Raw genomic sequence first — 57671 nt, 5'->3', positions numbered from 1 at the left:
GGGGATGCCGGCGTCAGCGGCCGTCGCGATCAGTCCGCCGGCGCCGAGGGTCTCGTCGTCCGGGTGCGGGGCGACGACGACCACGGCGCCGACGCCGTGCAGGTCGACCGGCACCGCGGGCACCGAGCGGAGGAACGCCGTCCACGCCTCGGGGTCTGCCCCGGGCTCGCGGTGGTCGAACCGCACCGTACGCCCCGTCACCACGCGACACCGCCGCGCTCGACGACGATCCGGCCGACGCGGGCGAGGTCGCGCTCCCCGTGGTCCTGCAGCACGTAGAGCCCGAGGTCGGCGACCCGTGCGGCGACCGCGGGGTCGCTCGTCAGCGGAGCGGGTCCGAGCGTCGCGACGACGCGCTGGGACACGGCGTCGACCGCGCGACGCACCCGCGACCGCGTCACCTGCGCCACGAGCGACCAATCGGTGTCGTCCGACCCCGCTGCGTCGATCCGGGCCGCGGCGGTCGCGAGGGCGTCCTCGGCGTCGGCGAGGTCGACCACCGTCGCGCCGAGCGCTGCCCGGAGCAGCTCGGCGTCGGGGCGGTCGACCGTGGCGGACCGGAGCAGCCGGGCGAGCCCCACGGCTCCACCCCACCAGCAGGCCGCGACGCCGATGCCGCCCCACGCGAAGCCCGGACGGGTGAGGTACCAGCCGGGTGCGCCGACGGCCGTCGCCCGGACACCGGAGAAGTCGACCGGGCCGCTCGGGACGTCGGGCATCCCGCGTGCGACCCAGGCCTCGTCGTGCGGCGCGACACCCTCCTGTCGCAGGTCGACCGCGAACAGCTGCCGGTCGCGGCCGACGTGTGCGGTGACGAGCGCGTGCGAGAGCGTCGACGCGAGCGAGCACCACGGCTTCGTGCCGTCGAGCCGGACCGCGTCGGCACCCACGGCGGGGTCGGGGGTGGCGGTGAGCGTCGTGCCCGGCGCCTCGGCCGCGAAGACGCCCCACGTCGAGCCCTCCGGAGTGGTGGAACCGGCCTGCGCGAGGATGCCGATCGCGTCGAGGTGCGGCTCGACGGTGCGGGCGAGCGCGACGTCGGCGGCGGCGACGGCCGCGAGTGCCGCGAACGCGCCACCGGCGGTCCCCGCGGACAGGGGTGGAGCGGCGTCGGCCAGCCAACGTGCGAAGGCGAGCCGGTCCTGCGGGGACGAGCCGGTCCTCCCGGCCGTCGCCTCGACGTCTGCGGTGTCGACGTCCGTGACGGACGGGGGCCAGGCCGGGGATCGCAGCATGGGGTCGACGCTACGGGCGACCGCCCGCACGACTGCTCGGGGAAGCACCGGCCGGTCCGTACGGTCAATCGGACGATCCACAGAGCGCGGAGGGGCGCTCCACAGACCGCTCATAGGATCCGCACCGATCCTCGAAGGCGTGACCATCTCCCAGCCCGCCGCAGCCCCTCGCCTCACCCGCGCCGACGGCACGCCGTTGCGCATCCTCGTCGTGGACGACGAGGCCAGTCTCACCGACCTGCTGTCGATGGCGCTCCGCTACGAGGGCTGGGACGTGAAGAGTGCGAACAGCGGGCAGGACGCCCTGACGACGGCACGCGAGTGGAAGCCCGACGCGATGGTGCTCGACGTGATGATGCCCGACCTCGACGGCCTGCAGGTGCTCGGGCGGCTGCGGCAGAACAACGACGACACCCCGGTGCTGTTCCTCACCGCCAAGGACTCCGTCGAGGACCGCGTCACCGGGCTGACCGCGGGCGGCGACGACTACGTCACGAAGCCGTTCTCGCTGGAGGAGGTGGTGGCGCGCCTCCGCGGGCTCGTGCGCCGCTCCCAGATCTCGGTGTCCGAGGCCGGCGACTCCCGCATCGTCGTCGGTGACCTGGTGCTCGACGAAGAGTCGTACGAGGTGTCCCGCGCCGGCCGGCCCATCGAGCTCACCGCGACCGAGTTCGAGCTGCTCCGCTTCCTCATGCGGAACCCCCGCCGGGTGCTCTCGAAGGCGCAGATCCTCGACCGGGTGTGGTCGTACGACTTCGGCGGCAAGTCCAGCGTCGTCGAGATCTACATCTCCTACCTGCGGAAGAAGATCGACGCCGGCGAGACCCCGATGATCCACACGGTGCGCGGCGTCGGGTACGTCATCAAGCCGACCTCGTGACGCTCCGACGACGGCTCGTCCTGAGCATCGTCGCGATCGTCGTCGCGCTCAGCACCGTGATCGGGGCGGGCAGCATCGTCGCGCTGTTCTCGATCCAGCGCGCCGCGATCGACGACCAGCTGACGAGCGCGACCAGCCGTGCGCAGCGGTCGGTCGAGCGGCAGGGCGCCGGTGGACCGGGGCTGGACATCACCCGTCCGAGCGGCCAGGCCGCCGGGACCCTCACGCTCTACTTCCTCGATGCACGGACCGTCGTCGGCGGGGTGCTCGCGCAGGACGGGGACGTCGTCGCGGTGCCGGACTCGTCGACGCAGCCGCTCTACGGGCTCAGGGTGGACGGCGCCACGCGCACCGTGGACCTCGGCGGCGACCTCGGCCGCTACCGGGTGACCGCCGTGTCGCTCGGGACCGCCGTCCTGGTCGTCGGGCTGCCGATGACACCCGTCTACGAGAGCGTCTGGAAGCTGTTCGGCGTGGTGCTCGTGGTCACCGCACTCGCCCTGCTCGCCGCCACCGGGGTCGCCGCGGTCGTGGTCCGCCGGTCGCTGCGCCCGCTCGAGCGGGTCGCCGAGACCGCGTCGAGCGTCGCGCGGATGCCACTGGAGCGCAGCGACGCCCTCGACGGTGTCCGGGTCCCCGACACCGACCCGCGGACCGAGGTGGGTCGGGTCGGCACCGCCTTCAACCGCATGCTCGGGCACATCGCGGGCGCCATGCAGGCCCGGGAGCGCTCGGAGCAGAAGGTCCGGCAGTTCGTCGCCGACGCCTCGCACGAGCTCCGCACACCCCTCGCCTCGGTCCGCGGCTACGCCGAGCTCACCCGACGCATGGGTGCGGACCTGCCGCAGGACGTCGTCTACGCGATGAGCCGCATCGAGTCGGAGTCACTCCGGATGACGAGCATGGTCGAGGACCTGCTGCTGCTCGCCCGCCTCGACGAGGGTCGCGAGGTCCAGTTCGCCGACGTCGACCTGACCGGCCTCGTGCTCGACGCGGTGAACGACGCCCACGCCGCCTCGCCCGACCACGTCATCGCGGTCGACGTGCCCGACGAGCCCGTGGTCGTCCCCGGCGACGCCGCCCGGCTGCACCAGGTGGTCGTGAACCTCGTGACGAACGCCCGGACGCACACCCCGGAGGGCACCCGCATCACGGTCGGCATCGCTCGTGTGACGGACGGCGTCGACCTGACCGTGCACGACGACGGGCAGGGGATCGACCCGGAGTTCCTGCCGAAGCTGTTCGAACGGTTCGCGCGGGCGGACAGCTCACGGTCGCGGAGTGCCGGGTCGACGGGCCTCGGCCTGGCCATCGTCGACGCGGTCGTGCAGGCGCACGGTGGTCGCGTCGCCGTCGCGAGCGTCCCTGGGGACACCGTCTTCACGGTGCACCTGCCGGGTACCCGACCGGCGGGCCCGGTCGCGGGGCCGACCACGGCTGACGAGGCGACCGCCTGACGGACGGGAGGCGCGGGAGCAGCCCGGCCACGAGCCTCCCGTCCGCCGCTTGGTCACCGTCGGATCCTGTGGTACCTTCGTCGAAGCCAAAGACCGCCGGTCGTCTGTGCGCTCGCGCACAGACCGAAGGTCCTCACTCGTGGGGCAGCCAGCGCAGGTGTTCAGAACAACTCCTCCCGTTCGCGGGGGAGCAGCTCCGAGCCTCTGCGCCGGAGCTTTTTTCGTGTGGTGACCAGGGGCTAGCCGGCAAGAACCCCAAGGAGAACCATGGCGAACAAGGAAGCTGCGGTCGCCGAGCTCACGGAAGCATTCCAGAGCTCGAACGCCGTTCTGCTCACCGAGTACCGCGGTCTCACGGTCGCGCAGCTCAAGGAGCTCCGCAACTCGATCCGTGAGCACGCCACGTACGCCGTGGTGAAGAACACGCTGACCAAGATCGCGGCGAACAACTCCGGCATCACCTCGTTCGACGAGGAGCTCGCCGGTCCGTCCGCTCTCGCCTTCGTCCACGGTGACACCGTCGCCGTCGCGAAGTCGCTGCGTGCATTCGCCAAGGCGAACCCTCAGCTCGTGGTGAAGGGCGGTTACTTCGACGGTAACCCGCTCACCGCGACCGAGGTGGACAAGCTCGCTGACCTCGAGTCCCGCGAAGTGCTGCTCGGCAAGCTCGCCGGCGCCTTCAAGGCCTCGCTGTTCGGTGCTGCGTACCTGTTCCAGGCACCCCTCTCGCAGGCCGTCCGCACCGTGGACGCCCTCCGCGAGAAGCAGGAGTCCGCGGCCTGACCAGGCACGCGTTCATCAACCACACGTACTAGCTAGTAGTAGGAGAAAATCATGGCGAAGCTTTCGCAGGACGAGCTCATCGAGGCCTTCAAGGAGCTCACGCTCATCGAGCTCTCGGACTTCGTGAAGAAGTTCGAGGAGGTCTTCGAGGTCACCGCTGCTGCCCCCGTCGCGGTCGCCGCGGCCGGTGGCGCTGCTGCCCCCGCCGAGGAGGTCGAGGAGAAGACCGAGTTCGACGTCGTGCTCAAGTCGGCCGGTGACAAGAAGATCCAGGTCATCAAGGAGGTCCGTGGCCTCACGTCGCTCGGCCTGGGCGAGGCCAAGGCGCTCGTCGAGACCGCCGACGCCAAGATCCTCGAGGGTGTCAACAAGGAGACGGCCGACAAGGCGAAGGAGGCCCTCGAGGCCGCCGGCGCCACGATCGAGCTCGCGTAGTCTCGACCTCTGGTCACGAAGGCCGCTGCCCCTCGGGGTGGCGGCCTTCGTCGTGCGCGGGGCGCCGGTGGGGGCGCGGCGGGGCGCGAGTCTCGGGCTGAGCGACGCTTTTCGCGCCGATGGAGGCGAGAAGCGTCGCTGAGCGCGAGACTCGGGCGAGGCTTGGCCGCTCACCAGGTGACGCGGTGCTGGCGGAACAGGGCGCTCAGGCGGTCGGGATCGACGAGGTGCCACCACGTGGGACGCACCACCGTGCGGACGCAGGGCAGGGATCGCAAGCGGTCCTCGCGGATCTTCTCGTGCCAGACGGCTTCGGCGGGGCTGCGGCCGGCGAGCATGGTCGGATCGGAGTACTTCTGCCGCCCGTCGAACTCGACGACCACGCGGAGGTCGGGGAGCCAGAAGTCCACGCGGTCGAGCGTGCCGTCCGGGTGCCGGAAGGTGTGCTGTGCGATCGGCCGGGGGACGCCGAGCTCGACCATCCGCACCGCGGTGTACGACTCGCCGACCGATTCGTGCTGCGGGTCGAGCGCCTCGGCGACCGTGCGGGCCCGGACGGATCCCCGACAGGGACCCACGGGGAGTGCCTCGAGGAAGGCGTCGATCGTCACCGTGCCGGTCCGTACGGCGTGGTCGACGGCCACCGCCGCCACCGACGGCGGGGAGGTCGTCGCCAGGTCGAGCGCCGTGCGCAGGCGGCTGGTCACTGGTACCCCGGCGAGGACCACCGGCGGCGACTCGGTCTCGGGCATGCCTGCGTGGCGGACGACGCGTGCACGGTCTTCCGTGCGGCGGGTGTGCGGATCGACGAGGTGCACGCGCTCGGGCGGGGCGTCGATGACCGGCCACCCGAGGACGAGCGCAGCGGTCGTGTGCGAGAACGCCGCTCCCTGCCGGACCGCCGGGGCGATCGCCCGTGCGAGCAGCAGGTGCCGAGCCTGCGGCACGAGCTGCTGCCACACCGCCGCATCGACGTAGACGCCCTGAGCGAGCCGGACGAGCGCTCCGGCTCGGTGCCGTCGCTGCAACGCTCGCGCCGTGGCGAGGTCGTGCGGTGTTGCGCGGAGCAGGGTAGGCGGTTCGGTGTCCATGACCGCAGCGTGCAGGATCCGCGAGGTGACCATCGGAGGGCGGCGAGCTCCTGTGGATGGCGAGCCGCGCCTCCCGGCTGTGGACGAGTCTCGTCACGAGCGGCGCGAGACTCGGCCTGAACGACGCGTCTCGCGTGCGGGACCGCGAGAGGTGTCGCTCGGGCCGAGTCTCGGGCGGGCGGGCTCGGGCGGGCGCGCGCGGGTCAGCGCAAGGTGCTGTGGCGTCGGCCGTAGGCCAGGTAGAGCACGGCGCCGGCGACCATCCACAGGCCGAACGCGATCCAGGTGCCGGCCCCGAGGAACACCGCGAGCAGCACGCAGCACAGGGTGCCGAGCACGGGGACGACCGGGAAGAGCGGGACCCGGTACGAGCGCTCGAGCTCCGGGCGGGTGCGACGGAGCAGGATCACCGAGACGTTCACCAGGGCGAAGGCCACGAGCGTGCCGATGCTCGTGGCGTCGGCGAGCTCGCCGAGGGGCACGAGTGCTGCGCCGACCGCGACCACGATGCCCACGATGAGGGTGTTCGGCACCGGGGTGCCCGTACGCGGCGAGACCCGGCCGAACACGGACGGCACCATGCCGTCGCGCGCCATCGTCAGCAGGATGCGGGTCTGGCCGTAGAGCACCGTGAGCACGACACTGGCGATGGCGATCACGGCGCCGATCGAGAAGACGAGCGCGACGACCGGCTGCCCGGTGACCTCGACCACGATGCGGACGAGCGAGGCCTCGTCGGACGAGAACGACGTCCACGGGCGGGCGCCGATCGCAGCGATCGCGACCAGGATGTAGAGCGTCGTGACGATCACGATCGACCCGATGATCGCTCGCGGGAGGTCACGTCGGGGGTCCTTCGCCTCCTCGCCCGCGGTCGAGGCGGCGTCGAACCCGATGTACGAGAAGAACAGGCGCGAGGCCGCCGCGGTCACGCCGGCCGCCCCCATCGGCGCGAGGGGCGCGAAGTTCTGCGACGAGAAGGCCGTGAAGGCGACGACCACGAAGAACACCAGCAGCGCGATCTTCACGACGACCATGAGCGTGTTCACCCAGGCGCTCTCGCGGGCCCCCGGCAGCAGGACCGCCATCGCGAGGAGCACGAGCACGGCGGCCGGCAGGTTGACCACGCCGCCGTCGCCGGGCGGGGCGGCGATCGCCGCGGGCAGGTGGAGCCCGAAGACGCGCAGGGTCTCGTCGACGTACTCGCTGGCGCCGACAGCGACCGCGGCCACGGAGACCGCGTACTCGAGCACCAGGCACCAGCCGCACACCCAGGCGATGCCCTCACCCATCGTGGCGTACGTGTACGAGTAGCTCGACCCCGAGGTCGGCACCGCTCCGGCCATCTCGGCGTAGGACAGCGCCGACAGCAGCGCGGCCACGCCGGCGAGCACGAAGGAGATCCAGACCGCCGGACCCGCCAACGGCACGGCGGTCCCGAGCACGACGAGGATGCCGGTGCCGAGCGTCGCCCCGACGCTGATCATCATCAGGTGCCAGACCCCGAGCGAGCGTCGGAGCGGCTCACCGTCGACGCCCGCCGCGGCCTCGGCCTGCAGCTGCTCGATCGGCTTCCGGCGTGCGAGCTGGTGACGGAGGGACGTGGGGCGGGAGGGCGCGGACGTCATGGGACCTCGTGATCGGCGCGGGGAAGGGGACGGACGATGTTCGCACGGCCCCTGAACGGGGTCAAATACGCCCTGGGCTGACGACCGCCGCCCCGGTCGGACGCGGGGGATACCGTGGTGCCATGAGCATGGGCCACGGGATGCGTCCGGGCGGTCCCCGCGGCGGCGGGCGGATCTCCAGCGGTGACGTGCAGGCGCAGCGGGCCGCGAACGCCGAGGCACCCCGCATCCCGCACCTGCTCCGCCGCATCGCCGGGCTCTTCGTGCCGCACCGCCGGGCGATCGTGCTGACGGTGGTGCTCGTGCTCGTCGGGGCGGCGCTCTCGGTGATCCCGCCGCTGCTCACGCAGCAGGCCTTCGACCGCGGGCTCTTCCCGCCCTCGGGTCGGCCCGACCTGCCCGTCCTCCTCGAGCTGGTCGGCGGGATGGTCGCGCTCTGGATCGCGAGCGCCGGCGTCGGCATCTGGCAGACGTACCTGACGGCGACCGTGGGCAACCAGGTCATGGGTGCGTTGCGCATGCGGCTCTTCGGACACCTGCAGCGCATGGAGCTGGCGTTCTTCACCCGCACGAAGACCGGCGTCATCCAGTCGCGTCTGCAGAACGACGTGGGCGGCGTCGCGAGCGTGCTCAACAACACGATCTCCTCGGTGCTGGGCAACACCGTCACGGTCATCGCGGCGGTCGTGGCCATGCTGCTGCTCAGCTGGCAGATGACCCTGGTCGCGGTCGTGCTCCTGCCGCTGCTCGTCGTCGCCCAGCGCCGGGTCGGCCAGGTCCGCGCCCGGATCGCCGCCCAGACGCAGGAGTCGCTGTCCGACATGACGGCGATCACCCAGGAGGCACTGAGCGTCTCCGGCATCCTGCTCGCCAAGAGCTTCACCCAGCAGCGCAGCGAGACCCGGCGCTACGGGGACGAGAACCGCAACCAGATCCAGCTGCAGGTCCGGCAGCAGATGTCCGGTCAGTGGTTCTTCGCGATCGTCCAGGTCTTCCTGTCGATCATCCCGGCGGTCATCTACGTGGTCGCGGCGTACCTGATCATCGGGGACGTCCCGATCACCGCCGGCACCATCGTCGCGTTCACGACCGTGCAGTCGCGGCTGCTCTTCCCGACCGTCGGCCTGCTCCGGGTGGTGCTCGACCTGCAGACCTCCGGTGCGCTCTTCGCCCGGATCTTCGAGTACCTCGACCTCCGGCCGGCGATCACCGACGCGGCCGACGCACGGCCGGTGGACGAGACGCGGCTGGGACACGTGGCGTTCGACGACGTCTCGTTCACCTACCCGGACGGCGAACCCGACAAGCCGACGCTGCGCGAGGTCTCCTTCGAACTGCAGCCCGGACAGTTCGCGGCGTTCGTCGGACCGTCCGGCGCGGGCAAGACGACGATCTCGTACCTGGTGCCCCGGCTGTACGAGGCGTCGTCGGGCAGCGTGCGGTTCGCCGGGGCCGACGTGCGCGACCTGCAGCACGAGGACCTGATGCGCCACGTCGGGATCGTGAGCCAGGAGACGTACCTGTTCCACGCCTCCATCGGTGACAACCTGCGGTACGCGAAGCCGGACGCGACGGACGAGGAGCTCGAGCGCGCCGCCCGCGCGGCGAACATCCACGAGACCATCGCCTCGTTCCCCGACGGCTACGACACGGTCGTGGGGGAGCGGGGCTACCGGCTGTCCGGCGGCGAGAAGCAGCGCATCGCGATCGCTCGCGTGCTGCTGAAGGACCCACCGGTGCTGGTGCTCGACGAGGCCACGAGCGCGCTCGACTCGATCTCCGAGCACGTGGTGCAGACCGCGCTCGACACCGCCGCAGCCGGGCGCACCACGATCGCCATCGCGCACCGGCTGTCGACGATCCGCGACTCCGACGTGATCTTCGTCCTCGACCGCGGGCGGATCGTCGAGCGGGGGGACCACGACGAGCTCCTCGCGCGCGGCGGCGTGTACGCCTCGTTGTTCCACCAGCAGAACGACGGGTCGACATCGTTCGTCGCAACCGGGCCGACGGTCGGGCCCGCCACCTAGACTCGGCCGCGTGCGTTACGCGAACTCCGTCGTCGACCTGGTCGGTGACACCCCGCTCGTCCGACTGAACCGTGTCACCGAGGGCATCCGGGCGACCGTCCTGGTGAAGGTGGAGTACCTCAACCCGGGCGGCTCGTCGAAGGACCGCATCGCCACGCGGATCATCGACGCGGCCGAGGCGTCCGGCGAGCTGCGCCCCGGTGGCACGATCGTCGAGCCGACCTCCGGCAACACCGGGGTCGGGCTCGCGCTCGTCGCCCAGCAGCGCGGCTACCGCTGCGTCTTCGTGCTGCCGGACAAGGTCGGCGAGGACAAGCGCAACGTGCTCACCGCCTACGGCGCCGAGATCGTCGTGACCCCGACCGCGGTCCCACCGGACCACCCCGAGTCCTACTACTCGGTGTCCGACCGCCTGGTGCGGGAGATCCCCGGCGCCTACAAGCCGAACCAGTACGCGAACCCGAACGGGCCGCGCAGCCACTACGAGACCACCGGTCCGGAGATCTGGCGCGACACCGAGGGCCGACTGACGCACTTCGTCGCCGGCGTCGGCACCGGTGGCACCATCTCGGGCACCGGCCGCTTCCTGAAGGAGGCGTCCGACGGCCGCGTCCGGATCGTGGGCGCCGACCCCGAGGGCTCCGTCTACTCGGGCGGCACCGGTCGGCCCTACCTGGTCGAGGGCGTGGGCGAGGACTTCTGGCCCGGTGCCTACGACGCGGGCATCCCCGACGAGATCATCGCCGTCACCGACGCGGAGTCGTTCGCGATGACCCGGCGGCTCGCGCGCGAGGAAGGGCTGCTCGTCGGCGGGTCGAGCGGCATGGCCGTCGTCGCCGCCCTGCGTGCCGCACGCGACCTGACCGAGGACGACGTGGTCGTGGTGCTGCTGCCCGACGGCGGCCGCGGGTACCTCGGCAAGATCTTCAACGACCGGTGGATGCGCTCCTACGGCTTCGCCGACACCGACGACGCCCGCACGGTCGGTTCCGTCGTCGCCGGCAAGGACGGCCGGCTGCCCGACCTCGTGCACGCGCACCCCTCGGACACCGTGCGCGACGTCGTCGAGATCATGTCGACCTACGGCGTCTCGCAGATGCCCGTCCTGAGCGCCGAGCCTCCGGTCGTGATCGGCGAGGTCGTCGGTGCCGTCGCCGAGAAGGACCTGCTCGAGCAGGTCTTCACCGGCACCGCGTCGATGACCGACGCGGTGAGCGGCTTCGTCGGTGACCCGCTGCCCCTCATCGGGGTCGGCGAGTCCCTGTCCGCCGCCCGTCGGGCGCTCGAGACCGTCGACGCGCTGCTCGTCGTCGACGACGGCAAGCCCGTCACCGTGCTCACCCGGCACGACCTGCTGACCTCCCTGTCCGACTGACCCGCAAGGAACCAGAACGCATGACCGAGTTCGCCACCCGCGCCGTCCACGCCGGCCAGGACCCCGACGCCACGACGGGCGCAGTCATCCCGCCCATTCACGTCACGAGCACCTACGTGCAGGACGGGGTCGGGAACATGCGGAACGGCTACGAGTACTCCCGCGGCGGCAACCCGACGCGTGACGCACTGCAGACCCTGCTCGCCGACCTCGACGGCGGCGTCGCGGCGTACTCGTTCGCGTCGGGCCTGGCGGCCGAGGACGCCCTGCTCCGCGCGTACCTCGAGCCCGGCGCCCGCGTCGTGATGGGCAACGACGTCTACGGCGGGACGCACCGCCTGGTGAACCGTCTGCACGTGCCGTGGGGCGTGGAGCTCGTCGTCGTCGACATGAGCGACGTCGACCGGGTGCGTGCCGCGCTCGAGGGCGCCCCCGCCAAGACGGTGCTGTGGGTGGAGACCCCGACGAACCCGCTCATGAAGATCGCCGACATCGCGCTCCTCTCCGAGGTCGGGCACGCCGCCGGTGCCCTGGTCGTCGTCGACAACACCTTCGCGTCGCCGTACCTGCAGCAGCCGCTGTCGCTCGGCGCGGACGCGGTGTCCTACTCGACCACGAAGTACCTCGGCGGGCACTCCGACGTCGTCGGCGGCGCGGTCGTCCTGCGGGAGCCGGAGTTCGCGGAGCAGGTCGGCTTCCTGCAGTTCGGGGCGGGCGCGATCGCGTCGCCGTTCGACGCCTTCCTGACGACCCGCGGCATCAAGACGCTGCCGGTGCGGATGGAGCGGCACTCGTCGAACGCGCAGGCCGTGGCCGAGGCGCTCGTCTCCGCGCCGGGCGTCGAGCGCGTGTACTACCCCGGTCTCACGGACCACCCCGGGCACGAGGTCGCCGCGAAGCAGATGCGCGGCTTCGGCGGCATGCTGTCGGTCGCCCTGTCCGGCGGACCCGAGGCGGCGAAGCGCTTCGTCGAGTCGACCGAGGTCTTCACGCTCGCCGAGTCCCTGGGCGGCGTCGAGTCGCTCATCGGGTACCCGAGCGAGATGACGCACGCGTCGGTCAAGGGCACCGAGCTCGCCGTCCCCGAGAACGTCGTCCGCCTGTCGGTGGGCATCGAGGACCAGGGTGACCTCGTCGGGGACGTGCTGCAGGCGCTGTCCCGCTGACCGCGGCCCGCTGTCCACCGCCCCCTGACCACGTCCCGCTGGCCACGGCCGTCGACGCGGGCGGGACGGACGGGAGGCTCCCCACCGGTCCGGTGGGGAGCCTCCCGTCCGTCACCAGGACCTGACGGATCGTCGGTGCGCGCCCCTAGGCTGGCCCGGTGAGCAGTGTGGCGACGAGGTCGGGGATCCTCAGCGGGCGCTACGCGCTCGCGACCCTGGGGATGGTCGCGATCGTCGGGGTGGCCGCGTTCCAGAACCTCGCGATGACGACGGTGATGCCCCAGATCAGCCGCGACCTCGACGGGCAGACGCTCTACGCGCTCGCCTTCGCCGCCCCGCTCGCCGCCGGGGTGCCCGGGATGGTGCTCGCGGGGACGTGGACGGACCGCTCGGGCGGCCGCGTCGTCGCCTGGGTGTCGGCGGTGTTCTTCGCCCTGGGGACGGCCGTCGTGATGACCGCGCCGACGATGGGGGTGTTCCTGGCCGGTCGTCTCGTCGAGGGCTTCGGCGCCGGTGCGATCGACGTCGTGCTGTACGTGCTGGTCGCCAGGATCTTCCCGGCGGAGCTGCACGGGCCGGTCTTCGCCGGGTTCGCCGCAGCCTGGGTCGTGCCGGCGCTCGTCGGGCCGGCGCTCGCGGGGGTCGTGACCGAGGTGTGGGGCTGGCACTGGGTCTTCGCGGGCGCCCTCGTCATCGCGGTCGTCGCCTTCGCGCTCCTCGTCCCGACGCTGGCGCGCCTGCACGCGCCGCCGGTCGAACGCCGGCCCCCGTGGCAGGCGAGGCGCATCGCGTGGTCGGTCGCCGCGGCGCTCGCGATCCTGCTGCTCAACGTCGCGCCGGACCTCGGTCCGTGGGCGCGGGTCGTGGCCGTCGTCATCGGGGTCGTCGGCGCGTGGGCGGCCCTGCGGCCGCTCCTGCCCACGGGCACCTTCCGTGCGGCCGCGGGCCTGCCGTCCGTGGTGCTCCTGCGCGGCCTGGTCGCGGCGGCGTTCTTCGGCAGCGAGGCCTACGTCCCCTTCCTGCTGCAGGCACGGCACGGCCTGAGCGCCTCGGCGGCGGGACTCGCGCTGACCGTCGCCGCCCTGAGCTGGGCCGGGGCGAGCTGGCTGCACGGCCGACTGGGGGAGCAGCGGCTCAGCGCGGCGCGGACCTTCGGGACCGGACTCACGCTCGTCCTGGTCAGCCTGACCAGCGCGCTCGCCGTCGCGGTGTGGGGGCTGCCGTGGTGGGTGCTCGTGGCGGGGTGGTTCGTCGGCGGCGCCGGGATGGGCGCGATGTACCCGCGGCTGTCGATGCTGACGCTCCGTTTCTCGGGCGAGGGCGACGACGGCTTCGCCAGCTCGGCCCTGACGATCGCGGACGCCTCGGGGAGCGTGGTCGGCCTCGCGGTCACCGGGCTGCTCTTCGTCGGCAGCGGGGGAGCCGACGGTGCGTGGTCCTTCCCGCTCGTCTTCGTCGCGATGACGGCGATCGCACTCGTCGGCACGGTGGCGGTCCGGCGGCTCGGGCCGGTGCCCGCGCCACCGACCCCCGGCGCCGCGTGACCCGACCAGCGGTAGCGTGGGAGTCCGATCGAGCCGAGGAGGTCCCGTGCGCACCAGCGTCGTTGCCGTCCTCGTGGCGGTGACCCTCGCCCTGACCGGGTGCCAGGGGCCGACGACCGCTGCGCCGACCCCGGTCCGCAGCACCGACCTGACGAGCTCAGACGGCGGGTTCGCCGCGGACGCCGTGGTCGGAGCGGTGCTCGCGCCCGGGGACGACGCGCTCGCCGCGGACCTGGAACGCGGGCTCGACGGTGCCGGGTTCGAGCCGGACGTCCGGGTGGCTGGGGACGCTGCGGCCGGGGACCCTGCGGCCGGGGACCCTGCGGCCGAGCAGGCCCGCGCCGTGGACGCGCTCGTCCGTGCCGGGGCGAAGGCGGTGCTCGTGCACCCCGTCGACGCCGACGCGCTCGCCGGTGCCGTGCAGACCGCGCACGACGCCGGTGTGGTGGTGGTCTCGGTCGGCGACCCGGTCCCGGCGAGCGGCACCGGTGGCGACGGCATCTCGGCCGACCACCGTGTGCCCGCGGCAGCGGATGCCGGGGACACCGCCCGGTCGGCCGTCGAGGTCGTCCGGTCGCTGCAGCGCGGCGAGCAGCCGGACCCGGCCGACTGACGGGACCTGCGTCGCCGGGCCGAGCGGGTCAGCGCGAGCGGACCCGGGTGTCGGCTCGGCTCAGTGCCACCAGGCCGGGAACGACAGGGTGATCGTCTCGACCAGGGACCTCCGCGAGCGGCGGGGGCCGGCGAGCCAGGCCTCGATCGCACCGACGAAGCCCTGGGCGACGAACCCGGCCGCGACGTCGTCGAGCAGGGGCGGGCGTGTCGCAGGGTCGAGCTCGCGGATGTGCTGCGCGCTCGAGACCGTCAGGTGCTGCACGAGCAGCCGGTGCAGGGAGGCGTCCTCGCTGTCCGGGAGTCCGCGGGCGTAGATGTCGCGGTGGGCGACGACGTGCTCGACGACGGCGTCGATGCTGCGCCGCGTGATCGCCGCGAGCTCGTCCGGACCGGCGCCGCGGGCGGAAGCGGTGTGCCGTGCCTCGGCGTCGTCGTCGCGGATGCGGTCGAGCTCGGGCGTCAGCACGTCGGCGAGGAGCGATCCGGGGGACACCGCGTGCGAGTAGAACGTGGCCCGGTTGATGCCGGCGGCGCGCGTGACGTCGGCCACCGTGATGGCGGAGACGGGGCGGTCCGCTGCGAGTCGGAGGATCGCCTCGCGCAGCGCTGCCGTGGTGTGCACGATCCGGGCGTCGACCACGACACCACCCCCCTCTTCGTTCCGTCCGCACCAGGCGGCGCTCGGGCAGTCCGACGTTACCGCACGGCGACCGCGCGGACGGGACAGAGCGCGCAGCGTGACGAGGTCCGAGCCGTGCGGGCGTCGCGAGAGCGCTCACACAGGCCCTAGGATGGTTCCGACGCCGAATCGATTCGATTCGACCTGATCCGGTCAGCGTCCGGCTCCCTCGGCCGCTCGTGGACGTCCTCGACGTCCTCGCCGTCGTCGAGCGGACCCGATCCCGTCTCTCCTGCACCCGACCCCGTGAAGGACCGCTCGTGACCGCGCCCGCCACCACCGGCTCGCTCCGCGTCGTGCTGCACCCCGGTGACTCGCTCACCCGGCGGCAGCGCCTCGTCTACGTCTTCGTGCTCGGCGCGCTCACCGCGCTCGGGCCGTTCACCATCGACCTGTACCTGCCGGCGTTCCCGTCGCTCGAGCGCGAGTTCGGCATCAGCGAGGGCGCCGTGCAGCTCACGCTGACCGCGACCACGCTCGGGTTCGCGGTCGGACAGCTGCTCGTCGGGCCGTGGAGCGACAAGGTCGGGCGGCGCCTCCCGCTGATCATCGCCACGTCCGTGCACGTCGCGGCGTCGGTGGGCGCCGCGCTCGCGCCGGACGTCGAGGTGCTCGCGCTGTTCCGCGTCCTGCAGGGCATGGGCGCCGCGGCGGGTGGCGTCGTCGCTATGGCGACCGTGCGCGACCTGTTCGGCGGCAAGCCGCTCGTGCGGATGCTCTCCCGCCTGGCGATGGTGAACGGCCTCGCACCGATCCTGGCCCCGCTGATCGGCTCGCAGATGCTGCAGTTCGTGAGCTGGCGCGGTGTGTTCGTGTTCCTCGCGTGCTACGGCGCCGCCGTCGTGATCGCGTCGTCGCTGCTCATCGTGGAGACCCTCCCGCCGGCACGCCGCAGGGAGGCCGGTCACTCGACGATCGGGCAGCGCTACAAGGCCCTGCTGTCCGACCGCATCTTCGTCGGGGTCGCGCTCATCGGGGCGATGGTCTTCAGCGGGCTGTTCTCCTACCTGTCCGCGTCGCCGTTCCTGTTCCAGACGGTCTACGGGCTCGACGCGCAGCAGTACGGCCTGCTCTTCGCCGTGAACTCGATCGGCGTCGTCGTCGGCGTGCAGGTGTCGTCCCGGTTGGCGCAGCGCGTCGGACCGCAGTGGATCCTCGCCTGTTCGACCGCCACCCTGCTCGTGTCCGCCGTGGCGATCGTGGTGCTCGACCAGCTCGGCGCCGGCCTCGTCGGGGTCCTCGTGCCGCTGTGGTTCTTCATCGCCGCGTGCGGGTTCACCTTCCCGCTGGTGCAGGTGATCGGTCTCGCCGCGCACGGCAAGGAGGCCGGTACCGCCGCCTCGCTCCTCGGCGCGCTGAACTTCGGGGTCGCCGGGCTCGTGTCGCCGATCGTCGGGTGGCTCGGGATCACCGCGGCCACGCCCATGGCGGCCGTGATGGCCTGCACGGCCGCGGTCGCCGTCCTCGTGCTCTGGGTGGTCGTGCGGCCGCGGACGGTGCCGGCGCTCTCGCACTGACGTGACGCCGTCCGCGGCCGGCTGGCGCTCGCGGGCACCCGGACCGGCGACCGTCCCCGTCCGTATGCTGCGGACATGACCGACGCGGTGGAGCAGGCACGGGCAGCGGCAGCAGCGGCGCAGGCAGCGGCCGAGGAGGCGCGACGGCTCGCCGACGAGGCGGCCCGACGGGCCGAGGAGCTCGCGGCGGCGCTGGAGCGGGCGACCGACACGGCGCCCGCTCCGTCCGCGGCACCCGGCGTGGCGGTCGCGCCCGTCGCCGGACCGGTCCCCGACGCGACCACCGAGCCCGACGCGACCACGGGGCCCGACGCGACCGCAGCCGGGGGTGGGACGACGTCGGCGACGGACACCGAACCTCCCGGCCCGCTCGGTCCCGACGCGGTCGAGGCGATCCGCGCCGGGTACGCCGTCGCGGGCACCGCCCTCGAGCTCGGCGCCCTCGTCAACGGCAGCGCCCTGCCCGACGTCCAGGTCCGGATCCCGCTCGGCATGCTCAACCGGCACGGCCTGGTCGCCGGGGCGACGGGCACGGGCAAGACCCGCACGCTCCAGCTGCTCGCCGAGCAGATCGCCGCGGACGGCGTCCCCGTGTTCGCGGCCGACGTGAAGGGCGACCTCTCCGGACTCGCCGAGGCCGGGCAGCCGAACGCGAAGCTCCTCGCCCGCACCGAGGCGATCGGACAGCGGTGGCAGGGCATCGCGAGCGCGACGGAGTTCTACTCGCTCGGCGGTCAGGGCGCCGGTGTGCCGATCCGTGCCACCGTGTCCGGCTTCGGGCCGCTGCTGCTGTCCAAGGTGCTCGGCCTGAACGCGACGCAGGAGTCGTCGCTCGGGCTGGTGTTCCACCACGCCGAACGCGCCGGACTGCCGCTCGTCGACCTGTCGGACCTGCGCGCCGTGCTCACGTACCTGGTGAGCGACCAGGGCAAGGCCGAGCTGGCCGAGCTGGGCGGGCTGTCGAAGCAGACGGCCGGGGTGATCCTCCGTGAACTCGTGACCTTCGCCGACAAGGGCGCGGACCGGTTCTTCGGGGAGCCCGAGATCGACACGCAGGAGTTCCTGCGCACCGCCCCGGACGGCCGCGGGATCGTGAGCCTGCTCGAGGTGCCGGGCGTGCAGGACCAGCCCGAGGTGTTCTCGACGTTCCTGATGTGGCTGCTCGCGGACCTCTTCAACGAACTGCCCGAGGTCGGCGACACGGACGCGCCGAAGCTCGTGTTCTTCTTCGACGAGGCGCACCTGCTGTTCTCCGGGTCCTCGAAGGACTTCCGCGAGCAGATCGTCCGCACCGTGCGGCTCATCCGTTCGAAGGGCGTCGGCATCGTCTTCGTCACGCAGACGCCGAAGGACCTGCCCGACGACGTGCTCGCGCAGCTCGGCTCGCGGGTGCAGCACCAGCTCCGGGCGCACACCCCGGACGACGCGAAGGCGCTGCGGGCGACCGTCTCGACCTACCCGACGAGCGACTACGACCTCGGGGAGGTCCTGACCTCGCTCGCGACGGGGGAGGCGATCGTGACGGTGATGAACGAGGACGGCGCGCCCACGCCGGTGGCGTGGACCCGTCTGCGGGCACCGCAGGGGTCGATGGACGCACTGCCGTCGGACGTCCTGGAGGCCCGGGTCGCCTCGTCCCCGCTCCTCGCCCGGTACGGCACCGCGGTCGACCCCGAGTCGGCCCGCGAGGTCCTGGCCGCGCGGATGGAGTCGGCCGCCGCGGAGGCAGCGGCCGCACAGGCGCATGCGGACGCCGAGCAGGAGGCCGCCCGAGCCGCCGCCGCTGCGGCGAAGGAGGCGGCCGCACAGGCAGCCCGCGACGAGCGCGACCGGAAGGCGGCACAGGCGGAGTACGAGCGGACGCAGCGCGAGTTCGAACGGGCGGAGCGCGCCGCGGCGGGGCGCCGGTCGCGGACGACGTCGACGCGCTCGTCGCGGTCCGGTGGACGGGCTGCGGACGACCCGCTCGGCGGGCTGCTGGGCAACGGCCTCGGGCAGACCATCGCGAAGGAGGTCGTCCGCGGCATCTTCTCGACGCTGCGGCGGCGACGCTGAGGGCGCGGTCGGACGGCCGTCGAGCGGCCGTCCGGCTCAGCGGGTCAGGAAGCCGACGGTCTCGACCGCGAGCAGCCCGGCGACGATGCACACCGCGGCCGCACCGACCAGCAGCACGCCGCCGCGCCGCTCGTACCAGGTGCGGCTCGTCGGCCACCGGCGGGCGACCTCGCGGACGTGGACCGGGCGGCGCTCGTGCTCGACGGGCACACCGAGCACCTCGACCACGCGGTCGAGGGCACCGTCGCCCCAGACGTCGCCGCGCAGCCGGAAGAGGTGCGCCCCGTCGGCGTCGAAGGCGAGGAGTTCGCGCGCGGTCCGGTCGGGCGACGTGGCGTAGGTCGGCGCGATGACCAACCGGTCGATCCGGGCACGGGCGACGCGGCGGTCGGGGCTGAGGACGGCGTTCAGGACGACGACGTCGGCGTCGATCCCGAGGAAGGCCTGACCGAGTCGGACGAAGAGGACCCCGAGGGCCACGGCGAGGGCGACGACGAGCCCGGCGACGAGGGCCCACCAGCGCTCCGGCAACGACACCCAGACGAGCGCGACGGCGAGGGGCACGGCGGAGCAGACGACGCTCAGCACGGTGGAACGGACGAGCGAGCGCCGCGGACGCAGGACCACGTCGTAGACCGGCGTCCGCAGACGCCCGGCAGCCGACACCGTCGCTTCCCCCACGTGGGTCTCCTCACCCCTCGGGCGCGTGGGCAGGCCGAGTGGCCCACCGCGGGTGACGCCCCTGCCGCCCGCTGCACCGTGTCCGACCCGTCCCGGGGTCGTCCGTCTGCACAGACTAGGGGCAGGACGGGGGCGGAGGACAGTCCGTTCCACCCCCGATGGGCGTTTCCCGGCCAGGACGCGCCGAGCGGGGTGCGGACGTGTCCCACGAGTGGGGGACGACCCGGGTGGGGACGACCCGATCGGGGGACGAGCATCCGGGAACGACGAAGGGCGCGTCCTGGTGGACGCGCCCTTCGGTGCTGCTGGCGGAGAATGGGGGATTCGAACCCCCGAGGGCTTGCACCCAACACGCTTTCCAAGCGTGCGCCATAGGCCACTAGGCGAATTCTCCTCGCGCCACCTCGCGGTGACGACACCCCATGGTACAGGTTCGCGGGGGTGGTCACGACCACGTCGCTCCGCGGCCACGTCGACTCCCAGAGCGCACGGCGTGCCCGCGACTAGCCTGGAGGCGTGTCGACCCGCATCTACATCACGTCAGCAGAAGGACACACGGGCAAGAGCACCGTCGCCCTCGGAGTCCTCGAGACCCTCGCACGCTCCGTCGGACGCGTCGGCGTGTTCCGGCCGGTCGCGCGGTCGGTGGCGGAGCCGGACTACGTGCTCGAGCTCCTGCTGCAGCACTCGGCGGTGGGGCTGACCTACGACGAGGCCGTCGGCGTGACCTACGACGACGTGCACGCCGATCCGGACGCGGCGCTCGGCACGATCCTGAGCCGCTTCGCCCAGGTCGAGCGGCGGTGCGACGCCGTGGTGGTCCTCGGGTCGGACTACACGGACGTCGGCAGTCCGACCGAGCTGTCGTTCAACGCGAAGGTGGCGGCGAACCTCGGCGCGCCCGTGCTGCTCGTGCTCGGCGGACGGGACTCGGCGGAACGCGGCGCCCGCACGCCCGACGCGATGGCGCAGGTCGCCGACGTCACCACCAGCGAACTCCGGGCAGCCCACGCGCAGCTGCTCGGCGTCGTCGTGAACCGCGCCGACCCCGAGGCCCTGCCGGCGATCGTCGCCAGTGTCGAGCGGGCCGTGCGCGACGACCACCCCGACACCCCCGTGTGGGCGATCCCCGAGGACCGCGTGCTCGTCGCACCGACCGTCCGGGCGCTGCTCGAGGCGACCGGAGCCACGCTCGTCCGCGGCGACGAGGCACTGCTCGAGCGTGAGGCCCTCGGCACCGTGGTCGCCGGCATGAGCATGGAGAACGTCCTGCCCCGCCTGATCGAAGGCGGCATCGTCGTCGTGCCGGGCGACCGCAGCGACGTGCTCCTCGCCACCGTGCTCGCGAACCAGTCCGAGACCTTCCCGAGCCTGGCGGGCGTGATCCTCAACGGCGGGTTCGAGACCTCGCCGCAGATCACCCGGCTGCTCGAGGGCCTGTCGAGCTCGTTGCCGATCGCGCGGAACGAGCTCGGCACCTACGACACCGCGCTCCGGATCACACACACCCGCGGGCGGCTCGCGGCGGACTCGCCCCGCAAGGCCGACCTCGCGCTGGCGCTCTTCGAGCAGCACGTCGACGCCGATGCGCTCCGCGACCGCCTGCAGCTCACCCCGTCCGGGGTCGTCACCCCGCTCATGTTCGAGCACGGGCTGCTCGACCGCGCTCGGGGGTACGGCAAGCGGATCGTGCTGCCGGAGGGCGACGACGACCGCATCCTGCACGCGGCCTCGACCCTGCTCGCGCGACAGGTCTGCGAGCTCACGATCCTCGGCGAGCCGGCAGCGATCCGGGCCCGTGCGACCGAGCTCGGGCTGGACCTCGAGGGCGCGCAGCTCGTCAGCCCGTTCGACCCCGAGCTGCGCGAGCGCTTCGCCGAGGAGTACACGCGGCTCCGGGCGCACAAGGGCATGTCGATCGAGCTCGCCCGGGACACCGTCACCGACGTCTCCTACTTCGGCACGCTCATGGTGCAGCTCGGACTCGCCGACGGCATGGTCTCCGGTGCGGGGCACACCACCGCGCACACCATCCGACCGTCCTTCGAGATCATCAAGACCCGACCCGACACCTCGATCGTGTCGAGCGTGTTCCTCATGGCGCTCGCCGACCGCGTGCTCGTCTACGGCGACTGCGCGGTGATCCCCGACCCGACCAGCGAGCAGCTCGCCGACATCGCGATCTCCTCGGCCGAGACGGCAGCGCAGTTCGGCATCGACCCCCGCGTCGCCATGCTCAGCTACTCGACCGGGGACAGCGGCAGCGGCGCGGACGTCGACAAGGTCCGCGCCGGGACCGCCTTCGTGCGCGAGCGTCGCCCGGACCTGCTCGTCGAGGGGCCCATCCAGTACGACGCCGCCGCCGACCCGACGGTCGCCCGCACCAAGATGCCGGACTCACCGGTGGCGGGCCGGGCGACGGTGTTCGTCTTCCCGGACCTCAACACCGGCAACAACACGTACAAGGCCGTGCAGCGATCGGCCGGCGCGGTCGCGATCGGGCCGGTCCTGCAGGGCCTCCGCAAGCCGATCAACGACCTGTCCCGCGGTGCGCTCGTGAGCGACATCGTGAACACGGTCGCGATCACCGCGATCCAGGCCGGCACCGCGACCGACGCGGCGTGACCGACCGGTCCCGACCGGACCGAGCCGCGACCGACCGCCGCCCGGACCACCCGCCCGCACCGCGCCTCCAGACCGTCCCGAGAAAGGCACCACCGAAGTGACCGCAGCCCTCGTCGTGAACTCTGGTTCGAGTTCGTTCAAGTACCAGCTCATCGAGCTCGAGGGCGAGCGCACGCTCGCCTCCGGACTCGTCGAGCGCATCGGTGAGTCGTCGGGGGCGTGGAAGCACACCAACGCGCTGACGGGGGAGTCGTCCTCGAACGACGCGGCCTCCGTCCCCGACCACGCCGCCGGCTTCCAGGCGATGATCGACGCCTTCGCGAAGGTCGGACCGTCGTTCGACGAGCACCCGCCCGCGGTCGTCGGGCACCGCGTCGTGCACGGCGGAACCACCTTCGACGCGGCGACGGTCGTCACCGACGAGGTCGAGCAGCAGATCGAGGACCTGAACAGCCTCGCGCCGCTGCACAACCCGGCGAACCTCGAGGGCATCCGCGCGGCGAAGCAGGTCTTCTCCGACGTGCCGCACGTCGCCGTGTTCGACACCGCGTTCCACCAGACGATGCCGCCGCACGCCTACACGTACGCGATCCCGGCCGACCTCGCCGAGCGGTACCGGATCCGCCGCTACGGGATGCACGGCACGAGCCACAAGTACGTGTCCGAGCAGACGGCGGAGTTCCTCGGCCGCCCGCTGTCCGAGCTGAAGACGATCGTGCTGCACCTGGGCAACGGTGCGTCGGCCGCGGCGATCGACGGCGGACGGTCGATCGAGACGTCGATGGGGCTCACGCCGCTCGAGGGCCTCGTGATGGGCACGCGCTCCGGCGACCTCGACCCGGCCGTGCTCATCCACCTGCACCGCGAGGCCGGCATGTCGTTCGACGACCTCGACACGATGCTCAACAAGCGGTCCGGCCTGCTCGGGCTGACCGGCAACGGGGACATGCGTGACGTGCAGGACGCCGCGCTCGGCGGCGACGACGAGGCCGAGGCGGCGCTCGCCGTGTACCGGCACCGCATCCGTCGGTACGTCGGCGCCTACACGGCGCAGCTCGGCGGGCTGGACGCCGTCGTGTTCACCGCCGGGGTGGGGGAGAACAACGCACTGCTCCGGCGACGCGTGCTGGCGGGGCTGGAGCACCTGGGCATCGAGGTCGACGCCGACCGCAACGAGCTGCACTCGAAGGAGGCCCGGCTCATCTCGACCGACTCGTCGCGGGTCGCGGTGCTGGTCGTCCCGACGAACGAGGAGCTCGAGATCGCCCGGCAGTCGGCGACCGTAGCGCTGTAGGGGGCGGCGTCCGGGCGAGCCGCCGGTGCGGGTCAGCTCAGGGCGTGCAGCGCCGCGGGGATCGGCGTGTCGCCGCTCGTCACCTCGAACTGCACCCCCACCGCGGTGTCGTCGAGCAGCGCGTGCAGGACGAGGGCGGCGACGTCGGCGCGGGGAATCGAGCCCCGGGGGACCGTCCGCCCGACGTGGACGGTGCCCTGCGGCGGGGTGTCGAGCAGGGCGCCCGGCCGGATGATCGTCCAGCGCAGGTTCCGCATCCGGATGTTCGCGTCGGCCTCCGACTTCGCCCGGAGGTACACCTGGAAGACGTCGGACTCCGTCCGGGCCGGCACCACCGCACGTTCCGGGTCGTAGGCGTCGGCCCCCATCGCCGACACCATCACGTACCGGTCGATGCCGATCCGCTCCGCCGCGTCGGCCAGGGTCACCGCCGCGTCGCGGTCGACGGTCTCCTTGCGCTCCGCACCGCTGTTCGGCCCGGCTCCCGCTGCGAAGACGACGGCGTCCACGCCGCGGAGGCGCAGGGCCAGCTCGTCGTCGTCCACCTGTTCCAGGTCCACGACCAGGGCCGTCGCACCCTGCTGCTCGACGTCGGTCACGTGGGCGGGGTTGCGGATGATCGCGACGACGTCGTGGCCCGCGTCGGTGATCAGGCGGGCGAGGAGCAGTGCGATCTGGCCGTGTCCTCCGGCGATGGCGATCTTCATGTGTCCGATACTGCCCGGAGCATCCGGTAGACTTCCGGAGGCTCCTCACGTGACGCCATCCAGGCCAACTCCCCCAGGGCGGAAACGCAGCAAGGGTAACCGGGCTCTGGCGGGTGCGTGAGGAGTCTTCTTCGTTCCGGGAGCCCTCCTCCGTGGTCGGGAGCCCTCCTCCGTTCTCGGGAGCCTCCCGTTCTTCCCGGGAGCGTCGGCACCGGCCGGGAGGCACGGCCCACCCCCGCCCCGCGACCCGCCTCCACAGGCGGTCACCGAGGGCGTCGTGCTGTCGGCCGTCACGGCTACCCTTGACCCGTGGTCACCGCCCTGTATCGCCGTTACCGGCCCGAGAACTTCGCCGAGCTGATCGGTCAGTCGCAGGTCACGGACCCGCTGCGGACCGCCCTGCGGACGAACCGCGTCAACCACGCGTACCTCTTCAGCGGGCCGCGCGGGTGCGGCAAGACGACCTCGGCACGCATCCTCGCCCGCTGCCTGAACTGCGAGCAGGGGCCGACGGACACGCCCTGCGGTGTGTGCCCGAGCTGCGTCGAGCTCGCGCGTGGCGGCGGGGGTTCCCTCGACGTCATCGAGATCGACGCCGCCAGTCACAACGGTGTCGACGACGCCCGCGACCTGCGCGACCGAGCGGTCTTCGCGCCCGCCCGCGACCGCTACAAGATCTTCATCCTCGACGAGGCGCACATGGTGACGCCGCAGGGCTTCAACGCCCTGCTCAAGCTGGTCGAGGAGCCGCCGGAGCACGTCAAGTTCATCTTCGCGACGACCGAGCCCGAGAAGGTCATCGGCACCATCCGCTCCCGGACCCACCACTACCCGTTCCGGCTGGTGCCGCCGGCGACCATGCTCGAGTACGTCGAGCAGCTGTGCGCGCAGGAGTCGGTGTCCGTGGCGCCGGGCGTCCTGCCGCTCGTCGTCCGTGCCGGCGGGGGCTCGGTCCGCGACACCCTGTCGCTGCTCGACCAGCTCATGGCCGGCAGCGAGGACGGCGCGATCGCCTACGAGCGTGCCGTCGCCCTGCTCGGCTACACCGATGCCGCACTGCTCGACGACGTCGTGGACGCGCTGGCCGTCGCGGACCCCGCGTCGGCCTTCGCCGCGGTCGACCGCGTGGTGCAGACCGGCCAGGACCCGCGTCGCTTCGTCGAGGACCTGCTCGAGCGCCTCCGCGACCTCATCGTGGTCGCGGCGACGAACGAGAGCGCTGCAGCCGTGCTCCGCGGGATCTCACCGGAGGAGCTCGACACGATGACGCGCCAGGCCGGCGTCTTCGGCGCGACGGCCTTGTCGCGGTCCGCCGACATCGCGAACCGGGCACTCACCGAGATGACCGGCGCGACGTCGCCGCGACTGCACCTCGAGCTCATGACGGCGCGCATGCTCGTGCCCGAGGCGGACGACACCCAGCGCGGGGCACTCGCGCGCGTCGAGCGGCTCGAGCGGCGCGTCGGTGTGGGGGACGTCGGCGGGCACGACGCGCCGGCGGCGACCGCGCCGACGGGTCCGGCAACGGACCGGAGCACGGCGTCGAGGGGTGCGCAGACCTCGTCACCCGCTGCCGCCCGTGCGCCGCAGTCCGGCCCGGCGGGGACGCCCGTCGGCTCGTCCGTGCAGTCGGGCTCGAACGTGCAGTCGGGTTCGTCCGCGCAGCCCGGCTCGACCGCGCAGCCCGGCTCGACCGGGAGCGGTCCGACCGCGCCGCGACCGAGCACCTCCGACGTCGCCGCGCCCGACGCGGCGCCTGGTGGAGCAGACGACCCGCGTGCAGCAGCGCGTGACGCGGCCGCGTCCTGGGCCGCCGCCGTGCCGAGTGCCGCGTCCGCTCCGTCGGCCGATGCTGACCGGGCGACGACCGAGCGTCCGGTAGCGCCGGCTCCGCACGAGCCCTCCGGAGCGGCGAACGCGTCGTCCACCGGTCAGGGCACCGCGGTCGGCGACGAGCCCGTCGTGCGCCCGGTTGCGGCGGTGGGCTTCCAGCAGCTCCGGGACGCCTGGCCGCAGGTCGTCGAGCACGTCCAGCGCGCTCGACGGTCGGCCTGGTCGGTGGTGGTCACGGCGCAGGTCACCGCCCTGCGCGACGACGTGCTCACCCTGACGTTCCCGAGCCAGCAGGACGTCGCGTCCTTCAAGGAGATGTCGGATCCGTCGACGAGCGTGAGCGAGCTGCTCCGGTCGGCGATCATCGACGTGCTCGGACTGCGGGTGAAGTTCGTCGCCCGTGGGCCCGGTCAGCAGCGCCCCGGCGGGGGAGCCGGTGGTGACGGTGCTCCCCAGCAGCCCGGCGGCAGACCGCAGCAGGCGTCGCAGCAGCAGCCCGCGCGGGCGCCCGAGCCGCAGCAGACCTCGGCGGCGAGCACCGACCAGCAGAGGCGGTCGGAGCCGGTCGCACGGGCGGTGGACGATGCCCGGCAGGAGCCCGTCGCGCAGCCGGAGCCTGCCGCACCGCAGCGTCCGGCAGCGGCCAGTCCCGCCCAGCAGCAGCAGCCGGCCGCGCAGCAGTCGGCTCAGCAGCAGGCGGCTCAGCAGCAGCGGCCCGCGCAGCAGCAGCAGCCGGCTGAGCGGCAGCCTGCGCAGCAGCAGCCCGAGCCCCAGGAGCCGCCCCGGCAGCAGACCACCTCGGCACCCACCGGACCCGTGACCGACTGGGTCGTCGCCACGATCCCGGCGGCCGACCCCACCGCCGGTGCGACCCACGGGCACCCGGAGCCCGGCTGGTCCGCGCCGTTCGGCACCACGGACACGGGAGAACCGGTCGCCCCGGTCACGCCGGTGTCCGACGCCGCGGCCGACGCGGCGCTCGCCGCGCAGCTCCGTCCGGCCTCCGCGCTCGGTGGTGCGGCGGCACGTCCGCGGACGACCGAGCAGCCGACCGCCGGTGCCGCGAACACGGCACCCGCAGCGGCAACGGCACCGGAGCAGTCGACGACACCGGAGCAGTCATCGACGCCGTCGGCTCGTGACGACCTGCCGGTCGACGACTACCCGCTCGACGACGAACCGTACGACGACGGAGCGCCGTTCCCCGATCCGGGGCCCTCCTCGGGCGGCCGGTCGGTCCGGCCCGACCCCGGACAGGCGCCGCAGCCGTCCGGCGCTGCCGATCCGCAGCAACACCAGCAGGCCGCGGCGCACCAGACCGGCGTGCAGCAGACCAGTGCGGTGCAGCAGCGCCAGGCACCGCAGCGGTCTGCCCCGCCCCAGGTCCGACGGACACCGGTCGCCGGTCGCTACGGTGAGGCGGTCGTCCGCGAGATCCTCGGCGCGCAGTTCATCGAGGAGACCGCCCTGCACGAGGAAGGCGCCTGATGTACGACGGCATCGTCCAGGACCTGATCGACGAGTTCGGTCGCCTGCCGGGCATCGGCCCGAAGTCGGCGCAGCGCATCGCGTTCCACATCCTGCAGACCGAGTCGTTCGACCCGGCCAGGCTCTCCGAGCTCCTCGCCGAGGTCAAGGAGAAGGTCCGCTTCTGCGAGGTCTGCGGCAACGTCACCGAGCACGTCCGGTGCAGCATCTGCCGGGACCCGCGCCGATCGCCGACCGTCATCTGCGTGGTCGAGGAGGCGAAGGACGTCGCGGCGATCGAGCGCACCCGTGAGTTCCGCGGGCTCTACCACGTGCTCGGCGGTGCGATCAGTCCGATCGACGGTGTCGGTCCGGACGACCTGCGCATCCAGCAGCTCATGACGCGACTGGCCGACGGCACCGTGGACGAGGTGATCATCGCCACCGACCCGAACCTCGAGGGCGAGGCGACGGCGACCTACCTGAGCCGACTGCTCGTCCCGATGGGCATCCGCACCACGCGCCTGGCGTCCGGCCTGCCCGTCGGCGGCGACCTGGAGTACGCCGACGAGGTCACGCTCGGCCGCGCCTTCGAGGGCCGTCGCCTGGTCGGCGGCTGACGGTCGCCCGCGCAGGATCGTTGCGTCGAGCCCGCCTCGCACGCAACATCCGCGGAACACCCTCTACGATTGTCAGACCGCGTGACCGTCGCGGAACCGTCGTCCCCGGGAGTACCAGCCAGTGGCCCTGATCGTGCAGAAGTTCGGTGGATCGTCCGTCGCGGACGCCGAGAGCATCAAGCGCGTGGCGAAGCGGATCGTCCAGACGAAGAAGGCGGGCAACGACGTCGTCGTGGCCGTCTCCGCGATGGGCGACACCACCGACGAGCTCGTCGACCTCGCGCACTCCGTGACGCCGATCCCCGCCGGTCGTGAGCTCGACATGCTGCTGACCGCGGGGGAGCGCATCTCGATGGCGCTGCTCGCGATGGCGATCAAGAGCCTCGGGGTCGAGGCCTCGTCCTACACGGGCAGCCAGGCGGGCATGCTCACGGACGCGCAGCACGGCAAGGCCCGGATCGTCGACGTGACGCCGAAGCGCGTGCGCGAAGCGCTCGACGCCGGGCACGTCGCGATCGTCGCCGGTTTCCAGGGGTTCAACCGCACGACGGGCGAGATCACCACGCTCGGTCGCGGCGGGTCGGACACCACGGCCGTCGCCCTCGCCGCGGCGCTCGACGCGGACGTCTGCGAGATCTACACCGACGTCGACGGCATCTTCACCGCGGACCCCCGCGTCGTGCCGAAGGCGAAGAAGGTCGACCGGATCACCAGCGAGGAGATGCTCGAACTCGCCGCGTCCGGCGCCAAGGTCCTGTACATCCGCGCCGTCGAGTACGCCCGTCGGCACGGCGTCACCCTGCACGTCCGGTCCTCGTTCAGCAACGCCGAGGGCACCATCGTCTACAACCCTGCAGAGGGGGAAACCGTGGAAGAACCGATCATCACCGGCATCGCCGGAGACCTCTCCGAGGGCAAGATCACCGTCGTCGGCGTGCCCGACACCCCCGGCAAGGCCGCCGAGATCTTCACGATCGTGGCCCGCGCCGGCGCCAACATCGACATGATCGTGCAGAACGTGTCCGAGGCGGTCACCGGGCGCACGGACATCTCGTTCACGCTGCCGAAGGACCAGGGCCAGGGCGTCCTGACCGCGCTCGAGGTGGCCAAGGCCGACATCGGGTACGAGGGCATCCAGTACGACGACCAGATCGGCAAGCTCGCGCTCGTCGGTGCCGGCATGCGCACCAACGCCGGCGTCTCCGCGGCGCTCTTCCGTGCCCTGCACGAGGCGTCCATCAACATCGAGATGATCTCCACCTCGGAGATCCGCATCTCGGTCGTGACGCGCGCCGACACCCTGAACGAGGCCATGCGCGTCGTGCACCAGGCGTTCGGCCTGGACGCCGACCAGGAAGCCGTCGTCTACGCCGGTACCGGGCGCTGAGCGCGCCACCCGGACGATCCACGAGCAGGAGCACCACATGAGCACCACCGTCGCCGTCGTCGGCGCCACAGGCCAGGTCGGCGCCGTGATGCGTCGCCTCCTCGAGGAGCGTGCGTTCCCGGCCGACCACGTCCGGTTCTTCGCGAGCGCCCGGTCCGCCGGCACGACGCTGCCGTTCCGCGGCGAGGAGATCGTCGTCGAGGACTCCGAGACCGCCGATCCCTCGGGCATCGACATCGCGCTGTTCTCGGCCGGTGCCACCGCGTCGCGCGCCCTCGCGCCGAAGTTCGCCGCTGCCGGTGCGGTGGTCGTCGACAACTCCAGCGCCTGGCGGATGGACCCGGAGGTGCCGCTGGTCGTGAGCGAGGTCAACCCGCACGCGATCGACGAGGCGCCGAAGGGCATCATCGCGAACCCGAACTGCACGACGATGGCGATCATGCCGGTGCTCAAGGTGCTCGACACCGAAGCAGGGCTCCGCCGCCTCGTGGCGACCACCTACCAGGCCGTGTCCGGGTCGGGCCTCGCCGGCGTCGAGGAGCTGCTCGGCCAGGCGCGTGCCGCACTCGAGCAGGACACCGCGGCGCTCACGCACGACGGTTCCGCGGTGACCTTCCCCGAGCCCGTGAAGTACGTGCGCCCGATCGCGTTCGACGTCGTCCCCCTCGCGGGCAGCATCGTCGAGGACGGCCAGGGCGAGACCGACGAGGAGAAGAAGCTCCGCAACGAGAGCCGCAAGATCCTCGAACTGCCGGACCTGCTCGTCGCGGGCACGTGCGTCCGCGTCCCGGTGTTCACCGGCCACTCGATCTCGGTGCACGCCGAGTTCGCGCAGCTGCTGTCGCCCGAGCGGGCGACCGAGATCCTGGCCACCGCCCCGGGCGTCGAACTCGCGGACGTCCCCACGCCGCTGCAGGCAGCCGGCCAGGACCCGTCGTTCGTCGGCCGCATCCGTGCCGACCAGTCCGCGCCTGAGGGCCACGGTCTGGTGCTCTTCGTCAGCAACGACAACCTGCGGAAGGGCGCCGCGCTCAACGCGGTGCAGATCGCCGAGACGATCCTCGAGCGCCGCGCGGTCGCGGCGTAGGGACCGCACGCCGGACGCGACGGCACCGCCGGACGCGACGGGTACGGACGGGACACCTGACGCACGGGAGGCCCGTGGCGACACCGCCACGGGCCTCCCGTCCGTCACCCCGTCGTCAGGAACCGGATCGCGCGCGCCGACGTCGGTGCAGCATCACGCCGATCCCGGCGGCGAGGAGCGCTCCCGCGGCGGTGAGGGGGCCGGCCACCTCGGCGCCGGTCCATGCGAGGCGTCCCTGCGGCACGGAAGCCGCCGGTGCGGTGTCGGCGACCGCCGCCGCGGTGTCGGGCGCACCGGCGTGGCCGGCTCCACCGGGAGTCCCGGTGTCGCCGGTGCCACCAGCGGCTCCGCTGCCGTCGCCCGGCGACGGTTCGTCGCCCGGGTCGGTGACCGCGCCGTCGCCGGGGTCCGATCCGTCGCCGGCGCCCGCTTCCGCGGTCACGACGACCTCGACGGGGACGGGCGGCGCGAGCTGACCGGCCGGGGTCGAGCTGAACAGTTCGAGGGTGTAAGTACCCTCGATGAGTGCGTCGGTGGGCGAGCACGTCCAGTGCCCGGCGTCAGCCGCACCACGGTCGGCGGCGTCGGTCTCGCAGAGGATGACCCCGTCGCGGGCGACGACGACGTGCGCGCCGGGGGTGGCAGTCCCCGACAGGGCGGAGTCGGGTGCCAGCTCCGTGTCGTCGAGCGTCGGAGCGGCGACGGGTCCCTCGGTGACGAGTTCGATGTCCGAGCCAGCCGTGCCGAGCGCCAGGAGCAGGCCGTCCTCCTGCAGGCCGAGTTCGAGGCCGTCCGCCGGCGAGATCGGGTCGTCGGCGGTGAACCGGACGACGTGCGGGGCGGGGCTGGTCGTTCGGACCTGGAGGCACCCGGACGGCGTGGCTGCGTCGGCGAGCAGTGCGAAGGGCAGACCGGGGCCGTTCAGGGCGGACAGGCACGTCGACCCGACGACGAGCGGACCGGTGGTGCCGGGAGCGGGGTAGTGCGCGGTGTCGGCGGCGACCGAGCGGGTGTCGAGCGCGGGCTGGCCGTCGTGGTCGGCAACGCTGACGAAGCCCGGGGTGCCCGTGACCCGGAAGGTGCCCTCCAGCGTCGTGGCCGGTGCCGACTGTGATCCGGGCTGCGGCGAGGGGGTCGACTCCGCCAGGGCGGCGGGGCCGAGCAGGAGCGGGGCGATGGCGGCTGCGGGCAGGAGCGGGAGCGCGAGACGGGCGCGCCGAGAACGGTTCACGGTGGGGCCTCCGGAGGATCGGTCGAGCGGAACCCCGAAATGATGGCACATACGGAATGTCGTACTTCACGCACACCTGCTATGACCACAGGCCTCGTCGCGCGCGCACCGATGCCGCGGTCGACCCAGCGGCAGTGGGTAGGATCGGTGCGTGGCAGTGAAGCAGGTGGACCCGATCGACGTCGTCCTGGTCGGGGGAGGGATCATGAGCGCCACGCTCGGCGCCATCATCCACCGCCTCGAACCCACGTGGAAGATCCGCGTGTACGAGCGGCTCGGCTCCGTCGCGCAGGAGTCCTCGAACCCCTGGAACAACGCCGGGACCGGGCACTCCGCCCTGTGCGAGCTGAACTACACGCCGGAGATGCCCGACGGTCACGTCGACATCGCCAAGGCCGTCACCGTGAACGAGCAGTTCCAGGTGTCACGGCAGTTCTGGGCGCACCTGGTCGAGACGGGCGCGCTGCCGCAACCCTCGAACTTCATCAACCCCACGCCGCACATCTCCTTCGTGTGGGGTGCGGACAACGTCGAGTACATGCGCAAGCGCTACGAGGCGCTCAAGGATCACCCGCTCTTCGCCGGCATCGAGTACTCCGACGACCCGGCGCAGATCCGGAAGTGGGCTCCGGCGCTCATCCCCGGCCGCAAGAAGGACCAGCCGATCGCCGCGACGTACTCGGCGGCCGGGTCGGACGTGGACTTCGGTTCGCTCACGCAGCAGCTCTTCGACGAGCTCGAGATCGAGGGCGTGGAGTTCGAACCGTCACACCAGGTGAGGAAGATCACCCGCTCGAAGATCTCCGAGGGGTGGGCGCTCGACGTCCGCAACGAGATCGGCCGGTCAACGCAGCGCATCGCGGCGAAGTTCGTCTTCGTCGGCGCGGGCGGCGGCGCCCTGCACCTGCTGCAGAAGTCGGGCATCCCGGAGATCCGCGGGTACGGCGGCTTCCCGGTGTCGGGCGAGTTCCTGCGCACCGACGACCCGGAGGTCGTGCAGAAGCACTCCGCGAAGGTGTACGGCAAGGCGAGCGTCGGTGCGCCGCCGATGTCGGTACCGCACCTCGACACCCGCATCGTCGACGGCAAGGCGTCGCTGATGTTCGGTCCCTACGCGGGCTTCAGTCCGAAGTTCCTGAAGCAGGGTTCGCTGCTCGACCTCTTCCGCTCGATCCGTCCGCACAACCTCCGTCCGATGCTCAGCGTGGCGTTCTCGAACTTCGACCTGGTCCGGTACCTGGTGGGGCAGCTCCTCGCGTCGAAGCAGACGAAGTTCGACGCGCTCCGGGACTTCATGCCGACGGCCGAGCCCGGCAACTGGCACCGCATCACGGCGGGGCAGCGCGTGCAGGTCATCAAGCCGGACCCGGAGAAGGGCGGCGTGCTGCAGTTCGGGACCGAGGTGATCACCTCGGCGGACGGTTCGATCGCCGGGCTGCTCGGCGCGAGCCCGGGCGCGTCCACCGCGGTGCCGATCATGCTGTCGATGCTGCAGCGGTGCTTCCCGGACCGATGGGACGCCTGGGCCCCGATGGTCAGGACCATGGTGCCCACGTTCGGCAAGGACCTCGGGGCCGATCCGCAGCTCGCCGACGAGACGCTCGAGCACACCGCGAAGGTCCTCGGCCTGCACCACTGACATCCTCGGCCCGCCCGGTGACTTGCAGCCCGTTCGAACGTGTGTTCGAATGAGGGCATGCGGTGGAGCGGGCAGGCGATCGGGGCGGAGCACGACGGTGCACTCCCCGGGCTCGAGTCGAACAGTGGGCTGGTGCGCAGCGTCACCACGCCGGAGTTCGCCGGCGTGACCTTCCACGAGGTCCTGGCGAAGAGTGCCCTGAACCGGGTGCCGGCGGCCGACGGGAGCGGGACCTACGGGTGGACGATCAACCCCTACCGCGGGTGCAGCCACGCGTGCGTCTACTGCTTCGCCCGGCCCACCCACACCTACCTCGAGTTCGACGGGGGCGCGGACTTCGACCAGCAGATCGTCGTCAAGACGAACGTGGCCGACGTCCTGCGTCGGGAGCTCCGGAAGCCGACGTGGGACCGTCACCCCGTGGCGCTCGGCACGAACACCGACCCGTACCAGCGGGCCGAGGGGCGCTACCGCCTGATGCCCGGCGTGATCCGGGCACTGGCCGAGTCGGGCACGCCCTTCAGCATCCTGACGAAGGGCACGCTGCTGCGGCGGGACCTGCCCCTGCTGGTCGAGGTGGCACGGAGCGTGCCGGTCGACCTGGCGATGTCCATCGCGGTGTACGACGACGAGCTGCAGCAGCAGGTCGAGCCGGGGACCCCGACGACCGCCGCCCGGCTCGCGACCGTGCGGGCGATCCGTGACGCCGGGCTCGAGTGCTCGGTCTTCCTCATGCCGGTGCTCCCGTTCATCACGGACACCCGCGCCCACCTCGACCAGGCGATCGGCCGGGCGGCCGACGCGGGCGCCTCCAGCGTCATGTACTCCGCGCTGCACCTGCGCCCGGGCGTCAAGCCGTGGTGGGCCGCGTGGCTGCAGCGGACGCGCCCCGACCTCGTCGCCCGCTACCGGTCGATGTACCTCGACAACACGTACGCGCCCGCCGACTACCGGCGCTGGCTCGCGGACCGGGTGCGCCCGATCCTCGCGGCGCACGGTCTCGGGCTCGGCCGGGTCGACCCCACGACCGGGTCGATGGGCTTCAGCGACCGACAGGCACACCTCGTGCCGGACGGCGCGGTCTCGGCCGCAGCGTCCGGCAGGCCGTCCGGGTTGACCGGCACCCGCATCACGAACGGGTACCGCGTCCCGGTGTCGCTCGACGAGCAGTCCCGCCCGACCTCGTCGCCGCTCAAGCGCGCGGACCCCGGCTTCGACCGACGTGGCGCGGCGGTGGCAGCGGTCGGCAGCGGGACCGGACCGACCCTGTTCTGACGAGCGTCCACCTTCCGCGTTCGGGGGACACCCTGTGTCGGTGATCGGCGGTAGCATCGAGCGGGTCGCCGGATCGTGCTCGTTTCGGGGTACATGCTCGGCCCTGACCGGCCGCGTGGTACGGCGACCGGACGACTCCCGGAAGGACCTTCGACCCGTGCTCGGTATCCCCACGCACCTCGCTCCGCGAGTGAACGCGTGGTCGACCGTGCGCGCGTTCCACGCTGCGGCGATCGGGTCCGTCGTCGCCGCCGCGGTCACGCTGCTGCTGTACCGTCTGGCCGAGCCCGACGTGCGGGTCGCCGGGGCCGTGCTCGCGCTCCTGCCGATGCTGGCGATGATCGGCGTGCACGTGCAGTTCGGCACCTGGCGCTCGGCCGTGGCGTTCCTGCTCACCGGTGGGGTGTGCACGTGGTGGTTCACGACGATCGTGCAGCGCGAGGTCCCTGCTGGATGGGTGACGAGCTACCTGCTGTCGCTCGCGGTGATCCCGCTCGTGCTCGTGGGCGGCGCCGGCGCGGTCGCGAGCCGCGTCGTCGTCTGGTCGATCGGCGGGTTCCTGGTCGGCCGGCTCGCGACGGGGATCGCCGTGCTGCAGTCCGGCGGCCCGCCGCGGCCGCTCGTGCTCGCCTGGATCACGCTGGGGTTCGTCGTCGCCCTCGTGCTCTTCACCAGTCGGAACACCGCGCGGTCCGAGCGTGTCCAGCCCGAGCTGCTCCGCTCCGCGCGTGAGGAGCACGTGTCCGCCTACCGCGCCGGTGTCGAGGCCGAGGCGGCGGCGATCCTGCACGACACCGTCCTGAACCACCTCGGGGCCATCGCCCTGGCACCCGACGGCCCCATGGACCCCCAGCTGGCGCGGACCGTCGAGGCCGACGTCGCGATGCTCACCGGCAAGCAGTGGCTCGCCCCGGCCGAGCGGTCCGATGCGCCGGACCCGGCCGCTGCCGGCACCGCGTTCACCGCGATGGTCGACGAGTACCGTGCCCAGGGCCTGACGGTCACGGTGACCGGGGACCCCGCTGCACTGGTGCGACTCGACCCATCCGCGACGACCGCCCTGCTCCGGGCCGTGGGACAGTGCCTGGCGAACGTCCGGAAGCACGCCGGCACCGATGCCGCCGAGGTCAGTGTCTTCGACGACGGTGCGTCGTGCACCGTCATGGTGGTCGACGACGGGCGCGGGTTCGACGAGCAGGAGACCGGGAACGACCGGATGGGGCTGCGCGGCTCGGTCCGCGAACGCATCGGTCGTGTCGGCGGTGACGTGCAGGTCTGGTCGTCGCCGGGCTCCGGCACCAGCGTGATGATGACCGTCCCCTACACACGCGAGGACACCGCTCGTGCCGGCGGAGCGGGCACCGGTGGCGTGCGTTCCGGCGGCCTCCGGACCAGCGGCGCCGCCTCCTACGCCGTGACCGGCGAGTCCGATCGGGGGACCACCCGGTGAGCCGCGTCGACGCGGTGCGCGCGGCGGTCCGGAGCGCCCGGACGGCGCAGCAGTGGGACCCGCTCGGCGCCATGGGGTCCCGTCCGCTCGCGGTGCTGCTCGGTGCCGCCGGGGTCCTGTGGGCACTCCTCGTCTCGGTGTTCGACCGCGACGTGGTCGGGAGCCCGACCCTCAGCGCGCTGACCGTGCTGCTGCTGGCGGCGTCCGCGGCGGTCGTCGTCACGGCCTCCTCGCCGTTCCGTGCTCCCTTCCCGCGCTGGGCCCACGTGCTCCACGTCGCGCTGCTCGGAGCCGCGACGATCACCAGCGTCGCCGCGCAGTGGGGGCCGGACCGCAACGCGATGAACGACTTCATGTCCCTGCTCACCGCGACCGGCATCGTCATGGTCGCGCCCTACCGACCGTGGCGCGACCTCGCGGTCGGCGGGATCGTCCTCGCCGCGGTCGACGCCGCAGCCTGGGGGATCGCCGCCGCCGAGTTCCCCCACCAGGTGCCCACGGCCGTCGCGGCCTTCCTCGCAGCGGCGCCCACCCTGGTGCTCACCGGTGCGTCGGTCGTCTTCGCCTGGACGTTCGGTGGACTGGCCGAGCGCGTGCAGATCCGTGCCGGCTCGTACTCCGTCGCGCGCGCCGAGCGGGACGGCATCGCGGCGAGCGTGCAGCAGGACCGGTCCGTCATCCTCAGCCGTGACGTCGCCCCGTTCCTCACCGAACTCCGGACCAGCGAGGTGATCACCGACGCCGACCGTGCACGCGCCCGTGCCATCGCGGACGGCATCCGGCGCGCCATGGTCGCCGACGCCGACCGGACCTGGTTCGAGTACGCGGTGACCGTCGACGGCGGATCGGTGGAGTCGGTCGACGACCCGGACGGCCTCGTCGCGACGCTCGACACCGACCAGCGCACGGTGGTCCGCACCTTCCTCCGCGCGGCACTCGGCGCAGCGACCGTCGACCCGGCACGCTTCCGCGCCGTCGTCCGCCGCGCCGAGGAAACCGGGTCCCCTCCCGAGCGGGTCGAGGTCCGCCTGGAGCTCGCGGTCGACGACTCCGACGTCGGCATCCACCGGACGTTCGACCCGTACTTCGCGGTCCTCCGCGTGACCTTCCCCGACCTCGACGTCGCCGTCCGCCCATCGTCCCTCGCACTAAGGTTCTCCTATGACCAGCACTGACCCGACCCGGACCACGGAGGGCGTGCCCCCGCTCCCGCAGCCCGGAACCCGACGCGTGCGGCTGGCGATCCTCGACGACCACGAGGTGCTGCTCGACAGCCTGTCGAGCTGGATCGCCGTGAACGCCTTCGACTTCGATCTCGCCCTGACCGCGCACACGTGGCTCGAGATGGTGCACAGCGAGAACTTCCCGACGGACCTCGTGTTCCTCGACTTCCAGCTCAAGGAGCCGGTGTCGATCGAGGCGCGCGTCCGCACCTGCCGGGCTGCCGGCGCGAAGGTCATCGTGCTGTCGAGCGTCGACAGTCGTGAGTCGCGCGACCGCGCGCTCGCCGCCGGCGCGGCCGCGTTCCTGTCGAAGTCGCTGCCGATGCGCGAGGTCATGGACGTCGCGCGCGAGGTCATGGGGGTCTCCCGCGAGACTCCTGCGCAGCGCGACTGGCGGCCGCTGCCGACCGGCGCGAGCGCGCACCAGCGGCCGAAGCTCAGCGCGGGCGAGGAAGAGGCGCTCCGCCTCTACGTGTCCGGCTACTCGACCAACGAGGTCGCCGCGCAGATGAACGTGCAGTACGAGACCGCCAAGACGTACCTGCGTCGCGTGCGCGAGAAGTACAGCAAGGTGGGACGTCCCGCGTCGAAGAAGTCGGACCTCATCCGCCGCGCTGCCGAGGACGGGTTCCTCGCGTAGTGGCGAAGCTCTACTTCCGGTACGGCGCGATGAACAGCGGCAAGAGCACCGGGCTGCTGCAGGCGGCGTACAACTACGAGGAGCGCGGGCAGCGCGTCCTGCTCGCGAAGCCGTCGGTCGACACCAAGGGCGACCGCGAGATCGTCTCCCGTCTCGGTGTCACCCGGGCGGTCGACGTCGTCTTCGCCCCGCACGACGACGTCCGGGCGGCGGTCGCCGAGGCCGGCGCGAGCGACCCTGAGTCTGACCGGCTCGACGGCATGGTGCGCCCGGTGAGCTGCGTGCTCGTGGACGAGGCGCAGTTCCTCACCCCGCGCCAGGTCGACGACCTGCTCCGCGTCGCCGTGCTCGACGAGGTCCCCGTGCTCGCCTACGGCATCCGCACGGACTTCCGCACCGAGGCGTTCCCGGGCAGTGCGCGACTGCTGGAGATCGCGCACTCGCTCGAGGAGCTCAAGACCATCTGCCGCTGCGGTCGCAAGGCGGTGTTCAACCCGCGCAAGGTCGACGGGCACTTCGTCTTCGACGGGTCGCAGGTCGCGATCGACGGTGCCGGCGTCACCTACGAGTCGCTCTGCGCGAACTGCTACCTGACGGAGTCGGGCGGACGGCTCGACGGCGAGCTCGCGCACTGACCCGGCCCGCGCCCGTCAGGTGACCCGCCGACGGACGGGAGGCGCGGCGCAGCGCCGTCACGCGCCTCCCGTCCGTCCTGTGGTGCGGAATGCGCGCACGCCGGCGACGGTTGTCGTCCGCATGAGCGACGCCACCGTGCACCTGTCCGTCCTCGACCTGGCCACCCGCGAGTACGGCCAGTCGAACACCGAGGCCCTGCAGGGCTCGATCGACATGGCCGTGCACGCCGAGCAGCTCGGGTACGAGCGCGTCTGGGTGGCTGAGCACCACGGCATGCCGGGCATCACCTCGTCCGCGCCCGCCGTCCTGCTCAGCGCGGTGGGGGCTGCGACGTCGCGGATCCGGATCGGTTCCGGCGGTGTCATGCTGCCGAACCACGCGCCGCTCGTGATCGCCGAGCAGTTCGGCACGCTGCGGGCGCTCTACGGCGACCGCGTGGACCTGGGCATCGGACGGGCCCCTGGGACCGACGGCGCGACAGCGATGGCCCTGCGTCGCACCGACCGGCTCGACGTCGACGACTTCCCGCAGCAGCTCGCGGACCTGATCGGCTTCTTCACCGGCATGGACGCGTCGAACCCGCTGTCGCGCATCCGCGCCGTGCCGGGCTACGGCGACGTGCCGGAGTTCTGGCTGCTCGGCTCCTCGGGCTACAGCGCGCAGGTCGCCGGTGCACTCGGGGTGTCGTTCGCCTTCGCGCACCACTTCGCGTCGGACAACACCGAGGCGGCACTCGCGCTCTACCGGGACTCGTTCCGTCCGTCCCGCTTCCGGCAGACCCCGAACGCGCTGATCGGCGTGCAGGTCGTCACCGACGAGGACCCGGCGGTCGTGGAGGAGCAGAGTGCTCCCGGGATGATCTCGTTCATCCGGATGCGACAGGGCGCGAAGCCCGAGCCGGTGTCGATGGACGAGGCCCGTGCGTACGAGTTCTCCGACCTCGAGCGCCGGTTCATCGCCGCGCGCACGGAGCGGCAGGCCTACGGTTCGCGGGACCAGGTCGCGGCGAAGATCAACGAGCTCGTCGCGTCGACCGGCGCGGACGGGGTCATCGTCGCACCGGGGGCCGCACAGGCGCGCTACCGGCACCAGGCGCTCGACGTGGTGGCGTCGCTGCAGGCCGAGGGGCTCCTCGTGCCCGCGGGAGCCACGGTCTAGCCGGGGTCGCCCTGCCGCGGACCGTCGGGGTCCGTCTGTCCGCGTCCGTCGCTGTCAGGCGAGCAGGCCGAGGCGCTTCGCGGCGGTGATCGCACCGACGCGCGTACCGACGTCGAGCTTCCGGTAGACGTTGTAGACGTGCCGCTTCACCGTCCCGACGGCGAGTCCGAGCTCCGCGGCGATCTCTGCGTTCGACCGAGCAGCGGCCACGAGTCCGAGCACCTCGACCTCGCGGTCGCTGAGCGGGGACCCGGCACGTGCGTCGGTGACGAGGTCGACCGGGAAGGTCACCGGCGACGCCCCTGCCTGTGTCGCCCGGACGATCCGTTCGACGAGCTCACGGCTCGGCGTGTCCTTCGTCACGAAGTCCACGGCGCCGGCGTCGAGCAGGGCGCGGCGGAGGACGGCGTCGCGGTGCATCGTCAGCACGACGATGCTGATGTGCGGGTGAGTGCGACGGACGGTGGCGATGGTCGTGCGCGCCGGTGGGCCGTCGAGCTCGACGTCGAGCAGGAGCACGTCGATCGCCGCGGACTCGGGGGAGTCGAGCACGTCGGCCGGCCGTTCCCCGTGGGCGACCACGCGGATCGTGGGCACGGCGGACAGGATCGTCGCGAGCCCCTCGCGGAAGAGTCGGTGGTCGTCGACGAGTGCGACGTGGGTGACGGCGGTCACAGGGCCCCCCTCGGGACGGTCAGGCGGACGGTGGTGCCCGAGCCCGGGGCGCTCTCGACGTCGAGGCGGGCACCGAGCACCCCCGCACGTTCCCGCATGGTGCGCTGGCCGAGGCGGCCCTCGGGGACCGCGCCCGGCGTGAACCCGGGCCCGTCGTCCCGGACCGTCGCGACGACCGTCGCCGGCGACCAGGCGAACTCGACCGTCGCCGTGGAGCCCGGAGCGTGCTTCCGACGGTTGGTGAGCGCTTCGAGCAGGATGGTCAGCGCCTCCTCGGCCTTCCAGTTCGGCAGCGCACCGGCGACGCCCGTGGTCGTGATCACGAGGCGGTCGTCCCCGGGGAACAGGTCGTCCACGTGCCGCCGGAGCGCATCGTCGAGCCGGTCCGCACCGACCCGGGCGTGCAGTGACAGGGCGAGGTCCTGCACGTCGGTCAGCGCACCCCGGAGCAGACGCCCTGCGGACTCGAGCTGCGCGGTGCGCTCCGCGTCGTCGGGGTCGGTCAGCAGCACGAGGTCGAGGCGCTGCAGCCCGGCGAGGACGCCGTGCGCGACGCGGTCGTGCAGGTCGCGGGCGATCTGCTCGCGCGAGTCCAGGTTCGTCGAGGTCACCCGTTGGCGGAGCGCCTCCGTGTACGCGATCGCGCCGGCCGGGAACCGGCTCCAGACGCCGGCGTGCAGCGCCCGCGTGGCGCGGAGGACCTCCTCGGCGGAGCGCGCACCGACCTCGTCGACGAACACCGGCAGGTAGGCGTCGAAGAGCATCTCGGCCGCCAGCATGGCGCCCGCGGGGTGCTGCGCGTGCTCGGCGTGCAGGGCGCCGGTCGCGAGGTGCGCCGGGTCGAGGTAGCGGTCGCTCACGACGCTCCCGGCTCCGTCTCCGGACGCGTACCGCTCGTGTGCGTCGGCGATCATCGACGTCACGTTGTCGAGGAGGCTCTGCGCGAGGACCGGGTCGTCGGCGAGTTCCGGGAAGCGGGCGCCGATGTCCGCGAGGACGGCGGCGAGCGGGGCGGGGATCGTCATGACGGTTGCGAGCGTAGCGGGGGAGTCCGCACGGCTGCGCCCGATGGCTCGTCGATGTGTCCTGTGGCACAGGGCCCGCAGCCCGCCTGGTGCTGCCTGCTCGCGTGCGTGCGTGCGTGCGTGTCCGGCGAAAAGCAGCAGGGCCCCGATCCGAGTGGATCAGGGCCCTGCTGTTCTACTGTCTCAACACAGTGTCGGGGTGACAGGATTTGAACCTGCGACCTCCTCGTCCCGAACGAGGCGCGCTACCAAGCTGCGCCACACCCCGCGGTGTGGTTGCTCCGAACCGGAGCGACCAGGAAAGTCTACCGGACGTTCGAGGGTGCTCACGACCATTCGGAGAACACCCGGGCGCGTCGCGGCGACGGTCCGCTCAGGCGGTCCGCGCGGTGAGGGTCACGACGACCGCCTCGGGGCGGCACGAGAAGCGCACCGGTGCGTAGATCGACGTCCCGATCCCCGCCGACACCTCGAGCCACGACCAGTGCCCACGGTGCTGCCACTTGTGCAGCCCGCTGACGTACTGCCGGGGGAGGTCCGAGTTCGTGACGAGCGCGCCGACGCCCGGGACCTGCACCTGGCCACCGTGGGTGTGCCCGGCGAAGACGATGTCGGCACCCTGGTCGACGAAGGCATCGAGGACACGTCGGTACGGCGCGTGCGTGATGCCGATCGCCACGGGGGAGGGGCCGTCCTCGTCCTCGGTCCACGGCACGGCGCTGCGCATCTCGTCGACGTTGGTGGGCAGCAGGTCGAGGCGGTCCCAGTCGCGGTGCGCGTCGGACGTGCCGAACAGCTCGAACCGGGATCCTCGGAGCTCGATCGCGTGCGCCTGGTCGTTGACGTCGAGCCACCCGAGCGACTCGAAGAACGCGGTCTGCCGGTCGATGTCGAGCTCGACCGGACGGCGCCCGGTGTGATGACTGCTCGGGCCGGTGAAGTACCGGAAGGGGTTGCGCGGCGAGGGCCCGTAGAAGTCGTTCGACCCGTGCGCGAAGGCCCCCGGGACACCGCGGAACGGCTCGAGCGCGTACTCGACCGCGGCGTTGGCCGTCGGGTGCCCGAGGTTGTCCCCCGTGTTCACCACGAAGTCCGGCTCGACCAGGCTGAGGTCACGGAGCCACTGCTGCTTGTCGGCCTGCCACGGTGCCATGTGGATGTCCGAGAGGTGCAGGACCGTCACGTCCCGCGAGCCCTCCGGCAGCACCGGGACGGTCTCCCAGCGGATGCCGAAGCGGCGACGCTCGACGAGGGAACCCCACGCCGCCGTCGCCGCTCCGACGGCCGCGCCCGCTGCGATCACTCCCAGCGCGGCGCGACCGCGGCTCACCTGCAGTCCTTCGGTGCGTTGCCGTCCTTGTCGCCGAAGAGCTGCACCGTCACCGTGGCGTCCTTGCCGATCGCGGTGCCCTCACCCGGGTCGACCGCGGCGACCGTGCACTGGTTCCCGCCGTCGCCCTTCGCGTACTGCCCGGACAGCGCGACCGTCGTGATGCCGGCCCCCTGCAGGGCGTTCTTGGCGTCACCGACGCTCTTCCCGGTGATCTGCGGGACCGTCGTCTGGCTGCCGTCCGTGGTGAACACCGTCACGCTCGACCCCGTCGACAGGAGCGAACCCGCCGCCGGGGACGTCGACGAGACCGTCCCGGGAGTCCCGCCGCCGGCCTGCGCGCCGCCGTCGACGTAGGTGAAGCCGGCACCGGCGAGCGTGGCACGGGCGTCGTCGGCGGTCTTCCCGCTCACGTCGGGCACGGCGACGCTGTTCCCGCGCAGGGCGGTCTGGGACGGCGTCGGGAACGGGTCGGCCGGGTGCAGGTTGTTGATCGGGATCATCGCCTGCTGCCACACGTGGGCACGCTGCGACGCGTAGGTGCCGTAGCCCGCGCCGCTGCTGTAGTGGCGCAGGCTGGTCTTCGCGCCGTCGGTGTTGCCCTGCCAGTAGGCGGTCGCGACCTTCGAGCTCGCGCCGACGAGCCAGATCTGCTCGGCGTTGTCCGTGGTGCCCGTCTTGGCGAAGAGCTGCGTGCCGTCCGGGGTCTGCGCGCCCACGGCGGTGCCGGACTGGATCGTCCCGCGCATCGCGAAGGCGGCGGTCGCGGCGACGCTCGGGTCGAGCACCTGCTTGCACTGCTTCGGCTGCCCGCCGAGCTGCTTGCCGGAGGCGTCGGTGACCTGGTCGATCGCGATCGGGGCGCAGTAGATGCCGCCGTTCGCGATGGTCGCGTAGGCGGACGCCATGGTGAGCGGCGCGATGTTGTTCGTGCCGAGGATCGACGACGGGTAGGCGTTCAGCTCCGTCTTCTCGTCGGCGGAGTGCACACCGAGGTCCTGGGCCGTCTGCCGGATGTCGCAGAGGTCGAGCTTCGCGGCCATCGAGGCGAAGGCTGCGTTCACGGAGAGCGCGGTCGCACGCGCCACGGTGAACTGGCCCTTCTCACCCGCGGAGTCGTTCTTCGGGGCCCACGGCGAGGTGATGGTGGAGCCGCACTGGGTCCACCGCGACGTGTTGTGCGGGGTGCCGTTGACGCTCTCGTTCAGGCCGTGTCCGGCCTTCAGCCAGTCGAGCAGCGTGAAGACCTTGTACGTCGACCCGACCTGGAAGCCGATGGAGCCGCCGTACTCCTTGTCGACGCTGTAGTTGATGGACGTCGCGGTCGGGGGCGACTGCAGGGACTGGTCGTAGTCCTTGTTCTGCGCCATGGTCAGGATGCGTCCGGTCGATGCCTCGACCGAGTTGAGCGCACTGCCGAGCTGCAGGCGCGACTCGGTGTTCGGGTCGAAGGTGTTCAGCAGGGTCTTCTGCTGCGCGGTCAGGTCGATGTCCAGCGTGGTCTGGATCTTGTACCCGCCGTTGCGCCAGGCCTGGTCGCGCTCCTTCTGCGTGCCGCCGAGCTGCGACATCTGCTTGACGACCTTCACCGCGTAGTCGCAGAAGAACTGCGCGCCGTTGCCGGCAGCCGACTTGCAGCCCTGGCTCGGCTCGGTCAGGCGCACGTAGTCGGCGGGGTTCGACGCGATCGCCTGGTCGAACTCCTCCTTGGTCAGGTGCTTCTGCGCGTACATCGACTTGAGGATGACGTCGCGGCGGGCCTTGTTGGCCTCGTAGTTCTCCGGCTTCGCCAGGTTGCGCGTGTTCGGCGACTGCACGATCGCCAGGATCGACGCGGCCTCGGCCGGGGTGAGGTCGGTGGCCGACTTGTTGAAGTAGTGCTGCGCGGCGGCCTGCACACCGTAGGTCTGGTCGCCGAAGTAGGCGATGTTGAGGTACCCGGTCAGGATCTCCTTGTGCGAGTACTTCTTCGCCAGGCCGATGGCGAGCTTCATCTCCTCGAGCTTGCGGGGGATGGTCTGCTCGACGGCATCGTTGTACGCCTTCTGGCGCTCTTCCTCGGTCGGGAGCTCGAGGGCCTGCTGCATCTTGATGTTGCGGACGAGCTGCATCGTCAGGGTCGAACCACCGCCCGACTCGCCGAGGCCGCCGGCGATGCTGCCGACGCCGGCGCGCACGAGCGACGTCATGTCGACGCCACCGTGGTCCCAGAAGCGCTTGTCCTCGCCGTCGATCGCGGCGTTCTTCAGCTGGTCGCTGATCTGGTCGTACTGGAGCTCCTCGCGGTTCTGGTCGTAGACCGTCGCGAGCTGGACCGGCTGCCCGTTGCTGTACGCGTAGATCTCGTTCCGCTGCGGGAGGTCACCGATCTCGATGTACTCCGGCAGGGACTCGAACACGCCGATGGTCGAGGTCGTGGTGACGCCGGCGACGGCGATCGCCGGGGTGACCCCGATCGTCACCAGCAGACCGGCGAGCGCGCTGAACCCGACGAAACCGACGAAGGCGCCGATCGCGGAGACGGGCTTGGTCCGCGAGGCAGACTTCTGGGCAGACATAGGATGCAGCCTAAACGACGCCCACGACTGAAAGGCTGGCAAGGAACCGCATGACTCGCTGGGAGTACTTCACCACGCCGTTGATGATCCACAACACCGCTGCCATCCTCAACGCCCACGGCGACGAGGGCTGGGAGCTGGTCCAGGTCGTCACCGGGCCCGAGGGCGGGCTCGTCGCCTACCTGAAGCGCCCGAAGGCGGACGCGTGAGCGTCGCGGACCGGCTCGCCGAGCTCGGGCTGACGATCCCCGCGGTCGCCGCACCGGTCGCCGCATACGTGCCGGCCGTCGTGACCGGGCAGTACGTGTACACCGCCGGGCAGCTGCCGTTCGACGACGGTGCGCTGCCCGTGACGGGCAAGGTCGGCGCCGAGGTCGACGCCGACACCGCCACCGCCCAGGCGCGCGTCGCCGCGCTCAACGCCCTCGCCGCCGTGCAGTCCGTCGCGGGCTCGCTCGACCGCGTCGCGCGGGTCGTCAAGGTGACGGTCTTCGTCGCCTCCGACCCCGCCTTCACCGGGCAGCCCGGTGTCGCCAACGGCGCGTCGACCCTGGTCGGCGAGGTCTTCGGGGACGCCGGCGCCCACGCGCGCAGCGCGGTCGGCGTGGCCGTGCTCCCGCTGGACGCACCGGTCGAGGTCGAGCTGGTGGTGGAGCTGACCGACTGACGGACCGTCAGTCTCGTGCGCAACGCAGGTGGGGCCTCCAGTCCGGGTCGGACGGGAGGCCCCACGCACGTTCCGTGGTCTACATCAGTTCCGCGATGGTCGCCATGATCGTCGGGTCGGCCAGCGTCGTCGTGTCGCCGATGCGTCGGCCCTCGGCCGCGTCGCGCAGCAGACGGCGCATGATCTTGCCCGAGCGCGTCTTCGGCAGTTCCGGCACCACGACGACCTGCCGCGGCTTCGCGATCGCGCCGATGCGCGTGCCGACCCAGTCGCGGAGCTCCTTCGACACGGCCTCGCGGTCGACGCCGTCGGCCGCCTCGGCAGTCAGGATGACGAACGCGACGACCGCCTGACCGGTCGTCTCGTCGGCGGCGCCGACGACGGCGGCCTCCGCGACGCCCTCGTGCCCGACGAGGGCGGACTCGATCTCCGCGGTGGAGAGCCGGTGGCCGGAGACGTTCATCACGTCGTCGACGCGACCCTGCACCCAGATGTCGCCCTGCCCGTCGAGCCGTGCTCCGTCGCCGGCGAAGTAACGGTCGGGGAAGCGCGACCAGTAGGTCTCGACGAAGCGGTCGGGGTCGTTCCAGATGCCGCGGGCCATCGAGGGCCACGGCTCCGTGATCGTGAGGTAGCCGCTCTCGCCGGGGTCGGCGCGGTGCCCCTCCTCGTCGACGATCTCGGCGCCGATGCCCGGCAGCGGGGTCTGCGCGGCGCCGGGCTTCAGCTTCGTGACCCCGGGCAGTGCCGAGATCATGATCGCGCCGGTCTCGGTCTGCCACCAGGTGTCGACGATCGGCGTGCGGTCGTGTCCGATGACCTGCCGGTACCACTGCCACGCCTCGGGGTTGATGGGTTCGCCGACGCTGCCGAGCAGGCGGAGCGTCTCGAGACTCCGGGCCTCGGGGATCTGCCGGCCGGCCTTCATCGCCGCGCGGACCGCGGTCGGGGCGGTGTAGAGGACGGTGACGCCGTAGCTGTCGACGATGTCCCACCAGCGGCCGGGCTTCGGCTCGTCGGGCGTGCCCTCGTAGAGCACCTGCGTGACGCCGTTCGCGAGCGGGCCGTAGACGACGTAGGAGTGCCCCGTGATCCAGCCGATGTCGGCGGTGCACCAGTAGACGTCCTTCTCCGGGTGCATGTCGAAGACGTTCCGGTGCGTGTAGGCGGCCTGCGTCAGGTAGCCGCCCGAGGTGTGCACGATGCCCTTCGGCTTCCCGGTCGTGCCCGAGGTGTAGAGGATGAACAGGGGCGTCTCGGCGGGGAACGCCTGTGCCTCGTGCTCGGGCGCGGCCTTCGCCAGTTCGTCGTGCCACCACAGGTCGCGGTCGGTCCAGGCGATGTCGTTGCCGCCGCGCTTGACGACGAGGACGTGCTCGACGGTGTCCGTGCCCTCGCCGGTCAGCGCCTCGTCGACCGCGGGCTTGAGCGGCGAGACCGCGCCGCGTCGCCAGCCGCCGTCCGCGGTGACGACGAGCTTCGCGCCGGCGTCCTCGATGCGGGCGCGGAGGCTCTCGGCGCTGAACCCGCCGAACACGACCGAGTGCACGGCACCGATCCGGGCGACGGCGAGCATCGTGACGACGGCTTCGGGTATCAGCGGCATGTAGACGACGACCCGGTCGCCCTGCACGACGCCGAGGTCGGTGAGCATGTTCGCGGCGCGCTGCACGTCGGCGGTGAGCTCCGCGTAGGTGATCCGCCGTGTGTCGCCCGGTGCGCCCTCGAAGTGGATCGCCACACGGTCGCCGTTGCCCGCGCGCACGTGCCGGTCGAGGCAGTTCTCGGCGACGTTGAGCGTGCCGTCGTCGAACCACTTCGCGAACGGCGCGCCGGACCAGTCCAGCGTCCGGGTGAACGGCGTGCGCCAGTCGAGCAGCGTCCGGGCCTGGTCCGCCCAGAACGCCTCGCGGTCGGCGGCGGCTGCCTCGTGCAGGTCCTCGTGCGCGACGGCGTCCGCGACGAAGTCCGCCGTGGGAGCGAAGGTCGGGCCGTCCTCGTGGCGTTCGTCGGCCTGGGTCGGTGTGGACATCGGTGTCCTCTCGCATCGGTGCGGCTGGGGTGCAGTCGGAGACTACCCCCGGCGCGGGACCACCCTGCGGGGCCGAGCGGACATTCCGGCCACCGGGTTGCCGAGCAGGGGCTGTCATGGGGTACAGTGGTTCATGCCGGACTCGTTTCCGGTGGCACCGGGCCGGATTCCCCCCAATCCACCGATGTCAAGGCGGCACCAGTTCCCCCCAACAGGTGCCGCCTCTTCTTTTTGTCCGACGCCTGTCGTGCAGCACCCCGAGGCTGCAGGTGTCGATCCGCGTGCTGGTGCCGAAGAGTGGACAGAGCTGTCCACGTCGTCAATTCAAGGTCGAGCGAAGGACGGCTCCGGCAGCGAGCGTCGGTGCGGTCGGCCGTCCGCGTCGTTCCCGCGTCGCCCCGGGGGCGGGGACCGGACACCGAACGGGGTACGGCTTTGCGTGACGGGGTACAACACGGTGCTCTTGGGGTGTCGGGCCGACGGTCTCCACAGGACATACCGATCCCTGCGCTGAGCGCAGTCCGCCGACCTAGCGTCGTCGCATGCACCGCCACCGAGCCGACACCGCCCGGGCCGACCACCACGCCGCTCCGAGGGTCGGCTCCGGAGGGCCTGGTGCCGTGCCGTTCCTGCCGGGAGCCGAGCGGACTCGACGACGGAGGAACCTCGATCCGTCGGTGTTCGAGGAACTCGCGGCCCTCGTGTCCGACGCGACGACGACGGACGTGCTCGTCGTCGGCGGACACGGCACGTGGATCGACCGCGGACGGGGGCTCGAACCCGCTCGTCCCGAACTCCCGGAGCGGCGGGCCCGCGCGCTCGCCGCGGAGCTCGTCGCCCTCGGCGGGCGGCACGTCGACGAGACGACACCGTGCGCGGACGTGCGGCACGGCGACGGTGTGCGCGTGCACGTCGTCCTCGCGCCGGTGTCGGTGGGCGGCACCGCGTTGTCCATCCGGCTGCCACGACCCGAACGCCCGACACTCGCCGAGCTCGAGCGGCTCGGGACGTTCCGCTCGGTGCGACGCACCGTCCTCGAGGACGCGGTCGCCGGACGGCGCAACGTGCTCGTCACGGGTGCGACCGGCAGCGGGAAGACGACCGTGCTCGCAGCGATGCTCGGCGCGGTGCCCCACGACGAGCGGATCGTCACCGTCGAGGACACCGCGGAGCTCCGAATCGAGCACCCGCACGTCGTCGGGCTCGAGGCGCGGCAGGCGTCCGCCGAGGGGACGGGAGCGATCGGACTCGACCGGCTCGTGCGCGAGGCCCTGCGGATGCGCCCGGACCGGTTGGTCGTGGGGGAGTGCCGCGGAGCCGAGGTCCGTGAACTCCTCGGAGCCCTGAACACCGGCCACGACGGTGGAGCCGGCACCCTGCACGCCAACGGACTCGCCGACGTGGGAGCGCGGCTCGAGGCACTCGGCGCGCTCGCCGGGCTCGAGCCGCAGGCGCTCGCGCGACAGGTCGTCAGCGCCGTGGACCTCGTGGTGCACCTCGAACGCCGACGGTCGTGGCGCGGGGTCGCGGCCGTCGGGACCTGCGTGCTCGACCGCGACGGGCGGCTCGAGGTCCGCCCCGTCGATCCCGGCGGCCGGCTCGAGGTCCGCCCCGTCGATCCCGGCGGCCGGTGAGTCGTCGTCGGAGCCGAGCGCCGACGGGCACGGCCACGCCGCGTACCGCCCTGCCGGACGCGACCGGGGCCGCGCGGGTGCTGGACCGCGTGGCGGTGCTCGTCGCCGCTGGCGTGCCGATGCCGCGGGCCTGGGCCCTGGTGGGCGGCGTGCCGGAGGCGGACGACCCCGCGTGGCAGGACGTCCACCTCGTCCTGCGTGTGGCGGAACGGACGGGAGCCCCGTCCGCCGGTGCCCTCCGGGCGCTCGCCGCGGCGATGCGTCGGAGCGCAGCCGCCGACCGCGCCGTCCGGGTCGCCCTCGCCGGACCCCGCACGAGCGCCCGGGTCGTCCTGGCGCTGCCCCTCCTCGGTCTCGGGATGGGTTCGGTCTGGGGAGCCGGCGCGCTGGGGGTGCTCCTCACCCGACCGATCGGGTGGGCGTGCTGCACGGCGGCGGCCGCACTGGTGTTCGTCGGGCAGCGCTGGAGTCGTCGGATGATCGATGCAGCCACACCCGACGGACACGTGCCGGGCATCCTGCTCGACGCCTGGGCGGTGGGACTGGGCGGCGGTGCCCCGTGGCGCTCGGCGGAGCGTGCCGTGCAGGAGACGCTCCTGGGGCTCGACCACCGGGCGGCGGCGGACCCGACCGCGCGACGGTGCCTGCACGAGGTGCTCGTCCTGAGCCGCCGCGCCGGGGTGCCCGCCGTGGGGCTGCTCCGGGCCGCCGCCGAGGACGTCCGGGACGACGCCGCGGCCGCCGGGCTGGCAGCGGCGGAGCGCCTGGCGGTCCGGCTCGTGCTGCCGCTGGGCGTCTGCGTCCTGCCGGCGTTCGTCCTGGTCGGGGTCGTCCCGGTCGTGGTCGGGGTCCTCTCCTCCACCGTGGGTGGTCTCCGCTGAACCGTCCACAGACCGACCGTCCGAGCGCCGGAGGCCGCCGCCGGTGCACGACGGTGGAAGCACCACAGAGGAAGGGGAACCCATGATCGACTCGACACCTCGGACGGACTCGGCACCTCGGACCGAGCCGGCACCTCCGGCCGGGCGGGCCAGCGCGCACCGCCCGCGCACGCGGCGACTCCGGGAGCGGATCGCCGACGACCGGGGCTCGGCCACCGCCGAGTACGCCGTCGTCATCCTGGCCGCGGTCGCCTTCGCCGGCGTGCTCGTCGCTGTGATGCGCTCGGGTGAGGTCCAGCAGATCCTGACCGACCTCGTCCGCGGGGCACTCGTCCCGTGACCTCGTCGGCTCCCGCCGTCCGCGACCGCGGCAGTGTCACGGTCGAGTTCGCCGTCGGACTCCCGCTGGTCGCCCTCGTCCTGGTCTCGCTGGTCGCGGGGGTGGTGGTCGTCGACCGGGTCGGGCGGCTCCAGTCGGTCGCCGGGACGGCGTCGCGGGCACTGGGACGCGGCGACGACCGGGGTGCGGATGCCGCGCTCGCTGCCGCTGCCGGTGTCTCGTCCCGGGTTCGGCAGGAGGACGGTCTGGTGTGCGTGGACGTGCAGGCGACGTCGGGCGGCCCCTTCTCGGTCCTGCCGCTCCACGCGACCGGCTGCGCGGCGGCAGGCGGTCGCTGATGCGGACGGACCGGGGCTCGGCGACCGTCGCGCTGGTCGCCGTGCTGGCGCTCGTCCTGCTCGTCGTCACAGCGGCGCTCGCCGGGGCTCGGTCGCGCGTGCTCCTCGAACGGACGCGGACTGCCGCCGACGCCGCCGCTCTCGCCGCCGCAGCCGCGCTCGTGCACCGTGTCCCCGGCGCCCCGTGCGCCGTCGCCGCTCGCGTCGCCGTGGCCAACGGGGTCGCCCTGGACGCCTGCGCCACGGTCGCCGCCACGGCCCGCGTCCGGACGGTGGCCGGCTCCGGAGCGTTCGCCGTGAACGCCGTCGCCGTCGCCGGTCCCGCGTGCGGCCTGCCCGAACAGTGTGTGTATGGTGTGCACGTCGGCCCCCGGTCACCGTTGTCCCGGTCGACCCGGACACCGTTGCGGTCCTGGGCCGGCGCGCACCATCGATCAAGGAGTCACGTGCCAGGCACGAAGAAGCTCGTGATCGTCGAGAGCCCCGCGAAGGCGAAGACGATCGCGCAATACCTCGGCGACGGATACGAGGTCCAGGCGTCAGTCGGACACATCCGCGACCTCGTCGAGCCCAAGAACCTGCCGGCGGAGCTCAAGAAGGGCTCCCTGGGGAAGTTCTCGGTCGACGTCGACAACGGCTTCGAGCCCTACTACGTCGTCTCCGACGCGAAGAAGAAGACCGTCTCCGAGCTCAAGCGCGCCCTGAAGGACGCCGACGAGCTCTACCTCGCAACTGATGAGGACCGCGAGGGCGAGGCCATCGCGTGGCACCTGCTGCAGGTCCTCAAGCCGAAGGTGCCGGTCAAGCGCATGGTGTTCCACGAGATCACCAAGGAGGCCATCCAGCGCGCGCAGGAGGCCACCCGCGAACTCGACACCGCCCTGGTCGACGCGCAGGAGACCCGCCGCATCCTCGACCGGCTCTACGGGTACGAGGTCTCGCCGGTGCTCTGGCGCAAGGTGGGTCCCGGGCTGTCCGCCGGTCGTGTGCAGTCGGCCGCGACGCGACTGGTCGTCGACCGCGAGCGCGAGCGCCTGGCGTTCGTGTCCGCCAACTACTGGGACCTGACGGCCCGCTTCGAGAAGGTCGGCGACGCAGCCTTCACGGCCCGCCTCGCCCGACTGCAGGGCACGCGAGTCGCCTCGGGCCGCGACTTCGACGACCGCGGTGCGCTGAAGGGCGATGCCGTCCGCCTCGACGAGGCATCCGCCGCGTCCCTCACGACGGTGCTCCAGGGCGCCGGTGACGCGGTCGTGCGCAGCGTCGAGTCGAAGCCGTACACGCGTCGGCCGGCCGCACCCTTCACGACGTCGACCCTGCAGCAGGAGGCAGCGCGCAAGCTGCGCTTCTCCGCCCGGCAGACGATGAGCGTCGCGCAGGGGCTGTACGAGAACGGCCACATCACCTACATGCGTACGGACTCGTCGTCCCTGTCGCAGCAGGCGGTCACCGCGGCACGCAAGCAGGCGTCGGCGCTGTACGGGCCGGAGACGATCCCCGACAAGCCGCGCAGCTACGCGGGCAAGAGCAAGAACGCCCAGGAGGCCCACGAGGCCATCCGCCCGGCCGGCGACACCTTCCGCACGCCCTCCGAGATGAACGGTGTGCTGCGGGGCAACGACTGGAAGCTCTACGACCTCATCTGGAAGCGCACGGTCGCGTCGCAGATGGCGGACGCCAAGGGGTCGACCGCGTCGGTCGTCCTCGGCATCACGTCGAGCGACAGCGTCGCAGGGGTCGCGTCGACGGCGAACGGCACGGACGCCGAGTTCACCGCGTCGGGCACCGTCATCACCTTCCGTGGCTTCCTCAACGCCTACGAGGAAGGCCGTGACGAGGAGCGGCACGGCGGCGAGAACGGCGACGCGAAGCTCCCGCAGATGGCCGAGGGCGACCACCTCGGCGTCAGCGAGGTCGAGGCCAAGGGGCACGACACCTCCGCTCCGCCGCGCTACACCGAGGCCAGCCTGGTGAAGACGCTCGAGGAACTCGGCATCGGTCGTCCGTCGACCTACGCCGCGATCATCTCGACGATCATGGACCGCGGGTACGTCACGCAGCGCGGCAGTGCCCTCGTGCCGAACTGGATCGCGTTCAGCGTGGTCCGGCTCCTCGAGGACCACTTCGGCGACCTGGTGCAGTACGACTTCACCGCCGGCATGGAAGAGGACCTCGACCGCATCGCGAGCGGCGAAGCCGACCGCATCGACTGGCTCAAGGGCTTCTACTTCGGTGGCGACGACCACCGCGGACTCCGCACCGTCATCGACAACCTGGGTGAGATCGACGCCCGCGACATCAACTCGGTCGAGCTCGCGCCGGGCCTGACCCTGCGGATCGGGCGCTACGGGCCGTACATCGAGGTGCCGAGCGACGACCCCGAGAAGCCGCGGCGCGTGAACGTGCCCGAGGACCTCGCGCCCGACGAGCTGACCGCCGAGAAGGCACGCGAGCTCGTCGAGGCCCCGGTCGTCGGGGACCGCGTCGTGGGCATCAACCCCGAGACGGGCAAGGAAGTCCTGGCGAAGGACGGCCGGTTCGGCCCGTACGTCACCGAGCGCACGCCCGAACCGGAACCCACCGTCGACCCGTCCACGGGCGAGGTCACGGAGCCGGCCGCGGCCGAGGCGAGCACATCCGCCGGTGCGACCACGGCCGCGACAGCGTCTGCTGCCACGGAGAAGGCGACGACCACCGCGAAGGGCGCCAAGGCCCCTGCGAAGAAGACGACGAAGAAGGCCGCCGCGCCGAAGGAACGCACCGCGTCGCTCTTCAAGTCGATGGACCCGCAGACGGTGGACCTCGAGACCGCCCTCAAGCTCCTCGACCTGCCCCGTGTCGTCGGCAAGGACCCTGAGTCGGGCGACGACATCACGGCGCAGAACGGTCGCTACGGCCCGTACGTCAAGAAGGGGACGGACACCCGCACCCTGCCGAGCGAGGACGCGATCTTCGAGGTCGACCTGCCCGGCGCGCTGGAGCTGTTCGCGCAGCCCAAGTACGGCGGTCGACGTGCCGCCACCGCGGCGCTCAAGGAGTTCGAGGCCGACCCCGTTTCCGGCAAGCCGATCAAGGTGAAGGACGGCCGCTTCGGCCCCTACGTCACGGACGGCGAGACGAACGCGACCATCCCGCGGGGCGAGGACGTCGAGACCGTCGACCACGCCCGTGCCGTGCAGCTGCTCGCGGACAAGCGTGCCAAGGGACCGGTGAAGAAGAAGGCGCCGGCGCGGAAGACGGCGGCCAAGAAGAAGTGACCGGGCGGTTCATCACCCTCGAGGGTGGCGACGGCGCGGGCAAGACCACCCAGGCCGAGCTCCTCACCGCCTGGCTCGAGGAGCACGGTCGGACGGTCGTGCGCACCCGGGAGCCGGGCGGCACCGAGCTCGGGCAGCGCATCCGCGAGATGGTCCTGCACGAGCGGGGTCACGTCGCACCGCGCGCCGAGGCACTCCTCTACGCGGCCGACCGCGCCCACCACGTCGAGACGGTCGTCCGGCCCGCCCTCGCCCGTGGCGAGGTCGTCCTGCAGGACCGCTACATCGACTCGTCGGTGGCGTACCAGGGAGTCGCACGCGGGCTCGGTGCCGACCGGATCCGCTCCGTCTCGGACTGGGCCGCCGACGGACTCGTGCCGGACCTGACGGTACTGCTCGACCTCGACGTGACGGTGGGGCGCAGCCGGGTCGCGGCCGCGCGGGGTCACGTCTTCGACCGCCTCGAGTCCGAGGCCTCGGCGTTCCACGAGACGGTGCGACGAGCGTTCCTCGACGCCGCCGACGCCGAGCCGGAGCGCTTCCTCGTCGTGGACGCCGGCCGGTCCGCAGACGCCGTGCAGCGCACGGTCCGGTCGGCCGTCGGTGCCCTCGTCGGGATGACGGACGAGGACGGCCGGGCGTGACGGTGGCTGCTGACAGGATGGCCCCGTGAGCGTGTGGGACGGCCTGACCGGACAGGACGACGCGGTCGCCGCCCTGCGCAGCGCGGCCGAGGCGCCCGACGGCACCGGCGGCATGACCCACTCGTGGCTCATCACCGGGCCGCCCGGATCCGGACGGTCGAACGTCGCCGCCGCCTTCGCCGCGGCCCTGGTCGGCGACGGCGCGGACGACGACCACGCCCTGCAGCAGATCACCGCCCGCACCCATCCCGACGTCTCGGTGCTGACCACGCAGCGCGTCATCATCACGATCGACGAGATCCGGCAGCTGGTCACGTCGTCGTACTACTCACCGTCGGTGGGGCGGTACCGCATCGTCATCATCGAGGACGCGGACCGCATGACGGAGCGCACCTCGAACCTGCTGCTCAAGGCGCTCGAGGAGCCGCCGGAGCGGACGGTGTGGATCCTGTGCGCGCCGAGCGAGGCCGACCTGCTCCCGACGATCCGCTCTCGCGTCCGTTCCGTGCGGCTGCGCGTGCCCGACGTCGCGTCCGTCGCCGAGCTCATCGTCACCCGCACCGGGGTCGACCGCGCGCTCGCCACCGACGCGGCGCGTCAGGCGCAGAGCCACATCGGCATGGCCCAGCGGCTGGCGACGAGCGAGGACGCCCGTGCCCGTCGACGCCGCACGCTCGAGACCGTGCTCGGCGTGCGCTCGGTCGGCGACGCCGTCATGGCCGCGGCCGAACTCCTGTCGGTCGCGGACGAGGACGCCAAGGCGATCACCCAGCAGCGCGACGGCGAGGAACGGGACGCCGCGCTGCGGTCGCTCGGCGTGGAGCCGGGCGGCACGGTCCCGCCGGCGCTGCGGTCGCAGCTGCGGGCCCTCGAGGAGGACCAGAAGCGCCGGGCGACGCGGAGTCTGCGCGACGGCCTGGACCGCATCCTGGTCGATGTCTCGTCGTTGTACCGGGACCTCCTGCTGCTCGGTCTCGGCGCACCGGCCGAGCCGGTCAACCTGGCGATGCGCGACCAGCTCGACCGGGCGCTCGAGACGGTGCCACCGGCATCGGCGCTCGAGGTCCTCGACGCCATCGCCCTGGCACGACAGCGGATCGCGGCGAACGTCGCGGCGCTCCTCGCCCTCGAAGCGCTGCTCGTGACCATCGCCCGCGCGACCCGCTGACCGGAGCCGGCGGACCATCGCCCGCGCGATGCGCTGACCGGACCCGGCGGACCATCGCCCGCGCGACCCGGTGAACGGAGCTGGCGAGGCGGACGCGCGTCGAGCCTGCCGGCCGGGTCAGCGACCACCCACCGGACCCTGCGCAACCCCGCAGCCGAGCGCCCCGACCGTCGTGAGAAGATCGCGACATGCCCGAAGCCGCACCCGGACTGCGTGAGCGCAAGCGCCGCGCCACCCGTCTCGCGATCCAGCAGGCCGCCCTGCGGATCGCGCTCGACTCCGGCTGGCCCGCCGTCACGGTCGATGAGATCGCCCGACGCGCCGACGTGTCCCCGCGCACGTTCTTCAACTACTTCCCGAGCAAGGAGCAGGCCCTCCTCGGCGACGACCCGACCCTGCCGACCGGCCCGGCGCTCGACACGTTCCGCGCCGGGGGCCCGAGCGGAGAGCTCCTGGCCGACCTCGGCACCCTGCTCGTGCACACGACGAGTGAGCTGGTCGAGGAGCGCGGCCTGCTCGCGGAACGGCAGCGGGTGCTCCGCGCCGCGCCCGAGCTGTTCACCCGGCGCATGGCGTCGATGAAGGAGTTCCAGGCCGAGATCGAGGAGGCCGTGTCGGCGCGGCTCGCAGCGACCGAGCCGGACGTCGCGGCGGACCCGGACGCGCTGCGTCGACGGGCCCGACTCGCCTCGGTGGTGGCGCTCGCGGCGCTGCGGCACGCCTGGTGGGAGTGGTCCGACGGGGCCTCGGAGTCGGAGCTGTTCGAGGAGCTGCAGCGATCGTTCGACGAGCTCGGGGCGCTCGTTTCGCGTTCCCTCGTCTGAACCTGTATAGTCATTGCTCGTGCCGCTCCGGGAACGGAGCGTCCGCCGCCTTAGCTCAGTCGGCAGAGCGATTCACTCGTAATGAATAGGTCGTCGGTTCGATTCCGACAGGCGGCTCGACACCGGAACCCCCGGTCGGACGATGTCCGACCGGGGGTTCCCTCGTTCTGGCCGGCAGTCGCTGCTCGGCCACGGACCGAGCCCGGTCGCCGCTCGGCAGCCCCCTGGTAGACAGGTCCCATGACGGTTCGCTGGGGAGTCATCGGCACGGGCGGCATCGCCCACTCGTTCGTGGCGGACTGCACCGCCGCCGGCATCGAGTTCGTCGCGGTCGGCAGCCGCACGCGCGGGTCCGCCGAAGCGTTCGCCGCCGAGCACGGCATCGCCCGCGCGCACGGCTCCTACGCCGACCTGGTCGCCGACCCGGACGTCGACGCCGTCTACGTCGCCACGCCCCACTCCCGCCACGCGGAGGACGCGCTGCTCGCGATCGCGGCGGGCAAGCACGTCCTGGTCGAGAAGGCCTTCACCATCACGGCGGCCGAGGCACGCCGCGTGGTCGACGCCGCCCGCCGCGCCGACGTGGCCGTGACGGAGGCGATGTGGACCCGCTTCCTGCCGCAGATGCGGATGATCCGGGAGCTCGTCGCCGAGGGGCGCATCGGACGCCCGCGGCTCGTCGAGGCCAGCCACCACCAGGCCCTGCCGACCGACCCCCACCACCGGCTGAACGACCCGGCGCTCGGGGGCGGAGCGATGCTGGACCTCGGCGTCTACCCGATCTCGTTCGCCGTCGACGTCCTCGGCGTGCCGACCACGGTCACAGCAGCGGGCACGGTGAGCGAGCAGGGTGTG

48 protein-coding genes, 3 tRNA genes and 1 other RNA gene (2 of these 52 running past the window's edge) are annotated in these 57671 nt (G+C 72.4%); 37 read left to right on the top strand and 15 right to left on the bottom strand.

The features are described from left to right. Together ACIPEQ_RS09300 and ACIPEQ_RS09295 are read right to left on the bottom strand one after the other, a co-directional pair. On the bottom strand, nt 1-186 hold the 5' end (the start) of the coding sequence (locus ACIPEQ_RS09300) for a PIG-L family deacetylase (protein ID WP_402714925.1). 1164 nt of this gene lie to the left of the window's left edge; the window shows 186 of its 1350 coding nt (coding positions 1-186); the start codon lies at nt 184-186; its stop codon lies beyond the left edge, outside the window. A gap of 11 nt (nt 187-197) precedes the next feature. Then, the gene (locus tag ACIPEQ_RS09295) at nt 198-1235 is read right to left on the bottom strand and encodes an acyl-CoA dehydrogenase (protein WP_402714924.1); all 1038 of its coding nucleotides are present in this window, start codon (nt 1233-1235) and stop codon (nt 198-200) included. A 139-nt stretch (nt 1236-1374) separates the two neighbouring features. Between ACIPEQ_RS09295 and ACIPEQ_RS09290 the strand changes: the two genes are divergently transcribed. The 4 genes from ACIPEQ_RS09290 to rplL all read left to right on the top strand — a co-directional run bounded on the left by ACIPEQ_RS09290 (nt 1375) and on the right by rplL (nt 4790). Continuing rightward, entirely contained in the window at nt 1375-2115 is a 741-nt protein-coding gene (locus tag ACIPEQ_RS09290; protein ID WP_126892190.1) for a response regulator transcription factor, read from the top strand. Next, nucleotides 2112-3572 carry a sensor histidine kinase gene (locus tag ACIPEQ_RS09285; protein WP_402714923.1) on the top strand — a complete coding sequence of 487 codons (1461 nt, stop codon included), beginning with the start codon at nt 2112-2114 and terminating at the stop codon, nt 3570-3572. The genes ACIPEQ_RS09290 and ACIPEQ_RS09285 overlap by 4 nt, the downstream gene beginning before the upstream one ends. A gap of 267 nt (nt 3573-3839) precedes the next feature. Then, nucleotides 3840-4355, top strand: a complete 516-nt coding sequence (gene rplJ, locus ACIPEQ_RS09280) for a 50S ribosomal protein L10 (protein WP_126892189.1) — start codon at nt 3840-3842, stop codon at nt 4353-4355. 51 nt (nt 4356-4406) lie between these two features. Further along, nucleotides 4407-4790 carry a 50S ribosomal protein L7/L12 gene (rplL, locus tag ACIPEQ_RS09275; protein ID WP_066655204.1) on the top strand — a complete coding sequence of 128 codons (384 nt, stop codon included), beginning with the start codon at nt 4407-4409 and terminating at the stop codon, nt 4788-4790. A 170-nt stretch (nt 4791-4960) separates the two neighbouring features. Here rplL and ACIPEQ_RS09270 read toward each other — a convergent pair whose 3' ends face one another. Continuing rightward, a complete protein-coding gene (locus tag ACIPEQ_RS09270) occupies nt 4961-5881 on the bottom strand; it encodes a hypothetical protein (RefSeq protein WP_402714922.1) in 921 nt (306 codons plus the stop codon). A gap of 203 nt (nt 5882-6084) precedes the next feature. Beyond that, a complete protein-coding gene (locus ACIPEQ_RS09265; protein ID WP_126892187.1) occupies nt 6085-7509 on the bottom strand; it encodes an APC family permease in 1425 nt (474 codons plus the stop codon). Nucleotides 7510-7637: 128 nt separating this feature from the next. Between ACIPEQ_RS09265 and ACIPEQ_RS09260 the strand changes: the two genes are divergently transcribed. The 5 genes from ACIPEQ_RS09260 to ACIPEQ_RS09240 all read left to right on the top strand — a co-directional run bounded on the left by ACIPEQ_RS09260 (nt 7638) and on the right by ACIPEQ_RS09240 (nt 14237). After that, nucleotides 7638-9539: an ABC transporter ATP-binding protein gene (locus ACIPEQ_RS09260; protein ID WP_402715245.1), complete on the top strand. Its 1902-nt coding sequence runs from the start codon at nt 7638-7640 to the stop codon at nt 9537-9539. 10 nt (nt 9540-9549) lie between these two features. Beyond that, nucleotides 9550-10914 carry a cystathionine beta-synthase gene (locus tag ACIPEQ_RS09255; RefSeq protein WP_402714921.1) on the top strand — a complete coding sequence of 455 codons (1365 nt, stop codon included), beginning with the start codon at nt 9550-9552 and terminating at the stop codon, nt 10912-10914. Nucleotides 10915-10934: 20 nt separating this feature from the next. After that, nucleotides 10935-12080 carry a cystathionine gamma-synthase gene (locus ACIPEQ_RS09250; RefSeq protein WP_402714920.1) on the top strand — a complete coding sequence of 382 codons (1146 nt, stop codon included), beginning with the start codon at nt 10935-10937 and terminating at the stop codon, nt 12078-12080. A gap of 158 nt (nt 12081-12238) precedes the next feature. Further along, nucleotides 12239-13624 carry an MFS transporter gene (locus tag ACIPEQ_RS09245; protein ID WP_402714919.1) on the top strand — a complete coding sequence of 462 codons (1386 nt, stop codon included), beginning with the start codon at nt 12239-12241 and terminating at the stop codon, nt 13622-13624. A 46-nt stretch (nt 13625-13670) separates the two neighbouring features. Further along, the gene (locus ACIPEQ_RS09240) at nt 13671-14237 is read left to right on the top strand and encodes a substrate-binding domain-containing protein (RefSeq protein WP_402714918.1); all 567 of its coding nucleotides are present in this window, start codon (nt 13671-13673) and stop codon (nt 14235-14237) included. 60 nt (nt 14238-14297) lie between these two features. Here the strand turns inward: ACIPEQ_RS09240 and ACIPEQ_RS09235 are convergent, their stop codons facing one another. Further along, nucleotides 14298-14879, bottom strand: a complete 582-nt coding sequence (locus tag ACIPEQ_RS09235; RefSeq protein ID WP_402714917.1) for a TetR/AcrR family transcriptional regulator — start codon at nt 14877-14879, stop codon at nt 14298-14300. Between the two features lie 299 nt (nt 14880-15178). On the opposite strand from ACIPEQ_RS09235, the gene ACIPEQ_RS09230 reads away from it, so the two are divergent. Both ACIPEQ_RS09230 and ACIPEQ_RS09225 read left to right on the top strand, forming a co-directional pair. Beyond that, nucleotides 15179-16435 (top strand): multidrug effflux MFS transporter, encoded by a 1257-nt coding sequence (locus ACIPEQ_RS09230; protein ID WP_209824171.1) that lies wholly within the window; start codon nt 15179-15181, stop codon nt 16433-16435. Between the two features lie 75 nt (nt 16436-16510). Continuing rightward, entirely contained in the window at nt 16511-18490 is a 1980-nt protein-coding gene (locus tag ACIPEQ_RS09225; protein ID WP_402714916.1) for a helicase HerA-like domain-containing protein, read from the top strand. A 36-nt stretch (nt 18491-18526) separates the two neighbouring features. Here the strand turns inward: ACIPEQ_RS09225 and ACIPEQ_RS09220 are convergent, their stop codons facing one another. Next, nucleotides 18527-19171: a hypothetical protein gene (locus ACIPEQ_RS09220; RefSeq protein ID WP_402714915.1), complete on the bottom strand. Its 645-nt coding sequence runs from the start codon at nt 19169-19171 to the stop codon at nt 18527-18529. Between the two features lie 306 nt (nt 19172-19477). After that, nucleotides 19478-19565: transfer RNA gene (locus ACIPEQ_RS09215), tRNA-Ser, on the bottom strand. 122 nt (nt 19566-19687) lie between these two features. Between ACIPEQ_RS09215 and pta the strand changes: the two genes are divergently transcribed. Together pta and ACIPEQ_RS09205 are read left to right on the top strand one after the other, a co-directional pair. Beyond that, nucleotides 19688-21796, top strand: coding sequence for a phosphate acetyltransferase (pta, locus tag ACIPEQ_RS09210; RefSeq protein ID WP_126892406.1), 2109 nt, complete (start codon nt 19688-19690; stop codon nt 21794-21796). A 97-nt stretch (nt 21797-21893) separates the two neighbouring features. Further along, nucleotides 21894-23090, top strand: a complete 1197-nt coding sequence (locus ACIPEQ_RS09205; RefSeq protein ID WP_402714914.1) for an acetate/propionate family kinase — start codon at nt 21894-21896, stop codon at nt 23088-23090. Nucleotides 23091-23122: 32 nt separating this feature from the next. On the opposite strand, the gene ACIPEQ_RS09200 is transcribed toward ACIPEQ_RS09205, so the two are convergent. Continuing rightward, nucleotides 23123-23797, bottom strand: coding sequence for an SDR family oxidoreductase (locus ACIPEQ_RS09200; protein WP_402714913.1), 675 nt, complete (start codon nt 23795-23797; stop codon nt 23123-23125). Between the two features lie 36 nt (nt 23798-23833). Between ACIPEQ_RS09200 and ffs the strand changes: the two genes are divergently transcribed. The 5 genes from ffs to ACIPEQ_RS09175 all read left to right on the top strand — a co-directional run bounded on the left by ffs (nt 23834) and on the right by ACIPEQ_RS09175 (nt 30191). Beyond that, nucleotides 23834-23930, top strand: an RNA gene (gene ffs / locus ACIPEQ_RS09195) — signal recognition particle sRNA small type. A gap of 176 nt (nt 23931-24106) precedes the next feature. After that, nucleotides 24107-27118, top strand: coding sequence for a DNA polymerase III subunit gamma and tau (locus ACIPEQ_RS09190; protein ID WP_402714912.1), 3012 nt, complete (start codon nt 24107-24109; stop codon nt 27116-27118). Then, the gene (gene recR, locus ACIPEQ_RS09185) at nt 27118-27717 is read left to right on the top strand and encodes a recombination mediator RecR (RefSeq protein ID WP_126891653.1); all 600 of its coding nucleotides are present in this window, start codon (nt 27118-27120) and stop codon (nt 27715-27717) included. Before ACIPEQ_RS09190 ends, recR begins: the two co-directional genes overlap by 1 nt. A gap of 121 nt (nt 27718-27838) precedes the next feature. Further along, a complete protein-coding gene (locus ACIPEQ_RS09180) occupies nt 27839-29104 on the top strand; it encodes an aspartate kinase (protein ID WP_209678473.1) in 1266 nt (421 codons plus the stop codon). Nucleotides 29105-29141: 37 nt separating this feature from the next. After that, on the top strand, nt 29142-30191 hold the full coding sequence (locus tag ACIPEQ_RS09175; protein ID WP_402714911.1) for an aspartate-semialdehyde dehydrogenase: 1050 nt from the start codon (nt 29142-29144) through the stop codon (nt 30189-30191). Between the two features lie 115 nt (nt 30192-30306). Here ACIPEQ_RS09175 and ACIPEQ_RS09170 read toward each other — a convergent pair whose 3' ends face one another. Continuing rightward, the gene (locus ACIPEQ_RS09170; protein WP_402714910.1) at nt 30307-31422 is read right to left on the bottom strand and encodes a hypothetical protein; all 1116 of its coding nucleotides are present in this window, start codon (nt 31420-31422) and stop codon (nt 30307-30309) included. A gap of 151 nt (nt 31423-31573) precedes the next feature. Here ACIPEQ_RS09170 and ACIPEQ_RS09165 point away from each other — a divergent pair, with 151 nt between their 5' ends. The 7 genes from ACIPEQ_RS09165 (at nt 31574) to ACIPEQ_RS09135 (ending at nt 39443) form a co-directional block, all read left to right on the top strand. Continuing rightward, the gene (locus ACIPEQ_RS09165; protein WP_402714909.1) at nt 31574-33061 is read left to right on the top strand and encodes a malate:quinone oxidoreductase; all 1488 of its coding nucleotides are present in this window, start codon (nt 31574-31576) and stop codon (nt 33059-33061) included. Between the two features lie 57 nt (nt 33062-33118). Next, a complete protein-coding gene (locus tag ACIPEQ_RS09160; RefSeq protein ID WP_402714908.1) occupies nt 33119-34336 on the top strand; it encodes an Rv2578c family radical SAM protein in 1218 nt (405 codons plus the stop codon). 157 nt (nt 34337-34493) lie between these two features. Continuing rightward, nucleotides 34494-35786 (top strand): sensor histidine kinase, encoded by a 1293-nt coding sequence (locus ACIPEQ_RS09155; RefSeq protein ID WP_402714907.1) that lies wholly within the window; start codon nt 34494-34496, stop codon nt 35784-35786. Beyond that, the gene (locus ACIPEQ_RS09150; protein ID WP_402714906.1) at nt 35783-36961 is read left to right on the top strand and encodes a hypothetical protein; all 1179 of its coding nucleotides are present in this window, start codon (nt 35783-35785) and stop codon (nt 36959-36961) included. The genes ACIPEQ_RS09155 and ACIPEQ_RS09150 overlap by 4 nt, the downstream gene beginning before the upstream one ends. Continuing rightward, the gene (locus ACIPEQ_RS09145) at nt 36948-37649 is read left to right on the top strand and encodes a response regulator transcription factor (RefSeq protein ID WP_402714905.1); all 702 of its coding nucleotides are present in this window, start codon (nt 36948-36950) and stop codon (nt 37647-37649) included. The genes ACIPEQ_RS09150 and ACIPEQ_RS09145 overlap by 14 nt, the downstream gene beginning before the upstream one ends. Beyond that, nucleotides 37649-38284, top strand: a complete 636-nt coding sequence (locus ACIPEQ_RS09140) for a thymidine kinase (RefSeq protein ID WP_402714904.1) — start codon at nt 37649-37651, stop codon at nt 38282-38284. Before ACIPEQ_RS09145 ends, ACIPEQ_RS09140 begins: the two co-directional genes overlap by 1 nt. Nucleotides 38285-38405: 121 nt before the next feature. Further along, on the top strand, nt 38406-39443 hold the full coding sequence (locus ACIPEQ_RS09135) for an LLM class flavin-dependent oxidoreductase (protein WP_402714903.1): 1038 nt from the start codon (nt 38406-38408) through the stop codon (nt 39441-39443). Nucleotides 39444-39497: 54 nt separating this feature from the next. Here the strand turns inward: ACIPEQ_RS09135 and ACIPEQ_RS09130 are convergent, their stop codons facing one another. The 5 genes from ACIPEQ_RS09130 to ACIPEQ_RS09110 form a co-directional block, all read right to left on the bottom strand. Next, complete coding sequence (locus tag ACIPEQ_RS09130) at nt 39498-40118, bottom strand: response regulator (RefSeq protein WP_402714902.1); 621 nt, start codon at nt 40116-40118, stop codon at nt 39498-39500. Then, a complete protein-coding gene (locus ACIPEQ_RS09125; protein ID WP_402714901.1) occupies nt 40115-41143 on the bottom strand; it encodes a sensor histidine kinase in 1029 nt (342 codons plus the stop codon). Before ACIPEQ_RS09125 ends, ACIPEQ_RS09130 begins: the two co-directional genes overlap by 4 nt. Before the next feature lie 194 nt (nt 41144-41337). Then, nucleotides 41338-41411, bottom strand: a tRNA-Pro gene (locus ACIPEQ_RS09120). 105 nt (nt 41412-41516) lie between these two features. Continuing rightward, the gene (locus ACIPEQ_RS09115; protein WP_209678458.1) at nt 41517-42473 is read right to left on the bottom strand and encodes a metallophosphoesterase; all 957 of its coding nucleotides are present in this window, start codon (nt 42471-42473) and stop codon (nt 41517-41519) included. Then, the gene (locus ACIPEQ_RS09110; RefSeq protein ID WP_402714900.1) at nt 42470-45031 is read right to left on the bottom strand and encodes a transglycosylase domain-containing protein; all 2562 of its coding nucleotides are present in this window, start codon (nt 45029-45031) and stop codon (nt 42470-42472) included. Before ACIPEQ_RS09110 ends, ACIPEQ_RS09115 begins: the two co-directional genes overlap by 4 nt. Nucleotides 45032-45081: 50 nt before the next feature. Between ACIPEQ_RS09110 and ACIPEQ_RS09105 the strand changes: the two genes are divergently transcribed. Both ACIPEQ_RS09105 and ACIPEQ_RS09100 read left to right on the top strand, forming a co-directional pair. Next, on the top strand, nt 45082-45240 hold the full coding sequence (locus tag ACIPEQ_RS09105; RefSeq protein WP_111227112.1) for a DUF4177 domain-containing protein: 159 nt from the start codon (nt 45082-45084) through the stop codon (nt 45238-45240). Continuing rightward, nucleotides 45237-45698 carry a RidA family protein gene (locus ACIPEQ_RS09100; protein WP_402714899.1) on the top strand — a complete coding sequence of 154 codons (462 nt, stop codon included), beginning with the start codon at nt 45237-45239 and terminating at the stop codon, nt 45696-45698. Before ACIPEQ_RS09105 ends, ACIPEQ_RS09100 begins: the two co-directional genes overlap by 4 nt. A 79-nt stretch (nt 45699-45777) precedes the next feature. On the opposite strand, the gene acs is transcribed toward ACIPEQ_RS09100, so the two are convergent. Beyond that, on the bottom strand, nt 45778-47730 hold the full coding sequence (acs, locus tag ACIPEQ_RS09095) for an acetate--CoA ligase (protein WP_402714898.1): 1953 nt from the start codon (nt 47728-47730) through the stop codon (nt 45778-45780). A 542-nt stretch (nt 47731-48272) separates the two neighbouring features. Between acs and ACIPEQ_RS09090 the strand changes: the two genes are divergently transcribed. The 10 genes from ACIPEQ_RS09090 to ACIPEQ_RS09045 all read left to right on the top strand — a co-directional run. Next, a complete protein-coding gene (locus tag ACIPEQ_RS09090; protein WP_402714897.1) occupies nt 48273-49364 on the top strand; it encodes a CpaF family protein in 1092 nt (363 codons plus the stop codon). Then, nucleotides 49361-50245 (top strand): type II secretion system F family protein, encoded by an 885-nt coding sequence (locus tag ACIPEQ_RS09085; RefSeq protein WP_402714896.1) that lies wholly within the window; start codon nt 49361-49363, stop codon nt 50243-50245. Before ACIPEQ_RS09090 ends, ACIPEQ_RS09085 begins: the two co-directional genes overlap by 4 nt. 82 nt (nt 50246-50327) lie before the next feature. Continuing rightward, a complete protein-coding gene (locus tag ACIPEQ_RS09080; RefSeq protein WP_402714895.1) occupies nt 50328-50585 on the top strand; it encodes a DUF4244 domain-containing protein in 258 nt (85 codons plus the stop codon). After that, entirely contained in the window at nt 50582-50923 is a 342-nt protein-coding gene (locus ACIPEQ_RS09075; RefSeq protein ID WP_402714894.1) for a hypothetical protein, read from the top strand. Before ACIPEQ_RS09080 ends, ACIPEQ_RS09075 begins: the two co-directional genes overlap by 4 nt. 446 nt (nt 50924-51369) lie before the next feature. After that, nucleotides 51370-54180 (top strand): type I DNA topoisomerase, encoded by a 2811-nt coding sequence (gene topA / locus ACIPEQ_RS09070; RefSeq protein WP_402715244.1) that lies wholly within the window; start codon nt 51370-51372, stop codon nt 54178-54180. Beyond that, nucleotides 54177-54824: a dTMP kinase gene (tmk, locus tag ACIPEQ_RS09065; RefSeq protein WP_402714893.1), complete on the top strand. Its 648-nt coding sequence runs from the start codon at nt 54177-54179 to the stop codon at nt 54822-54824. Before topA ends, tmk begins: the two co-directional genes overlap by 4 nt. Before the next feature lie 25 nt (nt 54825-54849). Next, on the top strand, nt 54850-55992 hold the full coding sequence (locus ACIPEQ_RS09060; protein ID WP_402714892.1) for a DNA polymerase III subunit delta': 1143 nt from the start codon (nt 54850-54852) through the stop codon (nt 55990-55992). Between the two features lie 188 nt (nt 55993-56180). Continuing rightward, nucleotides 56181-56816: a TetR family transcriptional regulator gene (locus tag ACIPEQ_RS09055; RefSeq protein ID WP_209678444.1), complete on the top strand. Its 636-nt coding sequence runs from the start codon at nt 56181-56183 to the stop codon at nt 56814-56816. A 44-nt stretch (nt 56817-56860) separates the two neighbouring features. After that, nucleotides 56861-56933 (top strand) — tRNA-Thr (locus tag ACIPEQ_RS09050). Nucleotides 56934-57056: 123 nt separating this feature from the next. Beyond that, a protein-coding gene (locus tag ACIPEQ_RS09045) for a Gfo/Idh/MocA family protein (protein ID WP_402714891.1) crosses the window boundary here: on the top strand, nt 57057-57671 show its 5' portion. Its footprint extends 411 nt past the window's final position; 615 of the gene's 1026 nt are visible here — the first part of the coding sequence; its start codon is at nt 57057-57059; its stop codon lies off the right edge, out of view.

This window comes from Curtobacterium sp. NPDC087080 (assembly GCF_044745105.1).
Classification (GTDB): domain Bacteria; phylum Actinomycetota; class Actinomycetes; order Actinomycetales; family Microbacteriaceae; genus Curtobacterium.
This window is presented reverse-complemented; position numbering and strand designations above follow the sequence as displayed.

Excerpts from the sequence above, each read along its gene's own strand:
- ACIPEQ_RS09295 (WP_402714924.1), bottom strand. The coding sequence starts at position 1,235 with ATGCTGCGATCCCCGGCCTGGCCCCCGTCCGTCACGGACGTCGACACC.
- rplJ (WP_126892189.1), top strand. The coding sequence starts at position 3,840 with ATGGCGAACAAGGAAGCTGCGGTCGCCGAGCTCACGGAAGCATTCCAG.
- rplL (WP_066655204.1), top strand. The coding sequence starts at position 4,407 with ATGGCGAAGCTTTCGCAGGACGAGCTCATCGAGGCCTTCAAGGAGCTC.
- ACIPEQ_RS09270 (WP_402714922.1), bottom strand. The coding sequence starts at position 5,881 with ATGGACACCGAACCGCCTACCCTGCTCCGCGCAACACCGCACGACCTC.
- ACIPEQ_RS09265 (WP_126892187.1), bottom strand. The coding sequence starts at position 7,509 with ATGACGTCCGCGCCCTCCCGCCCCACGTCCCTCCGTCACCAGCTCGCA.
- ACIPEQ_RS09260 (WP_402715245.1), top strand. The coding sequence starts at position 7,638 with ATGGGCCACGGGATGCGTCCGGGCGGTCCCCGCGGCGGCGGGCGGATC.
- ACIPEQ_RS09250 (WP_402714920.1), top strand. The coding sequence starts at position 10,935 with ATGACCGAGTTCGCCACCCGCGCCGTCCACGCCGGCCAGGACCCCGAC.
- ACIPEQ_RS09225 (WP_402714916.1), top strand. The coding sequence starts at position 16,511 with ATGACCGACGCGGTGGAGCAGGCACGGGCAGCGGCAGCAGCGGCGCAG.
- ACIPEQ_RS09200 (WP_402714913.1), bottom strand. The coding sequence starts at position 23,797 with ATGAAGATCGCCATCGCCGGAGGACACGGCCAGATCGCACTGCTCCTC.
- recR (WP_126891653.1), top strand. The coding sequence starts at position 27,118 with ATGTACGACGGCATCGTCCAGGACCTGATCGACGAGTTCGGTCGCCTG.
- ACIPEQ_RS09175 (WP_402714911.1), top strand. The coding sequence starts at position 29,142 with ATGAGCACCACCGTCGCCGTCGTCGGCGCCACAGGCCAGGTCGGCGCC.
- ACIPEQ_RS09160 (WP_402714908.1), top strand. The coding sequence starts at position 33,119 with ATGCGGTGGAGCGGGCAGGCGATCGGGGCGGAGCACGACGGTGCACTC.
- ACIPEQ_RS09145 (WP_402714905.1), top strand. The coding sequence starts at position 36,948 with ATGACCAGCACTGACCCGACCCGGACCACGGAGGGCGTGCCCCCGCTC.
- ACIPEQ_RS09135 (WP_402714903.1), top strand. The coding sequence starts at position 38,406 with ATGAGCGACGCCACCGTGCACCTGTCCGTCCTCGACCTGGCCACCCGC.
- ACIPEQ_RS09125 (WP_402714901.1), bottom strand. The coding sequence starts at position 41,143 with ATGACGATCCCCGCCCCGCTCGCCGCCGTCCTCGCGGACATCGGCGCC.
- ACIPEQ_RS09110 (WP_402714900.1), bottom strand. The coding sequence starts at position 45,031 with ATGTCTGCCCAGAAGTCTGCCTCGCGGACCAAGCCCGTCTCCGCGATC.
- ACIPEQ_RS09105 (WP_111227112.1), top strand. The coding sequence starts at position 45,082 with ATGACTCGCTGGGAGTACTTCACCACGCCGTTGATGATCCACAACACC.
- acs (WP_402714898.1), bottom strand. The coding sequence starts at position 47,730 with ATGTCCACACCGACCCAGGCCGACGAACGCCACGAGGACGGCCCGACC.
- ACIPEQ_RS09090 (WP_402714897.1), top strand. The coding sequence starts at position 48,273 with ATGCACCGCCACCGAGCCGACACCGCCCGGGCCGACCACCACGCCGCT.
- ACIPEQ_RS09080 (WP_402714895.1), top strand. The coding sequence starts at position 50,328 with ATGATCGACTCGACACCTCGGACGGACTCGGCACCTCGGACCGAGCCG.
- ACIPEQ_RS09055 (WP_209678444.1), top strand. The coding sequence starts at position 56,181 with ATGCCCGAAGCCGCACCCGGACTGCGTGAGCGCAAGCGCCGCGCCACC.